The organism is Xenorhabdus sp. SGI240, from assembly GCF_040081915.1.
GTDB lineage: Bacteria > Pseudomonadota > Gammaproteobacteria > Enterobacterales > Enterobacteriaceae > Xenorhabdus > Xenorhabdus bakwenae.
Genome location: NZ_JBEBMB010000027.1, coordinates 1 through 57671, shown reverse-complemented (window position 1 = coordinate 57671; position 57671 = coordinate 1). Strand labels below are relative to the sequence as shown.

Below are 57671 nucleotides of genomic sequence, written 5' to 3'. Positions count from 1 at the left end.
CTGACTGTAATTGCTGTTGTCATCAGTGTTTCAATCGGGTTTTACGCCATCTATCACCGATTCCTTTCCCACAACGGCAGTTCTGAACTGAATGATGATAAGTACATTGACAGTGAGGATAAAAGACAGACGCTGGAACAGTTCCGGGCATTCCTGCGCAGTCTGATGATGCATGCGGGGGTTGGTACTGCACTGGGCGGCGTGATGACTATGGTTGGTGAACCCCAAAACCTGATTATTGCCAAACATGTTGATTGGGATTTTGTCACATTCTTTATTCGTATGTCGCCAGTCACCATTCCTGTGTTTATTTGTGGCTTGCTGGTCTGTTTGCTGGTTGAACATTTTAAATTATTCGGTTACGGTGCTGAATTGCCTGAGCGTGTTCGCTCTGTTCTGGAAGATTACGACCAAAAAGCCAGTGAAAAACGTACCCGCCAAGAAAAAGCCCAGCTTGCTATTCAAGTATTAATCGGCATCTGGCTGATTGCCGCCCTGGCTTTTCATTTGGCTGAAGTGGGTTTGATTGGCCTATCAGTCATTATTTTAGCGACTGCATTCTGTGGTATTACCGAAGAACATGCGTTAGGTAAAGCATTTGAGGAAGCCTTACCGTTTACTGCCCTGTTGACCGTGTTTTTCTCTGTGGTTGCCGTCATTGTTGACCAACAACTGTTTACGCCATTTATTCAATTTGTCTTGCAGTCTTCACCCGCTTCACAGCTTTCCTTATTCTACCTGTTCAACGGATTGCTCTCCACGGTTTCTGATAACGTTTTCGTCGGTACGGTTTACATTAATGAAGCGCTGAACGCCCTGAAAAGTGGCCTGATTTCACAACAGCAATACGAGTATTTGGCCGTTGCTATCAATACAGGAACTAACTTACCATCCGTAGCAACCCCTAATGGACAGGCCGCTTTTCTGTTCCTGCTAACGTCTGCCTTATCTCCATTGATCCGTCTCTCTTATGGTCGCATGGTAATAATGGCCTTGCCTTATACCATTGTGATGACACTAGTGGGTCTGTTGTGTGTTGAATTCTGGTTAGTGCCAGCCACTGAATATCTCATCAAACTTGGTTTGATCACCCCACTATAATTGGAGACTGAATTTATCGTTATATCCTGCCGGATGGTGTGGTTTTGCACAATAACCCCGTTATTTATATTGAAAAGATGGGAAGAAAAAAAATGTTTCAATTTTTAAATCAGAGTTCCCAAGGGCGAGGCGCATGGATATTGATGGCGTTGACAGCTCTTATCCTGGAAGCGACAGCACTCTATTTTCAACATGTGATGCAGTTACAGCCTTGCGTAATGTGCATTTATGAGCGTGTTGCGTTGTTTGGTATTCTAGGTGCGGCGCTGCTCGGTGCAATCGCACCTAAAACGCCTTTGCGCTGGTTGGCGATCCTGTTGTGGATTTATAGCGCATGGCAAGGATTACAACTGGCATGGGATCACACCATGATGCAGTTATACCCTTCTCCGTTTAATACTTGTGAATTTCTTGTCCAATTCCCATCTTGGTTACTGTTGAATGATTGGCTACCCTCGGTGTTTCAGGCGTTTGGGGATTGTTCGATGAAACAGTGGGGATTTTTAACGCTGGATATGCCGCAATGGCTGATTGGCATTTTTGCCGCTTATCTGCTGGTGAGTATATTGGTGTTAGTGAGCCAATTTTTTCGGACTCAGGATAGATCTTAAGAGTAAAAATTTGCCCCCAAAGGAGTCGCTAAAGGCTCCTTTAATACCTTTCCTATATTCAGTTCTCTATCACCATAATAAAAAACGCGATCTGTATTGCAGATTATAAATCAGAAAAAACGAAAAGATAAATTTTACTGATTTATAGGCTGAAAAAATGGTAGACTTTTTAAGTCGAAAAAATATTTTATAAAACAGTTAGATAAAATTAGAGTGTTCCCCGTAAGCACGGGGATAAACCGCACGGTAGCCACAACGATTTAGTGTTTCGTTGGTGTTCCTACCAATTTAACAACCTTATGCCACACTCGAAATTTCTACTGACTTTCCGCTGTAATACTTTCTTTCAGTAATGTGTGATTCACGGCATATTTTGCTTGCCATGCTTTAGGGTTGATTAAATAATGTTGCCGGAAACGTTTAGAAAAATGACTTGGGCTGGAATAACCCACTGCGGCAGCAACCTCAATGACATTCATCCCTTTCTTCAATAAATCTTCCGCTGTGGTCATACGAACGTTTTCCAGATATTGATGGAAGGTACGGAAAACAACCGCCCGGAATCCCTCTTTTAATTTCCGCTCATTCAACCCCACGGCTCTTGATAACAATTTTATGGTCCAGGGGTAATGATAATCGTTATTAATTATTTTTATCGCATTATAAACAGCACGGCGCTGCAATCCGCTAATCACATTATATTGGCAATCATAAATTTGAGCTGCCACACAAGCGAGTATTTCTAACGCCTTTGCCTTTAAATAGACCTTTCTGACACTCCCGTTTAATTGACATTCTTCTATTTGATTCACTATCTGCATAAAGGGGGGATAGATAGGGCAAGCCATCATCAAGGCATCACTATAACTCGCGTTTTTCTCAAAACCAGCCGTTAACCTGGTAAACGATGGTAACTCCTGAGCTTCAATTTCGTTCAGAGAAAAACGGATATCGAGAATATGCCAGATTCCGCAGCCAAAGAAATTCATACCCCGCGTCATCGTAGGCGAATAAAAAAATACCATTGTTCCCGGATTAATATCTAAAACCTCGCCATTCTCAATTGCCATTTTCCCCTTGCCACTGAGAACAAAAGCTATTGACACTGTTGGCGGTCCTTCACAATATTCTGTAAAATCTTGGCTTAACTCAAGATGGATACGGTTGATGTGAATTCCATCAGAAAGCTCCTCGGTCAGCAATAAAGGCGTTGTGTTATTTTCCTCTGCTGGCGAATGCCTATTATTGCAATGGCCCGCCGTGAAAACCCCCAATGTCTCGCTATAGATCGTCTTCATGAAATCCTCTGTAAAATTAGCATCAGACACCAATCATTTCAAAAAAAAACGCTTTCCAAAATAAAAACAGCATGTTGTGCGTGTTAAAGACATTATTCTTTTATTTTATATATTTATATACAGATGTGAATATCACGCAATTTATCATTAATGAGAATCATTATCAATAGTACGTATCGCGCTATTTTTGTCCCTATCCCGTTAGCTCTTCTTTTCTATTCCAGTTAATTTCACCAGATATGTTTCCAGGTTTACCATACTTGTCTGGTTTACCACATTTGATCTTTTTAAAACATGATTTGGAAAGGCATAAAGAGTATTTATGAAAAAAAAATATGCTAAAGCGTCTGCCTTATGTTGTCTGATTTCACCTGTTGTGGCCTGGGCGGAGCATTCACCCGAAGCCACAGAAGATGTTTTGATTGTGACGGCCAACAAACAGGCAGAAGCATTAAATAAAGTTAATGGCAGCATTTTGGTAAAAACTGGCGAGGAACTTGAGCAAGCGGGTATCACTCAGGTACAGGATCTTGAGCGCGCTTTCCCTGGCTTACAAATCCGCTCTCGCGGTAACCGAACCTATTCAGCAACCACAATTCGGGGTATCAGTTCACCCGATTACTATTCACCTTCCATTCGCATTTATGTTGATGGTGTTCCTCAGGATCACCAGTTTCTGACACAAGAGTTAATCAATGTAGAACGTGTAGAATTATTACGTGGTCCGCAAGGCACTTTATATGGTGGCAACGCTCAGGCCGGTGTTATCAATATTATCACCCGTTCTCCGAAAGAAGGTCCCTGGCTTAACCTTTCTGGTCATTATTCCAAGTTAAAACAAGGCGGTTCCTTCAGCGGTTCAATGCCGCTTATTGAAGACATGCTTTATGGCAGCATGAGTCTACGCTGGGTAAAAGAGCCAGGACAAATTGATGCACCAAATCGCGGTGATAAAAATATTGATGCCAGCAAGACCTGGCTCGGTAAAGGAAAGCTAACATTTGCACCAGAAGATTCTCCTTTCAGCGCTGAACTTAGCTTTGCTCATGAAGATCTCAATTCACATGAAGAGCTTTATTTAACCGACGAACAGTTCCGGCAGAAAAAATATGATGGCCCTGTCCCGGATTTAACACGGCGCGTCAACAGTTATGCCCTCAAAGCAGAATATGATTTTGGCAACAACGTATTAACCAGTGTCACCGCCTATCAGGATCGCGATATTTTCCGTGATTTTATCGGGGGTAAATGGAAAGAAAAACACCACGCCACAACCCAAGAGTTGCGTTTAAATTCCAGCTACTCAAATGGGATTACCCATGTTCTCGGTGGCTGGTTCTCAGATGAAACTAACAAACATTATACTCGCTATAATGATGCGCATAACAAAATCAAAGGAAAATCGCTAGCCCTGTTCGGTGAGGTTAAATTACCCATTGCGTCTCAATGGGACCTTACCCTTGGTGGTCGTTTATCACATGAAAAATCTCAGATCAATTATTCAGGATCTGACATCATGAAGATTGACGCTTTTGATAACCAGGTTTCCAGCAACGAATTTATACCTAAAGCAGCTCTGGGCTGGCAATTGACACCTGATAGCCGTTTCTATCTCTCTGCCACCAAAGGATACAAACCGGGCGGATTCAACAACATCGTTTCTTCCATCAATAATAGAAAGCCTTATGATACCGAAACCTCAGGCAATTATGAGTTCGGTTGGCATACCTCGTTCTTTAATAACGCAATGACATTAAACAGTGCGGTTTACTACATCCGTTCCAAAGATAAGCAGATCTATGTTGGACCTATGGGGGGGCAATTTATCCGCAACGCCGGAAAAGCAGAAAGTAAAGGTATTGAACTGAACAGCCAGATTAAGCCAATGCAAGGGCTTAGACTTTCTCTTGGTGGTAGCATAGGTAAGTCAAATTTCACTGATACAACACGTGGCGTAAGTTATAAAGGCAAACGCCTGCCTTATGCACCCGATGTCATGCTTAATGCAAGTTTCGACTATCTGATTGATCAAACATTGTTACCGGGTAACCTCTATTTCAATGCCGCCACTCGCTATTATTCAAAAAGCTACTTTGATGAAGCGAATACCCTTGAACAAGGGGGATATACTCTCTATGACGCGTCACTCAGTTTAGAAATGGATCATGGCATCAATGTCAAACTTTATGGCGAAAACTTAGGTAACAAACAGTACCGTGTCTCTAGTTTCCAGCTTATGAACGGTACGCACAGCATGATAAGTAAGGGCTTGAATGTGGGGCTGGATGTGAGCGTTGCACTATGATGCACAATACCTCACATCGCCGTCACATCTCGTTACTACTTTTGACTTTGGCGGGTGTTTACACCATCCAAAGTACCATTGGTATGTTAACGTTACAAAGCATGCCGGCATTTCTACGCAACCACGGTGTTACCCCAGATAAGATAGGGTTACTCTATCTATTGATGCTACCTTGGGCATTTAAATTCCTCTGGGCTTCCGTTGTAGAACGCTATCGCAAATCAGGTTCGGGGGATACTCACCCCCGCCGTCTCATGCTCTGCGGCAATCTGTTAATTGTCCTGCTTTTTGGTTCAATATCATTGGCAAAACCTGCTGAACATATGCCGCTCATTATCGCAGCTCTGTTTCTGATTACGCTGTGCCTGACTGTGGTAGATACCACCACGGATGGTCATGCTATTGACCGATTATCACCACAGCATCGCCCCTGGAGCAACGTCATGCAGGTTGGGGGCAGTTATCTGGGGGCTATGATCGGCAGCGGCCTGTTTTTATATCTTACTTCACTGTATGGCTGGCACATTGGGGCAGGTATGTTAGCTATAGCGATCCTATTAATGTCGCTGCCTGTCTTGTTCATTCGGAAAACGCAGGGGCAGGTAGAATCAAATGGGTCAAAAACGCCAAGTACAGCATCTTCAAATCTATCTCAAAAACCATCGTTAAAGGATGCGTTACGCCGTACTCCGGTTAAACAAGCGCTGATGTTAATACTGTTGTGTATGATTGGGACACGCCTGTCACTCGGTATGCTCTCCCCATTTTTAGTCGATCGCGGCGTAGACTTGACCCAATTAGGCATCATTGCTGCCAGTGGGGGGGCATTAGCCGGTTTATCCGGTGTCCTGCTTGGTGGCATCGTGGTACGTAAGTTAGGTGCCATCCAGACATTATCGGCGGTAATGCTGCTTGAATGTCTGGTATTAGTCAGTATTTTTTGGCTTGCCCAACAACCAGAAACTCCCCTATCCCTGCTTTCAGCCGCATACGTTTTTATTACGTTAATCACCGCCACCAAATTTGTTGCCCTGTATACCCAAATGATGTCTCTGGCGGCAGGCATACAGTCTGGTGTGGATTTCGCGTTGATGCAATCCGCAGATATGAGCATTGCGATCATCTGTTCAATACTGGGTGGATTGATTGTGACCAAAGCAAGCTATGCCTCTCTTTTCGCGCTTGCATCACTCTTCACTCTCGCAGGCTTGTTCTGGACATTACGTAAGCGCCACGATTTCCAAAAGGAAAACACCTATGCTCAGTAATGACCCTTCTGTTCAAAACTCTCCCGAGCAGCGTGCAGCTGACGCCGGTGTCATTAAGACATTGTGGGCTATGATGCGCCCATACCGCACGCTGAGTTATGTTGCCATTGCACTGGCGGTTGTTTCCGCAGGCTTGCAAATACTGCCGGCGGCAATTGCCGGTCTGATTACCCAATCTCTCTATGACGGGCAATATGACGCCTTACTGAATTACGGCATCATGTTATTAAGCTTTACCTTTGCCGCTATGCTGACTTTCAGTGGTTCAACGTTTGTTGCTCATTTGATCGCTGCCGATGTTCAGGCTGATATTCGTCGTCATATCAGCAATAAATTGAAGTCTGTTCCCTTGGGCTTCTTTATGCAGACTGACAGCACTGAAATAAAGAAGATGATGCTAGATGACGTCGAACAGCTTGAAGATGGTATTGCCCACATTATTCCAGAAATGTCAGCAACCGTGTTCGGCCCATTGATTGCATTGGGTGTGATGTCAGCCATTGACTGGCGATTAGCATTGGCCGCTTTCGCCCCAACATTGGGTGCCTGTTTATTATTCATCTATATTCAGATGAAAGTTCAAACTACGACTCAGCGTTTTTACGCCGCCCAAAATCGTATTGCTTCGACAATGGGTGAAGTTATCAACGCAATTCCTGTAGTGAAAACCTATTCCGGCGGCAATATTGCACTACAGCGAGCGGAAGACGCATTTACCGCGCTGACGCGAATTATTGATGTTTGGATTGAGAAAGTGCAGGTTAAATCCAGCCGGTTTTTTGTGCTGTCCAGTGCTAATTTGCTGTTTGTCCTCCCTTTAGCGATCGGGTTATTTAACCGACAAGAGATCACTTTATTTGAGTTCACTTTCTTTATTCTGGCTGCTATGGCATTCGGCAATATTGCGTCATCCATGTTCTCTGTGATGACACGTTTGCAGCAGCAAGAGGCGTTAATCACACGTTATCGTTGGCTAATGAATCAACCTGAATTAGCGCCATGTACTCAAAGCCAGGCTCCTGCCGATCATACTGTGACTTTGCATAATGTCAGCTTTTCCTATCAGGATAAGCAGGACAATGCCTTAAATAACCTCTCATTTTCCGTCCCTGCCGGCAGTTCACTCGCTCTGGTCGGCGCCAGTGGTTCTGGTAAATCCACGATAGCCAGCCTGATTGCCCGTCTTTGGGACCCTCAACAAGGCAAAATTACTGTTGGGGGAGTTGATATCCGCAACATGGATGAACCCACGCTGCGTAATAACATCTCTTTTGTGTTCCAGCGGGTGTTTCTGTTCAACGATACGATAGCCAATAATATCCGCCTGGCCCGTCCTGATGCTTCACCAACAGAAGTTGAAGCGGCGGCCCTCGCAGCACAAGCCCATCAATTCATCCAACAGTTACCACAAGGCTACAACACCGTGATTAACCACGGTATCAGCTTGTCTGTAGGAGAAAAACAGCGTATCGCCGTTGCCGCCGCTATCCTGAAAAACGCCCCCATTCTTGTATTGGATGAAGCCACCGCCTATGCCGATCCCGAATGTGAAAAAGAGATGCAACAAGCACTCAATGCGTTATGCCGCAATAAGACAGTAATTGTTATCGCCCATCGTCTGCCAACCATCCGTCACCTTGATCAAATACTGGTTCTGGATAAAGGACACATCGTTGAGCAAGGCACCCATGATGAACTGGTTGCACAGCAAGGCGCGTATGCCAAACAGTGGGCAGCCTGGCGGGGAGAAAAGACCGGAACAGGAGTAAATTAATCATGGGATTATTTCATCGTCTCCAACAACATCTGTCTGCAAAGCTACAACGGGTCTGGTTTGGTGGGTTGTTATATAAACAACTTGATACCATTGCGATTATGGCTCAACTGGCTATCGCCGCCTGGGCTATCACTCATCTGGAGGAAAATCATCTGCAAGAAAGCGGCAACGCTATGCTGCCACTTATCACGCTGACACTATTAGTTGTTTTACTGTTGCTGCGGTTCGCTTTCATGTCTCGCGCATTACGTAAACTCACCATTGCCGCTTATGGGTTGGGAATAGAAATCCGTCGCGCTTTGCTACAACGGCTTGTCAGTATGTCCGTAGCGACAATTCGCGGATTAAGTGCCGGAAAAATAGCCCTGACGTTATCCGAAGATGTGCAATGGCAGGAAAATCAATCAGCCTATACCACCCCACAAATCACCTGCCAGATTATGATGCTGGCGCTTATCTATCTGACTTTATTCTGGTTCGACTGGGTAGTTGCGGGCTGTGCCCTGTTAGTCTTGATGGTTGGATTACTGATCCTGGGGGGTATCCGGCAAAAACTCAATGAAATACTGCGTCGCCGGGCAGCGATGATGGCTGATGTCTCCGCATCAATCGTAGAATATGCTCAGGGCATGGCTTTTATTCGCGCAGCGGCTGCGACCACAACGGTAGAACAACGTTTTGACCGGGAAATTGAACAACTACGTGCCGCATTCCGCCGTGGCATATTCAAAAGCATACCGTTGCTGAGTCTGTTCTACATCATTATTGATACCAGCGTGGTGGTTGGCATTCTGGCGGGAGCTTTACGCTTTAATGAAGCACTCACTCTTCCTGAGATGCTGATCACTATTCTATTGTTGTTCGCCACGATTACCCCTTTACGCGGGATCATTCCCCTGCTCAACGTGACCGCATTGACACAAGTCGGTGAAACACATATTGCCGAGATAGAAGCGATTGCAACGCAAACTGCCGGGCCATTAGCCGCACCAAACAAATATGATGTCGAAGCTAACAACATCTCATTTAGCTACCCGGGCACTCACCAGCCCGCTATCCAAAACGTGTCATTTTATGCACCACAAGGCAGTATGACCGCGATTGTGGGGCCAAGTGGCAGTGGTAAATCCACGCTGGCCTACTTATTACTCGCTTTCTATCAACTGGATAAAGGTGAAATCCGTTTGGGTGGAAACCCTATTCATCATTACCAGACTCAAGCGCTGTACGACACCGTCACAATGGTATTCCAGGAAACCGCACTCTTTCAGGATACTGTCGCCAACAATCTCCGTTTGGGTGATCCGAATGCGACGCCGTCAGCGCTGGAACAGGCTGCCCGCCTCGCCAGAATTCACGATACGATTATGGCATTACCGCAAGGGTACGATACACCTTTAGGTGTGGATGGCGGTACGTTGTCTGGCGGGGAGCGCCAACGGCTCGCCATTGCGCGCGCGATCCTAAAACAGTCCCCAGTGCTATTCCTGGACGAGGCAACTGCGTCGTTGGATCCCGAAAATGAGCAATTGATACAAGAAGCCTTTGATTCTCTCACTCAGGATAAAACCGTTTTTGTTATCGCTCACCGCCTGAGCACGATAACCCGTGCTGATCAAATATTGGTCATGGATCATGGAACCCTCTGTGATAGCGGTACACATGATGAATTACTGAAACGTTGTCCACTTTACCAATCCCTTTGGAAAAATCACCTTGGCTCAGAAGAGCATTGGCACTTACATCCCAGTATTCACTTAAATAAGGTGTAACACTTCCAATTGATTTATCAGGTACTGTCATTTTATAGGATTTACTCATGCACACGGACCTTCTCTCTCCTGATTCATTGCGCCAGCTTATCGCTGGCCTGTTTAATCAAAAACATATTTTGGTGGGCGATCATGACGATTTAATCCGCAATGGGCTGGATTCAATGCAAATCATGGCATTGCTGAACCAGTTTAGACGTCAAGGACATCGTGTCACCCTGCGCGAGCTTTACCAAAAGCCAACACTGCATGCCTGGAGCCAGCTTCTGCAACGCTATGCCCCTGTCACCCACACAATCCCCCAAGAGACAGCGCCACTGCCACGGATTGCTGATGCTCGCCCATTCCCATTGACGGCGGTACAACATGCTTATTTTGTTGGGCGTTCACCGGCGCAAACGTTGGGGGGCGTGGGTTGTCATTTGTATCATGAGTTTGAGGGGATCGGGCTGGAGCCTGAACGACTGGAAGCGGCTATTCACATGCTGATCCAGCGGCATCCGATGTTACGTGTGCGTTTTTTGCCGGATGGTCGCCAGCAAGGTATGACCCGTGCTTACTGGAAACAATTAACGGTTCATGATCTCCGCCATCAGTCAGTTGATGAACAGCAACAAACGCTGGACAATATACGCGAACAACTCAGCCATCGCGTATTACGGGTTGAAGAAGGGGAAACATTTGATCTTCAACTTAGCCTGTTTGGTAATAATCAACATCGGCTGCATGCCAATATCGACCTGCTGATCATGGATGCCGCCAGTTTTAGTCTGTTCTTTACCGAACTGGCGGCATTAATTGCCAAACGCAGCCTGCCTGCTATTTCTTCTGACTATGATTTTTGCAGTTACCTGACACAATATCAGACTCAATTTAAGCAGGCCCGACAGGAAGCAGAGGCATTCTGGTGTCACCGATTAGATACCTTGCCACCTGCCCCCCAACTTCCGCTGGCCAAAGATCCTTCCCTGATAAAAAATGTCCGGATCCAACGCAGATGTTTTCGTTTATCGCCTGAACATTGGGAACGTTTTAAGCAACTCGCGCAACAAAATGGCGTGACGCCAACGATGGCATTGGCGACGGCATTTGCCGCTTTATTGTGTCGCTGGAGCAATGCAACACGCTTGTTGTTCAACCTGACGCTATTTGACAGAGTTCCGCTACATAACGCGGTTGATAGCATTCTGGCCGATTTTACTAATATTCTGCTGTTGGACATTCCTGGTGATAATTTACCGTTCTGCCAACTGGCTCAGGATGCACAAGCAACATTTACCGAAGCTTACGAACATCGTCATTGGTCTGGTATCGAAGTTCTGCGTGAACTCAAGAAGCGGGGCAACCACCCACATGGTGCACCGGTTGTGTTTACCAGCAATTTAGGTCGGCCTTTATATGGTGAGAATACGGGTGATGTCCTGGGAAAACCGAGCTGGGGAATATCACAAACACCGCAGGTATGGCTGGATTTTGTTGCCTTTGAACATGAAGACGCCCTGAATATCCAGTGGGACAGCAACGACGAACTTTTCCCTGCCGGCTTGATGGATACGTTATTCACAACCTATCAGGGGTTGATTGAGAACCTGACGGAAAACGCGACACAATGGCACGAAAAGTTACCGGATCTGATGCCTGAGTCGCAATACCGTCTGCGACGCCAAATGAATAACACGGTTGAACCGTTACCCAATGCCTTGTTACATGAAGCGGTGTTTATACAAGCAGAACAGACCCCCAATGCTGTCGCTTTAATGACTCAGCACGAACAAATGAGTTATAGCGAACTCAGCCTGGCCGCCCGCCGATTAGCCGCCGGATTGCAAAAAATATCGGTTATGCCGGGCGATCGTGTTGCTGTTAGCATGGAAAAAGGCATCGGACAAATTGTCGCTGTACTGGCTGTACTTTATGCCGGTAGTGTTTATGTTCCGCTTCCCGTGGATCAGCCACTAAACCGACGTCGGGCTATCTGTGAAAGTGCCGGAATCAATGTCGTTATTATTGATCCTAAGCAGCAAAACAATGCTTGGTCACAGGATATACATTGCATTTCCTGGCATCAGGATGAGCTGTTATTGCCCTTAACACACAGGGTTGAGCGCGCGGTGACTGATCCGGCTTATATCATTTATACCTCTGGTTCAACCGGTATGCCAAAAGGTGTGGTGATTAGCCATCAAAGCGCACTGAATACCTGTCTGGATATCAATCGGCGTCATCAAGTGCAACGCCATGACCGTTTGCTGGCACTCTCCGCCCTGCATTTCGACCTCTCTGTTTATGACATTTTTGGCATTCTCAGTGCCGGAGGTGCGCTGGTATTAGTTAATGAAGCACAACGCCGCGATCCATCAAGCTGGGAAATGCTGATCGAGCGCCATCACGTTACGTTGTGGAACAGTGTACCGGCACTGTTTGATATGTTGCTGACCTATTGTGAAGGAATGGAAGTTGATACACCGAAAACGCTGCGTACTGTGATGTTGTCCGGGGATTGGATCGGTTTGTCGCTGCCTGAACGTTACCGTGCATTCAATCCTGAGGGTGTATTAAGCGCAATGGGAGGCGCAACGGAAGCGGCTATCTGGTCAAATGAATATATTGTTAAGGACGTTGACCCACAGTGGCGTTCTATCCCTTATGGTTATCCTCTCGCCAACCAATGTTACCGTGTCGTGGGTGAAGATGGCCGTGATTGCCCTGACTGGGTTGTTGGTGAACTGTGGATTGGTGGTGCCGGTGTAGCGCCAGGCTATTTTAATGATGAAGAACGCACGGCGGCCCAATTTGTTATTGATCAGGGAGAACGCTGGTATCGGACTGGAGATCTGGGTTGCTATCACCCCGAGGGCTGGCTTGAATTTATGGGGCGCCGTGATAGCCAGGTGAAAATCGGGGGTTACCGGATTGAGCTGGGAGAAATTGATGCCGCCCTCAGTCAAGTCACTGGTATCAGTAAAGGTGTTGCCTTAGCACGTGGTGAAAAAGAAAAGTCTCTGGTGGCATTCCTGGAGTTGGAAGGTGATACTTTATGCCAACGCATAAATCGTGCGCCACAATTACCCACGCACTATCGTGATCTGTTCCCGGCAATGCAGGTAATAACCGATGATAATCATAAACATCATGACGAAGTTGCGCTATTCCTGCTTGAACACCTGTCGCATCACGGCATTACATTTACTTCACCGCAATCGCTCGCCGATTGTCTGAAACACTATCAACCACTGCCGGAATACCATCACTGGTTTGCCCGTATGCTGGCGCATCTTTGCCAGTGCAAACTCTTGGCTGAACCTGCACATCATCTCTATCAGGCCGGATTGCCATTCACCTCATTCAGTCATGAAGCAAAATCTATTCCTGCACGCTGGCATTCTACGCTGCGTCATATTCTTACCGGACAGCAGGCCGCCGTCACATTACTTGATGATCCGCAATTTGCACCGGAGCAACAACTCTTTATCCAACCAGAAACCCCGCAATGGCTGACAGGATTGCAACAGGTCATCATTGCCCTTTCCCAGCGGTTACAACGCCCCGTTACTTTGATGGAGTTCGATGCCCGCAGTGGTCTCTGTGCTCAGTGGCTGGCAGAACATATTACTGACCAACATCTGTCTTATATCGGCTTTGAACGTTCTCAGGCGCTGATTAACCAGATGCAAACAAGGTTAAGTGGCTATACTCACACATCAGTACACTATTGGTCTGAGAAAAATAGTCCCGAATCGCTACAACATCAGGCAGATATCATCCTGCTAAACAATGTATTACACCGCGAAGAAGACCCAGCAAGTTTCATCAGAACATTACTTCCACTGGCACAACCGGGTGCGTTGGTATTGGCAATGGAGTTGCAACAAGCATCTCCTATTTCCCTGATTACAGCTGAGTTACTTTCACCGCAAGGTATTCAGTTACGTTCTGCATCAGAGTGGTTATCTCTTCTTCCATTGCACGCGGAAACACCGATTACCCTCGGCAATCTGAATGTGCTGTTGATGCAAACAAGTGACAACGTCACCATACCTGATCGGGAAAAAATCAAATCCGCGCTGGCACAACATTTGCCAGGCTATATGATCCCACAGCGCTTGCATGTTATTCCGCACCTGCCCCTGACACCTAACGGCAAAATCGACCGTAAAGCGCTGGCACAATCTCTGCAATTCGCCACAACATCCACCACAAAAACAGACACAGCGACGTCTCAGCCTGAAATAACTTTACTAAATGTGGTGGAGCAAACCGTTGGCGATAGTTGGCAACGCCTGCTGAATACTGAACAATTGGGCCGTCACAGCGACTTTTTCCAACTTGGCGGTGACAGCCTTTTAGCTACCCGTTTAATTGGTGAACTGGCACAACAAGGCCTTAAAGGCGAACTGGGTCACCTGTTCCGTCACCCGCAATTAGCGGCGTTTGCCTCAACACTGACTTATTTATCTGAAACTTCATCAGAAGCCGATGCAATTTCAGAAGAGCAAGATGAATATCAGCCGTTCCCATTAACCGAAGTTCAGCAAGCTTATCTGGTCGGACGCTACCCAGGTTTCGCTCTGAGCGGCATTGGGGCACATTTCTTTATCGAATACCGGATAGAACAGTTAGATGTTCAGCGCCTGAATCGGGTGTTAAATCGCCTGATCCAACGTCATCCGATGCTCAGGACGGTTGTGATTAACGGGCAACAACAGATATTACAAAATGTCCCGGCCTTCTCAGTTAAACAACACCGATTTGCTGATATTACTGAGGCAGACACCTTACGCGACCGCCTGTCACATCAAGTATTAGATGTCAGTCGCTGGCCGGTGTTCGATTTCCAACTTGCACAAGACAACAACCCTGTCTCCCGACTGTTTGTTAGTCTGGATAACCTGCTATTAGATGGGTTAAGTATGCAGATATTGCTGGCTGAATTAGAGCAGCTATATCTCAACGAACAGCACACCTTACCGCCACTGAAAGTGACATTCCGTGATTGTGTATTACGCCAGCAACACATGCCGGTACATCAGAGTTCCCTGCAATACTGGCAAGAGCGAGTGAAAACACTGCCATTGGCCCCGCAATTACCATTGCGTATGGCACCAGCACGTGTTCAAACCCCGCATTTTGTGCGCTATAGCGATCGGTTATCTGCACAGGAATGGGAGCAGTTAAAACAGCAGGCGGCCTCCCATCAAATAACGCCTTCTGCGCTCCTGCTTGCCGCTTATGCCGCCGTTCTGTCCGCATTCAGTACCAGACCGGAGTTAACCCTTAACCTTACCCTGTTCGATCGCCCACACTGGCATGAGGATATCAAACATATTCTGGGTGATTTCACCTCATTGTCACTACTGGCCTGGCATCCGGAGAAAAACTGGTTATCCAGTGCGCGTCGGCTGCAACAACAGCTATGGCAAGATCTGGATCACCGCCATATCTCAGCGATCAGAGTGATGCGCGAACTGGCACAGCGCCGTGGCCCTGATGCTGCCGTTATGCCCGTCGTTTTCACCAGTGCGTTGGGCACACACGAAGGACAATTCCTGTCACGTTCATCATGGATGAAACCGGTTTGGGGGATCTCGCAAACGCCGCAAATCTGGCTGGATCATCAGGTTTACGAATCTGATGATGAACTTTGCCTGAACTGGGACGCAGTCGAAGAATTATTTGAGCCACACCAGTTACAAAACATGTTTAACCGCTATATGGCGCTATTGCGCACCCTTGCTGCACAACCCGAAAGTTGGCGTTCAGCTTTGGAGCAACTGCTGCCACGCCAGCAAACCATGATCGTTGCAGATAATCCTGCTGTGGCTATTCCACGCGTAGAAGGAGCCGGGCCACAAATATGCCGTGAAACATGCAATGAAATTCAACGCCTGTTTTTATCTGTAACCCATTGTCCGATAAATGCACAACAAAACTTTTTTGAGGCAGGAGCCAGCTCGCTACAGCTCATCCAACTGCATAACAAATTACAAGATGCAGGCTTCCGGCATCTTGCTGTTACTGATTTATTTGCTTATCCGACGCCAGAGTCGCTCAGTTTGCGTTGCCGCAAAGAGGCCCAAAACGAAAATGACCGGTCAATCCCCCTTCGTCAACGTCAACAACAAAAGCGTCTGCAACAACGGGAAAAACGTCATAAAGGAGCTGCACAATGACTCACTTAACGCCTCACTACGATAATTGCGATCCCATCGCAGTGATTGGCCTTGCCTGCCGTTTTCCACAGGCACCCGATAGCGATACTTTTTGGCATAACCTGCAACATGGGATTGAGTGTACAAAGACACTTTCCCGTCAAACATTATTGGATGCCGGTATTTCTCCTGAACTCATTGATAGTGAAAACTTTGTCAATCAGGCGGCAATACTGGAGAACGCGGAACAATTTGACGCCTCGCTGTTTGGCTATTCGCGTCAGGAAGCAGAAATGCTCGATCCTCAACAGCGTCTATTCCTGCAGACAGCCTGGCATGCGCTTGAACATGCCGGTTATGCGCCACGTCATGTCCCGCTGAAAACCGGTGTCTTTGGTAGTAGCCGGATCAGTACCTGGCCTTCATGGTCACAGTTTGCGATGACCGATGCTGGCAAGGTGAAAGGGTTACAGGCGTTAATGAGTAACGATAAAGATTACCTTGCGACCCGGACTGCTTATAAATTAAATCTGAAAGGCCCTGCTCTCACCGTACAAACCGCCTGCTCAAGTTCACTGGTTGCCGTACATATGGCTTGTGAGAACCTGCGTTCCGGTGAGTGTGACATGGCTCTGGCCGGGGGTGTGGCGGTTTCTTTCCCACAAGAAAGCGGTTACTTGTATCAACCAGGGATGATCTTCTCACCTGACGGGCACTGTCGACCCTTTGATAGTCAGGCAAATGGCACCTACGGCGGCAATGGTGTTGGTATTGTCGCACTGAAACGTCTGAGTGATGCCTTACGCGATGGCGATCCCATCATGGCCGTGTTACGGGGCAGTGCCATTAATAACGATGGCAACGAAAAAGTGGGCTTTACGGCACCTTCGGTGAAGGGTCAGCGCCGTGTGATTAGCGAAGCATTACAACTGGCTGATGTCAGCATTGATGACGTCGGCATGATTGAAGCACACGGCACAGGGACACCACTTGGTGATCCCATTGAAGTTGATGCATTACGCACGGTATTCTCTGACCGCAGTGGGTCAGTACCGCCTTGTTATCTTGGTTCAGTAAAAAGTAACATCGGTCATCTCGATACTGCCGCAGGGATTGCCAGTTTGATCAAAGCGGTTCTGGCCGTCTGGCAGGGTTACATTCCCCCAACGCTCAATGTACAGCAACCCAATCCGGCATTACGACTGCAAGAAAGCCCGTTCAGGCTGGCAACACAAGGGCAACGTTGGACGCAAGAATTGCGTACCGCCGGCGTTTCTTCATTCGGCATTGGCGGCACTAACTGTCATATTGTGGTGCAATCATTGCCAACAGAATTACATCGTCGCCGTATTAACCATTCACCAACAGCACCGTTGCTGCTCTCTGCGGCTTCGGAAGCCTCATTGCGTCAATTGGCGCAACGCTACGCGACTGCACTCAATAATACCCCGGAACATGATACCGATCTGGCCTGGACTGCATTGCAGGGACGTGATCTTTCACTGCCCTGGCGTTTAGCGCTGACATTATCGCCACAAGATAGTGAAAAAAATGTGGAGAGCCTATCCGCTTTTGCGAACAATATCGCAACACCAAACATCTTTAGCGGGCAAACCAAAAATGAAAACAAGCAACTGTGGCAATTCAGCGGTCAGGGTTGTCAATGGGCTGGCATGGGAAAAGCCATGTATGCCAGTTCTCCTGTTTTCTCCGCGATGTTAGATCGTTGCTGTGCCGCCTGTACCACCGAATTAGCACTGCCACTAAAAGCCGTGATGTTCGGCGAGCATGATGCCGCCTTAGCGACCACCGAATATGCACAACCGGCCATTGTGGCTCATCAAATTGCGTTGGCAGCCCATTGGCGTGCACTTGGGTTAAAACCGGATTATGTCCTGGGGCATTCCGTCGGTGAATTCGCGGCTGCCGTGGTTGCCGGCATTCTCACACCTGAGCAAGTCATGCCACTGGTCGCGGCACGCGGCAAACTAATGCAAAGCTGTTCTCAAGGAGGAGCAATGTTGGCAATCTTTGCCAACGAAGAAGATATTTCTCCTTTTACGGATTCATTGTCTTTGGATCTGGCGGTTTGCAATGGCCCGCAACACTGGGTCTGGGCCGGTAAAGAGACAGAAATTGCTATCCTGACACAACGTCTGGAACAGCAGCAGATTCGTTACCAGCGCCTTGATGTTGCCTGTGCCGCACATTCAGCCATGCTTGAGCCTGTTCTGGCCGAATTTTCCCTGTATTGCAGCCGGTTACAGTCTGCATCGGGAGAAATTCCGTTCATTTCTACCTTGACAGCCAATCTGGCAGAGGATGAGCAATTAGGCGCACCTGATTACTGGCGTAACCATATGCGCCACACGGTACGTTATCATCAGGCCATTGAGTTTGCCCGCCAGCAAGGTGTTGCACTGTTCATGGAATTTGGGGCTGATGCACCGCTAACAGGGATCGGACGACGTGCCAGTCTGCCGCAGGAAACCTGGATTGCGAGTGCCTATCGTCAAAGCTCCCCAGAAGCCGATCAACAAACAGCTCTCGTACAGCTTTACTGTGCCGGTGCACAACTTGACTGGCCGCATCTCTTCCCATTCACCGGGGTAAAATGCCATGCCCCACTCTATCCATTTGATGAGCAGCATTACCGCTTCTCCGCAACCGAATTACCTGTAAGCAAAACCGAGCCGCTCTTAGCCAACACTAAGCTTGATGTCAATTCCCTGCTTGATCCTGCCATTGAACAAAACGCCGATGCAGCAATATTGCGGGCATTGTATACCGATGCATTGATATATCAGTGTCATGGGCGTGAGGCTGAACAAGGTTTCAGTGCCATCGACACGATTCGGGCTGGTCGGCTACAACCTTGCTGGCGTGCGTTGCTGGAGCAGTTATTAAGCCACTGTGTGCAGCAAGGTTATTATCAGGAAATTTCCGCGCCAACGGTAAGTAAAATATATCGTCCTTACCGTGCCTTGCCTTATGCCAGACGCCGGTTACTGGAGGCGGGTTTGTTCACGGCTTTCCCGGCACTGATTTATGCGGGGGAGCGCTTATTCGCGCTGTTGAGTGATCGTGCTGATCTGCCCCGTCAGTCAGTGGCATCCCGATCTGTGACAAAAACCTGGCTTCCTGCACCGCAGCCATGCCCTGATACTCACTATGCCCTGCATTGGCGCACAATAAATACCGCAAATATACCGGGATCTTCAACGCGCTATACCCTTCGCTCTTCAACCGCAAATGGCGGGGTGATTAATCATTGGCGTCAGGCTGGCATTCATTTACAGCCTGAAAACGGAAATCGGTTACTGCTGCTTGAAGGCAATGAGGTTACAGAATTATGTGATCAGGTTATTAGTGAACTAAAACGCGATGAAACAGCACCTTTAACCGTTGTAACCTGCTGTGCCCAACCAGAATCCACCTTATTAAAAGAAGATATCAACCCCGCCCAATACGCTATTTGGGCCTTGCTGCGGGTCGCGGTTGAAGAGTATCCCCACCGCCGCATTCAGGCAATTGATATCGCTGATATCTACGATACGGACGCGTTGTCATTAGCGCTTGGCTATCTGGATGCACGGAATTATGGACACCATCGCTGGCTGAGAGTACGCGGAAATCAAATCGCCGTGCCGGTTTTACAACGCCAGTCATTATCACAACCACTGGCACAACAACTGATATCGATTCCTCATCAGGGTTGGCACATTATTACAGGCGGAATGGGGGGTATCGGTCGCATTTCCATCCGTTGGTTGCTGGCTCAGGGCGCACGCAAGATTGCCGTGTTTGCCCGCCGTAAACATGCGGATTGGGATGATTTTGTGCAAGAATTGTCACTGAGTAGCGAATGTGAAATACGCTGGATTAACCTTGATGTCACAGATACACCCGCCTTACTAAATGCAGTGCAGGCTCTGGCACAAGAAGATCGTATCGCGGGCGCGATCCATGCCGCAGGCATTGCCGACCATACTCCACTGGCAGAACTTGAGCGTCAGCACCTGTCACACGTGTTATCCGTCAAGGCTCACAGCGCCACGGCGTTGCAAACTGCGCTCCAACAACATCATGCACAATATCTGCTGCTGCACGCTTCTGCCGCCTCAATGTTAGGTGCCCAAGGGCAGGGGGCTTATGCCATCGCCAACGCTTGTCTGGAATCTTTAGCGCTGACAGCACCAAATCAATTGATGGTTAAAACGTTGGTTTGGGGCGTTTGGGGTGGCATTGGTATGGCCAGCGACCGGCGGTTGGTAGAAAAACTGGCGCAGGATGGCATGTTACCGTTCAGCACAAATGAAGGTATCTGGCATCTCCATCAATCTCTGTACACCGTATCACCTTGCTATCTGGCCATGCGGTTAGATGAACATCACCCTGATATTTCGCGGCGCTTGCAGACTGATGTTCCCCCCATAATTGCAAAATCCGCATCTTCACTCCCTGCCGATAACACGCGGTATCTGGACAGTGAACAACGGCTTAACTGGCTGCGTCAGCGTATCGCAACTTTATTGCGCCTGGAACAGCCGGAACGTTTAGATCCACGACAGGATTTATTACAATTCGGTTTGGATTCCCTGCTATTCCTGGAGTTAAACGCGGCGATCCACCAGCAATTTGGCTTTAGATTGACCGCGGGTTTGGCTTACCAAAATATGACGCCAGAGGGGCTTAATACGCTCATTGGGGAGGCCCTGCCTGAGCAGCCTGTCATCTCATCCCAACCTGAGATAATTGTTGACAACTCCCGGCGCCACGCCCCCTTTCCTCTGACTCCCATTCAGCACGCTTACTGGATTGGTCGTACACAGGCCATTGATTTTGGGGGAGTCGCTTGTCACGTCTTATTTGAATGGGATCTGGCACTGGATAGCTTTGATATCCCGCGTTTTGAACAGGCATGGAATGCATTGATTCAGCGTCATGGCATGTTACGCATGATAGTCGATGAAGACGGGCAACAACGGATCTTGCCGGAAACGCCGTGGTATGTCCTGTCTCAGGCTGATTTGCGCACACGGGATGATACCGCCTGCGAACAGGCTTTGGCCCAGCGTCGTCATACCCTCTCCTACCAAGTACCACCGGCAGAACAGTGGCCGTTGTTTGACGTCTCTGTATCACTGCTACCGAATGAACGTTGTCGCTTACATATGAACCTGGATCTGTTGCAGTTTGATGTACAAAGTTTCCGGATCATGATGGACGATCTCCAACTCGCTTATCATCAACAACCTCTGGTCCCACAAGCATTCACTTTCCGCGATTATGTGATGGCAGAACATGCGCAACGTGAAAGTAAAGAGTGGCGGGCATCATGGGCATACTGGCAGGAACAACTACTTTCATTGCCGCCCGCGCCACGATTACCGTTGGAATCACGATTATCTCAACGTAACCAGCCTCAATTCACGACTTATGAAGGTCGGGTGGCGCAATCTGACTGGCAACATCTTAAACAGTGCTGGAAAAAATGGGGAGTCACACCTTCCGCTGGCCTGTTGACGCTGTTTGCCCATACTCTTGAATGGTACAGCCGTCACCCGCTGTTTACGCTCAACCTGACATTCTTTAACCGACAACCTTTCCATCCAGAGGTGCAAGAACTGATTGGTGATTTTACCTCAGTCATGTTGATGGATTTTGATTTACGCAAGACAACGTCCCTGCGTGCCAGCATGGAAAAAACCCAGGCTTTGCTCTGGCAACGGTTAAGCCACAGTCATGTCAACGGTGTTGAAGTGTTGCGGGAACTTGGCCGCCAACAAAATGGCGAAACCCAAAGCAGGCAGCCGCTGACACCGGTCGTTTTCACCAGTATGTTAGGGATGGCACAAGACGGTGTCGCTATCAAACAATCCATCACTCAATTACTGGGCGATCCGGTCTTTGTTCTGAGCCAGACGCCACAAGTCTGGTTAGATCATCAGGTCATGGAAGTCGATGGTGATCTGCTGTTTAACTGGTATTGCATGGATGATGTGCTAGAGGCAGGTGTTATCGAGTCGCTGTTTGCCGCTTATAACGCGCTGTTAGTGCAAATTTGCCACCAGCCTGAACGCATGGCGTATTATGATCTGCATACGCCACCGTCTGGTCATACGCGTTATGACTTCTGGCCGCAACACCCGGAATTGCGTCAGGCCGAACACTATCTGCGTACTAAACCTGAAATACGGCTGGCAGAAATTCAGCCTCGTCAGGACGATACACAAGGTTACAACCTATGGTTGGTTGCAGAAGATCATTTGCCATTATCACTGCCAGAACCGCGGGTTATCAACACCGATGCCTTACCGTTACCGACGCGGGCAGAACAACAAGCGTTTGAGCGCTCCTGGCAACATATTGAGCAACAAGCGTTATTTGGCCTGAGCCAGACCTTACTGCGCCATAACTTATTCACTGCTGCACAACAATATCACTCTCGTGAAGAGATTGAACAACGCTTACAACTGGCGCCACAGTATCAACGCCTGCTGACCCAATGGCTGACGTTATTCAATAATCAGGGGTTTATTGAAAAAAACGCTGACGGATATCGTTGCCTGCAACCACTTAGCCATGTTCCGGTCCCTACAGCAAAACTGGATGATGCAGTATGGTGTCAAACCATTAGTCGTTATGTCACAACCTGCATCGAACAACATGACTCCCTGCTTGCCGGACGTGGTAATGCATTGGAACTGCTGTTCGCCGAGAAACAAATCACAACCAGCCTCTACAGTGAGAATCCCGCATTACGTTGCCTGAACCAGGCTGCCGCTGAAATTGTCCGGCAATTGAGCCAGACATCCGAACATTTCTCTGTACTGGAAGTTGGTGCAGGAACCGGAGCAACCTCAGAGAAAGTACTGGCACACAATGCACACGCCATTCAAAGCTACCACTTTACGGATGTTTCACCGCTATTCCTGGATGATGCCCGCCAGTTACTCAATCATTACGGAGAAACGGTAAAATTTGCCCTGTTCGATATTAACCAGCGTATTGATTTTAGTCAGCACCCGGCATCCGGTTATGACCTGATTATGGCGGTTAACGTATTACATGATGCGATCCATCTGAGAAATACCCTGCGACGCCTCTCCCGTTTATTGAAAGCCGGTGGCGGGTTGCTGATTATTGAATCCACCAAACGCGAAAGTGCCATGCAACTCACCAGTGTCGGATTTATTGAAGGTATTAACGCCTGGGTTGACGATCGCGGTGGTGATCACGGTAATAGTGCATTGATGGAACTTGCAGGCTGGCGTCAGTGCCTGACGCAATCCGGTTATCGGGTTGCATTGGAATGGCCGGGGCAAAACGGGCCAGAACTGCATCAACAACTGATCCTGGCACGGGCTGAACAACAAGCTCGGCTTAATATCAGCGAAATAGCAGCCCGATTTTCCACCTTGCCTTACTCATTGCATATTCAACAGCAAGAGCAATTGCCGTTGATGGTGACAGCGAAAGAGAGCATGGTACAACCGTTAATCACGAAAACCGGACAACCAGAAACAGAAGATGCCCCGCTTCATGATATTGAACAACAAGTCATTGCGCTCTGGCGTTCACTGCTGCCTCAGTCAATACAGCGTCACAGTGACTTTTTCCAAAGTGGCGGAGACAGTCTGATTGCCACCCGAATGGTGGTGCAATTACGCCGTCAGGGTTACGAACAAGCCAGTCTGCAACAGCTATTCGAACACCCTGAGTTGAGTGAATTTTGTCGTACTCTGCGGGTAGCCGAAACCCGTTCAGCGCCACTTGCGATACCGCCTCAAACTGAACCGGCATCTGAGCAGATTTTGCCACTTACCGCACTGCAATACGCTTATTGGCTGGGAGAGAGCCAACTGTTCCAATTTGGTAACGGTATCGCGCATTTCTATGCTGAACTGGCTATCAACGGGCTTGACCTGCCTCGTTTCACCGCCGCCTGGAACCGTGTGATAAATCATCATGCGCAATTACGCGGTTATGTGAAGGAGGGGCAATATCGTATTTTGCCGGAAGTTCCCCGCTATACACCAACCGTCATTGATTGCCGTGACATGTTGTCAGATGAACGCGAGGCGCAACTGGATCATGCCCGCAACACGCTGCGTACTCAAGGCGTTCCCAGCGACAACTGGCCGCTGTTTGATTTAACCCTGTACCATACCGATGATCAGGCATATTTATTGCATTTGACCATCGACCTGCTGGTTGCGGATGGTAAAAGCCTGACGTTAATCTTGCGGGATTTACACCATGGGTATCAGGAACCTGACTGGCAGCCAGAGCCGCCGGCAGCAACGATTGGCGACTATATTCAGGCACTGGAGAATGAGAAAACCGGAGAAACCTGGCAACAAAGCCGGCAATACTGGCTTGATCGCTTACCTTCGTTGCCGGATGCGCCGGTGTTACCACTGCAAGATCACCCGTCACAGCAACTCGATCAACAGTGTCTGACCGGACATATCAGCCCACAACAATGGCAACGTTTGCAACAACGTGCCGCAGAATACCGCGTATCACCTTCACACGTGATGCTAACCCTATTTGCTCATGTTTTGTCCATATGGAGCAACAACGAGCATTTCACCATCAATGTCCTGCATGGTAACCGCCTGTTAATGCCTCAGTATTGCGATATGTTAGTCGGCAATCTGTCGACCACATCATTGCTGGAAGTGGATCTACGCAATATTACAGGGTTCAGTGATGCTGTAAGCCGGATACAACGGCAATGGCTGGCCGATCTTCAACATGCGCTGTTTGACGGGCAACGGGTACTCAGGGAGAAAAATCAACACCGCCACAACCTAAACGCCGGTATGCCGATTGTATTCAACGATACAACCGGTACAGCGGGCAAAGGGCCATCAGGGTTGGGAACACTCAATCTCTTTGGTGCGCAAACTCCCCATGTTTATCTCGACTGTATGTTAATTTCCGGCGCAGAAGGCGGCGTCACCCTACAATGGGCGATCTTGCCACAACTGTTCCAGCCTCAGGTTGCAGAAAACATGTTTGCCCATTATCAGGCTTGTGTTGTTGCCTTGCTCGAACCGGATTACCCGTGGAGCACCCCGCTGCCTGACTGGCTGCCAACAAACGATCGCGCTTTGTGCCAGAACAGTAATGCGACAAAAACCGTTTTTCCATCGCATACGCTCTGCTCGCTCATTGAACAGGCAGTAAATCGTTATCCTCAACGTACTGCGGTGGTCGATACCTCGCGTCAGATCGACTATCGCACTTTGTGGTCACACAGCCTGACACTGGCGGCTCATCTGCAAGCACAGGAAAATCAGGCTTCATCCCTGATTGGTGTGGTCATGGAAAAAGGCTGGGAACAGGTTGTCGCCGTTCTTGCCATTGTATTGGCAGGGCGGGCTTATCTGCCTATTGATGCCAGTTATCCGCAACAGCGGAGCCATCAGTTATTGGCATCAGGGCAAGTTGATACCGTACTGACACAACCTAAGTTTGCTCAACAGATGAATTGGCCTGAGCATGTCCGCGTCATCTCTCTGGATGAAACATGGCTCAATAATTTACCCGTAACCGAAGAACAACGTTTATCTGTACAGCCAGAAGATTTAGCTTATGTTATCTTCACCTCCGGCTCGACCGGAAAACCCAAAGGCGTAATGATAGACCATCGGGGTGCTGTCAACACGATCCTTGATATTAATCAACGCATTGCACTCAATGAGCACGACAGCGTGCTGGCAATATCAGAGTTAACCTTCGATCTTTCCGTTTATGACCTCTTCGGCACGTTGAGCCGTGGGGCAAAACTGGTTATTCCCGCTCCTGGGGACACTAAACAACCTGACAAACTACTCGCATGGTTACAACAAGAATCGGTGACTGTCTGGAATTCCGTACCGGCATTTGTGCAACTGCTTGAGGAATATGCCCGAAGCTATTCTCCTTCTCCATATCCCCTGAATAGCCTGCGCTGGATATTGATGAGTGGTGACTGGATACCCACCCCTTTACCGGCAAAATTGTCTGCCCTTCACCCTGCGCTTAACCTGCTCAGTTTGGGCGGCGCAACCGAAGCATCAATATGGTCTATTGCTTATCCTATCGCACAGGTTGATCCTCATTGGTGCAGCATCCCCTATGGCAAGCCTTTAGCCAATCAGACTTTCTACGTGCTTAATTCAGCACTGTCACCTTGTCCGGTCTGGGTAACCGGCGAGCTTTATATTGGTGGACAGGGACTCGCCTTAGGTTATTGGAATGATACAGAAAAAACGCAACAAGCCTTTATCATCCATCCCCAAACGGGCGAGCGGCTCTACCGTACCGGTGATTTAGGTCGCTGGCGGCCAGACGGTAATATCGAATTTTTAGGGCGCACTGATCACCAGATTAAAATTCGTGGCTACCGGATTGAACCGGGCGAAATCGAGCATCGCTTATGTGAACACCCTGCGATACAACAAGCGATAGTTTTTGCACATACGACGTCAAACGGTGCATTGCAACTCGTCGCTGGCTTACGTTTAACCGGTACTGCGCCAGTCTCTGCCGAACTGTTACCGATACTGCCTCACTGGTTGCAGCAAACCTTGCCGGTTTGGATGTGCCCACAGCGCTTTATCATCCTCGATACGATACCCGTATCCGACAACGGTAAAATTGACAGACATACATTGATGACTCTGGTTGAAAAAGTGCAAGAAGGTGATTCAGCACCATCGGTGACTCTCAGCGCGACAGGACAAACGGTATTAAACCTTTGGGAATCAGTCTTAGAGCAACAAAATATTAACATACACGAGAGTTTCTTTACTCTTGGCGGGGATTCTCTGGCTGCAGTGCGATTAATGGTGCAAATCAATCAGACAGTTAATCGCCAATACCCCCTCAGCCTGTTGCAAACCTACGATACCGTACATTCACTGGCGGAATTTATTGAGCATCAACCAGAAAATATTTGTCAGGGCGTGGTACTGAACAAGGGAAACATTGAACAATCTGCCTTAGAACAATCTGCCTTAGAACAAGCTACCTTAGAACAAGCTACCTTAGAACAATCTATCTTGTTTATCGTCCATCCAATTGGGGGACATCTGTTGGGATACCGTCATTTGGCTGCCAATTGGGGTGCCCAGCGTCTGATTGGTCTGGCATTTGCGCCAGAGAGCATGAATACCGATAAACCTTCTGTCGCTACGCTGGCTGCTGATTACATCAGCCAAATCCGTAAGTTCCAACCTACAGGACCTTATGCACTGGCAGGCTGGTCTTTCGGTGGATTAGTGACTTATGAAATGGCTCATCAATTACGTGCTGCCGGTGAAAGCGTTTCTGACTGCATCCTGATTGATAGTTTCGCACCGAATGTGCGCACGGGTCTGACGCTGGATGATGCATTCTGTCATCGTCATTTCCTGCTCGATTTGCAGGGACAATTCCCGGGTCTCGAACTGAATAACAGCGCGATTGCAGCAAACACGGAAACCTTCCTGCAAGCATTACACCAAGCCTTACCGCAATCTGCCCAGATTGATGACTCACTGGCTGAGCTTTATGCCATCTGGCAGCATAATCTGCGTGCATTGCTTGACTATTGTCCACCCCGGACTTCACAACCTTTCTGCCTTATCCGGGCAAAGCAGGCATTGCCTGATTTTATGGATTACCTCGATCCAACAACCCTCACCGCAACTGATCTTGGTTGGCGAGCTTTCGGGCCAGTCAATGTGACACAACTTGATGGTGATCATTACAGCCTATTCCACAAACATGTCGGCTCTCTGGTTGCGTGCCTGAAAAACATCCTGAGTTCAGTGCCAACTGTTGAACCGGTTAAGGAGAACATATGATAACGCCACGGCGAGTTTTGATTGTCGGTTCAAAATTTGGCGAACTGTATCTTAATGCGTTTCTACAGCCTCGGTCAGATCTGGCGCTGGCCGGGATCTTGGCGCAAGGAAGCCCTCGTTCGCAGCAACTTGCCCGCGATTTCAATGTGCCCCTCTTCCGCTCATTGGATGAATTGCCGGATGATATCGATATTGCCTGTGTGGTCATACGTGCAGAGGTGATTGGTGGCAAAGGCGACCAATTAACCCAAGCGTTATTGGCACGGGGTATTTCGGTCATTCAGGAACACCCTCTTGATGCAGAAGCGATCAAAAGACACCAGTCAACCGCTAACCAGCATAATGCTATGTTTTGGGTAAACAGCTTTTACAGCCAATGCCAGGCTGGCAGAAGCTGGTTGCATGCGGCTCATCAAATCAGTCAGTTATCACAGCAACGTCCGGTAAGTGGCTATCTGACAACCAGCCGCCAGTTACTCTTTTCCGCTCTTGATCTGCTGTTACAGGCCTGTCATTGTCCAGAACAGATTGAGATAGCCTATGTGGGCCAACGGAGTAACGGATTTCATTGCTTTGAACTCAGCTTTGCGGGAACCACAATAACGTTAGACGTTCAATCCTATCTGGACCCCAGCGATCCCGATATGCACAATCTGGTTATGCATAAAATGACGCTGATCTGGCCGGCCGGTTATCTTACGCAGGAAGCCAGCTATGGCCCGGTTATCTGGACACCGGTTCTTCATGCGCCAGACCATCTGAATAGTGAACAAAGCCTTTACCTGAATGCCAGCCAGCCAGAAGGCGCTTATCTGCACCAGGCAACATCCCAAATTCTTTGTCCGGCCACGCAAAACTGGATGACCGCATTTGAATGTGATGGTGCCGAAGGTGTGGCACGACTCCTTAATACCTTGAATTCGGTATTGAATGGGGCACGCTGCCCCCCTGCTTTTAGCTACGACTACCCATTGCGGCTGGCAGGCTTGTGGCAACAAATTTTACGCATGATGGGAGAGTCGGTTACTCAGGATCTACAGCCCCCCGTCTGGATTGATCCCGCCCAATTGATGCTAATTAAGGAAGAAAGCTGATGACGTGGAAACTTCCTGTACATCCGATGATCCGTCCATGCCTGACGACGCATAACAAACCTAAATATACGCTGCTCATCTGCCCCTTTGCCGGGGGCAGTAACAGTGCATTTCGGAACTGGTCCATATTGGAAAATCCAGATATTGCGGTTTCACTGGTGATTTACCCCGGACGTGACAGCCGTATGAATGAACATGCTGTTACCCGCATTACGCCATTAGCTCAGTCACTTTCTGATGTGATCAGATCATTGACTTCCGCACAGAGAGAAAACCTGATACTGGTCGGCCACAGCATGGGAGCGCAAGTCGCTTTTGAAACCTGCCGACGCCTTGAACAACATCACTGTGCTCCCAAGGCATTGGTACTTTCGGGATGTCATGCTCCTCATCTTCAATCCCGCCGCCAACTGAGTGGATTACCGGATCATGAATTCATTGAACAACTGATTGATATTGGCGGTTGCAGCCCGATTTTACGGGAAGATCCTGAATTACTTGCCCTGTTCTTACCCATGTTACGAGCTGATTTTTTTGCTACAGAGCACTATTACCACGCTATTCAGCCTGATTCAGTAAAGCTACAAACCCCCACATTGTTGCTTTATGGCGATGAAGACAAAGAAGCTTCCGCTCTGGAAGTTCAGCAGTGGCACCATTGGCTTGCCAGTGACAAACAAAATCTGGCAGATTGCTGCCAGGAGATTGCCGGCGATCATTTTTACATTACGCAAAAACCACAGAATTTTATTTTTCACGTTACCCAATTTATGCAATATGTTCATTCAAAGGAGTTCGCATAATGGCACCTTTTTCTATCCCAGAGAAAACACTTACTATGACGCCAAACTATCTTTGGAATGGCAAAACGCTGGATCAGCAGCTTGCCGGATGGTCCAGTATCTGGGGGAATAAAACAGCACTGATCTATCACGAACAGCGGCTAACTTACCATGAACTCCATCAATCGGCGGAAAGGCTGGCAAACGGCTTGTACCATCGTGGAATACGCCGTGGTGATCACGTTATGGTACAGCTACCTAACCGTATCTCCTTTGTTGTCACCTGTTTTGCCTTGTTTAGGCTGGGCGCTCATCCAGTATTATTAATGCCTACCCAACGGGCACATGATGTTCATGCGCTTTGCCAGATTGCACGTCCGGTGGCTTATATTATTCCTGATTGTATCCACGGCTTTGATTATCGGGAAATGGCACGGGAAGTTGCAGCATCTTGCCCCGAACTGGAACACATTATCGTTGATGGAGAAGCAGAAGAATTTATCCCCTTCGCTTCCATTGAGGATGAACCCCTCAATATTATTGGTCCAGGTTATGGCGATATTGCCGTACTTCTGCTTTCCGGCGGAACGACAGGCACCCCCAAATTAATCCCGCGTACTCACGATGCTTATACCTATAATTTTGTGCTTTCCGCCCGTCTGTGCGCAATAAATACTGAAAGTGTTTATTTAGCGGTATTACCTGTTGCACATAACTTCATTTTAGGCAGTCCCGGGATCCTGGGCACGCTTTCTCAGGGAGGATGTGTACTCCTCAGTGATACAGCGAGTTGTGATGAAGCCATGCCATTGATCGAAGAGCATAAGGTAACACATTTAGCATTAGTACCGGCTCTTGCACGGCTCTGGGAACAAGCGCGTGACTGGGAACAAAGCGACCTTTCATCCCTGCGCTGCTTACAAGTCGGAGGTGGCAGGCTCACACCGGAACTGGCCGAACAGGTCATGGCACGCCTTGGTCCTTTGCAACAGGTATTTGGTACAGCGGAAGGATTACTCTGCTATACCCGTCTGGACGACCCTTATGAGGTTATCATTAATACCCAAGGACGCCCATTGTCAGAAGAAGATGAGATCAACCTTGCTGATACCAATCTGCAACCTGTTGCACCTAGTGAAGTCGGTGAACTGATTACACGCGGTCCCTACACCATTACAGGATATTACCGTGCTGAACAGCACAATACCGTCGCTTTCACCACGGATGGATTCTACCGTACAGGCGATTTGGTTCGCATCAGACCTGATGGCAACCTGCTCGTTGAAGGACGGATTAAAGAGCAGATTAACCGCAGCGGTGAAAAAATTTCAACGCTAGAAGTTGAAACATTATTACTGCAACATCCAGATATTGATGACACCGTTGTGATCGCTGTCCCGGACGAACTATTGGGTGAACGCATTTGTGCTTGCCTGCCAAAGAGCATCAACCAACCCGATCCTGCACAAATGCAAGCATTCTTGCATCAGAAAGGCGTTCAGCGTCATAAAATCCCTGACCAATGGTTATTTGTGGCGTACTGGCCATTAACCGCAGTAGGAAAAATCAACAAACGCCAGTTAGTACAAATGGCGCAAGCAGAAAATACAGAAACAGCAGAAAATAACAGCCTGATGAAGCAGTATCATGAACACACTATTGCTATTACCAGCACGCCGTTAGATCTGGTTACCCACTTGCTTGCCGATAATGATGCCCCACCTTGTACGCTCTATGAGATGAAAGGTGAATGGTCATTGGGAATAGGTTGCGCCGCAACCATCAGTGCCGATGCATCGGGACAATTGATTGATTCACAGGGTCATCGTCATCCATACGATATCAGCACATTAAGCCAGAAACTTGAGCAAACGCTCAACGCTCTTCCGATTAAAGACTGGCGTGCTTATGGCAGAACATTATTTGAGTTTTCCCATATGACGTATGGGTTACCATTAGAACCATCATTAGTACAACAAAATGAAGCACTAATAAAAATCACTATTCCACAACATGAATTACGCATAACTCAAGGACAAGTTCTGATACGAACTCTTGAAGAAGCGCAAATCTCCATATTGAACGAGAAAGTCAAGCGGGCAGATCAATTAGGTACACCGGCTTTTCCACAGACAAAAGAGGTGGAAATTATCAACACAGCAGACACGGCAAAAAATTATCAAGACAACGTTGCCAATGCGGTTAAGGATATTGCCTCAGGTCACTACCAAAAAGTGATCCTGTCACGCCAGGTTGAGCTTGGTTCAAATATTGATATTACACACAGTTACTGGCTGGGGCGTCAGGCTAACACACCTGCCCGCTCTTTCTTCTTACGTGATGGAGATTTCTCTGCTTATGGTTTCAGTCCGGAAACCGTCGTTGAGGCAGAGGGTTCGGGCTGGATTAATACCCAACCGTTGGCAGGCACCCGAGCATTGACACATGACAAGAAGCAAGATCAGCAACTGCGGGCCGATTTACTTTCTGATCCGAAAGAAATTTCCGAACACGCGGTTTCGGTTAAACTTGCATTAGAAGAATTAGCACCGATTTGTCAGCCAGAAACGCTTTGTGTATCAGAATTTATGGCTATTTGTGAACGTGGTTCGGTACAACATTTGGCATCACGAGTAAAAGGGTTGCTACACACAGACAAAAACCGCTGGGATGCATTTATTGCCTTATTCCCGGCAGTCACTGCGTCAGGGATACCGAAAAAACCGGCTTTACACACCATTTCTCGTTATGAAGGTGAACCACGTCGGCTTTATAGTGGTTGTGTCATGCTCTTAGACAGCACAGGTAAACTGGATGCTGCACTGGTATTACGTTCTCTCTATCAGCATAAAGAACGCTGCTGGCTTCAGGCTGGGGCTGGTTTGGTCAGAAATTCAAGACCAGAAAGAGAATGGCAGGAAACCTGTGAAAAACTGGAGTGCATTATGAAATATGTTCGTCCTTATTCCGCCAAAGAAGACTAAACGTTTATTGGAATAGGCCGTAATAATACTGCCGGGGAAAACCAGAGTGATATCTGGTTTTCCCTAAGTTAAAAGGATGTACACCCACCATCCAACAAAGCCTGTTCATTACAACGACGACCATTCGCCAATTGGCAAACAGGAACTTGATGTCCACTCAATTGCTTGGTTAATGCCGGAATTCCCCCAGCATCAGAACAACTTTCACTGGCATCTTTACTCAGATAAATACCCAGATCAGAATATTGATAATGTTTGTATCGGCTTGATGAAATATCTGCTTGCTGCCCGCTGCAACCCGCTAATATAACGCCTACCAGCAACAACTTGACAAGGATAACGCCCCGCTTTAACAGCATATTTTCTCCAGTTTAACTCTCTGATTTTAACTCTCTGATTAGTATAAAACAGACAGTGTATATTTTTCGGTTGCTATTAGTCACTTCCTTATCGCCGGTGACTGCGGTCATCGTGTTCTTTTACAACAACGCTCGGTATAGGGCCGAAACTTGTTAGACACAGACATGTTTCAAACAAAAAGAAAAATCCGTATAATCCCCCTCCTGCAAAGGATCCGTATAGAAAATCTACAGTCGATATAATCGGCAATGTGAGAAGTCGCAATGAATCAAAAAGAGACGAGAAAAGAGATACTTGAATTCAACAAACTCCAGAAACGCCTGCGGAGAAACGTTGGTAATGCCATCATTGATTACAATATGATTGAAGATAATGATGTTGTAATGGCATGTATCAGTGGTGGCAAAGATTCATTTGCGATGTTAGATATTCTGTTGAATCTGCAAAAAGCGGCGCCAATAACATTCAAAGTCGTTGCAGTGAACCTTGATCAGAAACAGCCTGGCTTTCCTGAACACATTTTACCCCAATATTTTGAAAGCCTGGATATTCCATACTACATTGTTGATAAAGATACCTATTCAGTTGTCAAAGAGAAAATTCCCGAAGGCAAAACTACCTGCGGGTTGTGTTCAAGATTACGTCGCGGCACTCTCTATTCTTTTGCAGAAAAAATCGGGGCGACCAAAATTGCACTTGGACATCATCTTGATGACATCGTTGAAACGCTGTTCCTGAATATGTTCCATGGCGCACGTATGAAAGCGATGCCACCCAAATTACGCTCTGACGATGGCCGTAATGTCGTTATAAGGCCTCTGGCATATTGCCGGGAGACAGACCTTATTCAGTATGCGGAAAGCAAAAAATTCCCAATCATTCCTTGTAATTTATGTGGTTCCCAGGAAAACCTACAGCGGCAAGCAATCAAAGCCATGCTGGTAGATTGGGATAAGAAAACACCGGGCAGAGTGGAAAATATTTTCAAGTCTATTCAAAGTATTAGCCCAAGCCAATTGGCAGACAAAACGATTTTCGACTTTGTCAACTTGCCCTTGCATCGTGAGGGGGAAAGAGAAGAGTATGCTTTTAACGAAGCCGTGGTATCGTCAACGAATATTGATGAATCAATGTTTATTGATGTGACAAACATTTAAAAATAAGCCGTTTTTGTACCGGCTGTTTAAACTCTGTCAAAAAAATAGCCGATACTAAAACAAGTATCGGCATAATTAATGAGCAATGGTTCTGTGTGAAACTCAATATGAGAAAAACTACAATTATGGAATACAACGTTCATTGTTCAACGTTGTATTCACCTGCGGGAGCTATAGTGCCTTAATTATGGCGATCAATTATTGATTTATCTCAAACCTATAGCCATTTGCTTCGCCTTAACCACCACGCAAAAGCCACCATTAATAATGACAACAAAAGAGTGAACAAACCGAATCCAAACCGATACTCATTGCCTGGTATTCCTCCCAGATTGACACCGAACAATCCCGTCAAAAAAGTGGTCGGCAAGAATACCATCGCCAATAGAGACATCATGTAAGTACGGCGGTTCATGGCATCCGCCATCATAGAAGTAATTTCATCGGCAAGAACTGCGGTTCGGGCAATACAACCATCAAGATCATCAATTCCCCTGCTCAACCGGTCTGCAATTTCCTGCATTAAACGGCGTTCTTCATTGTTCATCCAGGGCAATTTCTCACTGGCCAGACGGATAAAAATATCCCGCTGTGGTGCCATATATCGGCGCAGAACGATTAACTGTTTACGCAGCAATACTAACTCTCCGCGACCAGGAACCTTCTGCTCCAAAATATCATCTTCAAACTCAATCAGGTTGTCATGCAGCTCTTCAATAAAATCATTGGCTTCATCAGTAATGGCTCCCGCTATTTCTACCAGCCAATTCCCTGTACTTTTCGCACCAACACCATTGCGCAAATCATCCAGAATTTGATCGATGGAATGAATTTTTCGATGTCGGCTGGAGATAATAATTTGGTCATTAATATAGATGCGAAACGAAACCAGATGATCGGGACGCGCATTATCATTACGGTTCACCGATCTTAAGGTAATCAAAGTTCCTTCACCTGTGCGCAGTACTTTTGGACGAATATTATCACTCACTAACCCCTCTTTCACTGGTGGCGGCAGCAAGATTGTATTCATAATCCATTGATAACTATCCAGGTTTTTATAATCAAGATGTTGCCAAACTGGCTGCTCTGCGGTTACGAGTGAATCTTCCCCGAATGCCGTAATGCCTCCCTTGCCATTTAATTGACAGGCATAAATTGCATTTGAACCTTTAAATACCGAGCCATAGATCGCTTCCACATCTGCTCCTTGTTTGTACTTAAATTTCGCACTTACTCTTCATGCTCAATTGTGTTTTTTGATGATATACATGGTATGACTATAGGCGACATCTTCGGGATTGGTGATCGGATATTCTTTTAACCACAGTTTGATCAATCGACCATTAGTATATTGATATTTGCTCCGTGCACATATTATGCGTTTTTTTATCAGGTGCGCCTAATAATCACCTTAAAAATAAATTATAAGACATTGTTAATTAAAGAAAGGAAGAGTATTTCATGAATATTGCATCTATTTTTTGTGGGCAAGATCCCACTATTCCTTTACACTGACGGCGTAGTTTACTTTATAGAGGGATTAAACCATGACACAAACAGTCAAGTTTCAAGGTGGTGATATCACCGTTAACGGAGATTTTCCACAAGCAGGTCAGGCAGCAAAAGAATTCACGCTAGTCGCTAAAGATCTCGCTGATGTCACATTGAGCCATTACGCAGGTAAACGTAAAGTGCTTAATATCTTCCCAAGCATTGATACCGGTGTTTGTGCCACATCTGTCCGTAAATTCAACCAACTTGCCAGCGAATTGGACAATACTGTCGTACTGTGCATTTCCGCAGATTTGCCTTTTGCTCAGTCTCGTTTCTGTGGCTCTGAAGGTCTGTCTAATGTTGTCACCCTTTCCACACTGCGTGGCGGGAAATTTCAGGAAGATTACGGCGTTGCAATAAGCGAAGGTCCATTAGGTGGACTAACTGCACGCGCTGTTGTTATTTTGGATGAAAATAACCACGTTATTTATAGCCAATTGGTCGATGAAATCACCAATGAACCTGATTATGACAGCGCATTAGCCGCATTGAAATAATTGTTTTATTATTGCTTTTGTTTTTTCACACAGCAACGCATTTTTTAAAACATAGTCTTTAAAGACTTATTTCCCGGCGACGATAAAATCACAATTAATTATTTTATTGTCGCCAGCTTATTTTATCTATACTCGATAAACTTCAAGTTGCAATCCGCAAGACGACGCGGGGAAATATAACACGCATCTTGAAGTTGGATTGGTATATAAAATATTGTTAAAAGCAGTCATATTTCAGTTATTACTCATCGTCTCCATGATCAACTGAATGTTTCTTACCACTCAGTCCATATTCGCGTAATTTATTGGCTATTGCCGTGTGAGAAACGCCAAGCCGTTTTGCCAGCTTACGCGTACTGGGATAATGACGATAAAGACGTGTCAGTACAGAGCGCTCAAAACGCTTGCTGATTTCATCCAAAGAACCCACCAGAATATCTTCATTAAATGTTACCTCCGCTTCTAGTTCAGGTAACCGGATATCCTGCGGGCTGAGTTTGTTGCTCTCAAGTTGAGTCAATGCCTGATATATCGCATTGCGAAGCTGTCTGACATTACCGGGCCAATGATAACCACACAAAAACTGCTCTAAATCAGCAGAGAACTTAGGTTTTTGTAAGCCCTGTTCTTGCGCAAAACGTGTTACAAAAGAGTCCGTCAATGGCATAATATCCGCCTGACGTTCCCGCAAAGGCGGTAATGTAATGGTTAGGACATTCAGCCGATAATAAAGATCTTCCCGAAACTCGCCTTTTTGTACCAGCTCAATTAAGTTTTTCTGAGTGGCACAAATGATTCTGACATTCACCTTAACTTCATTCTCTTCACCGACACGACGAAATGTTCCATCATTCAAGAAACGAAGTAATTTAGTCTGCATTTGTGGCGACATTTCACCGATTTCATCTAACAAAACCGTACCGCCATTAGCCTGCTCAAAGAATCCTTTTTTGCCTTCCAATGCATTGGGATAGGCTCCCGCTGCATAACCAAACAACTCATTTTCTACAACATCATCCGGCATCGAAGCACAATTCAGCCCAAGAAAAGGCTGTTTTCCCCTTGCACTGCGCAAATGACAGGCTTTAGCAAATTCATCTTTTCCCGTTCCTGTCTCACCGACAAGCAATAAAGGAACGTCGAGCATAGCCATTTTACGGGCCTGCTCAACGATATGAACCATTTTAGGGCTAACAGCAATAATCTGTTCAAAAGCATTATCACCATTTACAGTTAATTTTTTACGTGACGACTCAATATGCACCGTTGGCTGGTGTTCATCAGAACGCAACATAATGACCGCCCCTACACACTTAACCACCTGATTTTCATCTGTTAATTGCATAGAAATAATATCCATCCCATAATCTTGCCCTTTGATGGAGAGTTGTGCTGAATGGGGTTGATGATGCTCACTTTCAAGCCAGCGCAGGAAATTGTAATTGCTAATCAGATGGCCTATGTTTTTTTGGCTGATTTTTTCTTTACTGACACCAAACAAGGCCAAAGCCGCAGAGTTAACCAGTTCAACATTGCCTTTCATGTCAATAGAAAAGATGGGTTCAGGAACCGATTCCAGTAGTGTCCACATCGCCCTATGCTCTTTCTCTGATGGCATAAAGGCAACTGTCCTGACATCAATGACACCATTGATACGACGAATTTCTGCCATCAACTCACGGAAAATATTGAAATCAATTTGAGTAAAATTAAGGTAAATACGACGCGCAGGAGAAATTTCAATTCCTTTCAGGTCAATATTTCGTAAAACCAGTAAATCAAGTAATTCGTGGGTTAACCCGATTCGATCCTGACAAGTCACTTCCAATCGCATTTTTCTGACCTTATTTACACGATGTTCTTAACTGCCTGAATGTTACCCGTTACTCCCCAATAGATGAAGCCCTTGTCAGCAAAAGTTTACAAGAAAATAAAATGTCAATCTGGTATGACAGTTATTATTAATTGGTTACTTTTTTGTTGCATCTTTGGCTGTGTTTTTGTTTTTCATCGGTAACGTACTTTTAAGCTGAGCAAGCAACTGGTGACGAAAATCCTTTAACTTCGGTTTATCGCCATCAATCCACGGCAAAGGCCGACACAATTCCATGGCCTTGATACCCAAACGCGCTGTCAGTAACCCTGCGCCAATCCCTTGTGCTGCGCGTACAGAAAGACGAGCGGCAATGTCCTGTGACAACCAGTCCATACCCACTTCTCTGACTAATTCTGATGCGCCTGCAAAAGCAATATTCAGCAATACTAACCGAAATAAGCGAATGCGGCTGAAATAACCTAATTCAATGCCATAAAGCGCTGCAATACGATTAATGAGACGAATGTTTCTCCACGCAATAAAAGCCATATCCACAATAGCCAATGGACTGACCGCGATCATCAAAGCCGATTCCGCAGCTGAACGGCTGATCTCTTGCCGGGCTTGTGTATCCAGGACAGGCTGAACTAATTGACTGTACAGCATGACAATTTCACGATCATTTTGGGTTTCATGCACGGTAGCCTGCCAACGCTGTAATGCCGGATGTTGTCGCTCAATACCCGCTTGTTCTGCTAATTTTTCACAAAATTGCCTTCCCTTGCCAATGCCGTGACTTTGCAATAGCACTTTCGCAGTATCTCGCTCTTCTGTACGCTGCCGCAAAAGGTAAAGGCGCCGCCATTCTTTTATCACGCTGCCTATTCCCGCGAATACCATCATGCTACCTGCCGCAGCGATCCCCAGCGCAATCCAGTCATGTTGCCGCCATGCCTGGTATATCCACTGAACACATTGAGCAACAACACTAGCCCCCAATAACAGGACAGCACTGATAAAAACTTTTCGCCAAAAACTGCGTTGCGGTTTCAGCGCAGCATTCACTGCACCTTCAAATTCACTTTCCTGCTCCTCCGCTTCCCGCTCTGACATAACCGGATAAAATGCTTTTTCCTGCCCAGTGAATTCTCTTTTTGCTTTTAGGGGTGGTTCGGACGCTGTTTGTACAAGATCGTCAAAATCCATGCGCGGTTTCAACGGTTCGGTCATGTTAATTTATCTCCCAATAAAAATTCCATCACGCTATCCAGGCGAATATGGGGTAACGGTGTGTTGACATTGGCTTGTTTTGGCCGAAATGATTCGAAATTAAACCCCTGTTTCTGCCAGAATTCACTATTCGGCAAGCGCTGTGGCACTTCGCCCGGAAAAAATGTCAATAATTTATCATCTGACAAGCGATTGCCTTTGATGGCAGGGATTTTTTCATCTTTATGCATGACAATGCCGCTCTGCGTTGCCTGAACAGATGCAAGTCCCACACAATCCATGCTGATCCCTTCAAACGCTGCATTTTGCCACGCTTTCTGTACCAAATGCTGTAAAAGTGAAACGAGATTGGCATGTTGATCTGGCGTAATATGATCCGCTTTACTGGCAGCAAACAGCAGTTTATCGATGCAAGGCGAGAATAAACGACGAAACAGGGTTCGCTTACCATAATGAAAACTCTGCATAAGTTGTGTCAATGCAAGCTGCATATCATTGAACGCTTGCGGGCCACTATTCAGTGGTTGCAAGCAATCCACCAGCACAATTTGCCGATCAAAACGCAGAAAATGCTCTTTATAGAACGCCTTAACGATATGCTCACAGTAATAAGCAAAACGCTCACGCAACATACCGATGTTGGTGTGTTTGCCTGCCTTCGCCAATTGCGGCTCGCCAATTTTGTCAATATTCGGCCACGGGAAAAATTGCAACGCGGGTGCTCCCGCCAGATCACCCGGCAAGATAAAACGGCCGGGTTGGATAAAGTGTAAACCTTGCTGTTTACATTGATGCAGGTAGTCCGTATAAGCCTGAGCGATTTTGGCCAGTAAATTTTCATCTGCGGGTGCCAGTGGATCACATTGCTGGCATAACGCTAACCATGACTTAGCCCAATTCGCCCTTTCCCCTTTCAGTAATGCGTGCATATGTCGTGACCATGCCAGATAATTTTGGTCCAGCATGGGTAAATCCAATAACCATTCGCCCGGATAATCGACAATTTCCAGATAAAGGGTAGACGTTTCCTTGAGATAACGAAACAGGGAATCTTCAGAACGATAGCGCAACGCTAAACGTATTTCACTCACACCACGGGTTGGCGTCGGCCAGTTAGGGGGAGAGTCATATAATTCTGCGATGTTTTCATCATAGGTAAAACGAGGCACCCCAAAATCTCGCTGTGGCACCCGCTTCACACCAAGCAAGCGCCCATCGCGCACGGTAGAAAACAGCGGCAATCTGGCGCCACTGTGAACATGCAAAAGTTGGTTTACCAAGGAAGTAATAAATGCGGTTTTTCCACTGCGACTTAATCCTGTTACCGCCAGTCGCAAATGACGGTCCATTCCACGATTAACAAGCGCTGTGAGTTCGTTTTGCAACCGTTTCATGTTTCTCCTAAATGGGAATACTGTGAATTAATCTCATCTGGCCTGTAACCTTGGCAAAATTTAATATTATTTCTGCTGTTACAGGCCGGATCCCATGTTATCCACTACGCTCAGAGCTGGCGGAAACGGCTGCGTACATTGTAAGTATCAGAAGTCACATAGCGTTCCATTTGACGCAAACGGGCTTCGCTTGCCTTCAATTGGTCATCTATTTCGTCTAACATCTTCTGTGCTGATGGCCCTCTATATTTTTCCTCTGCTGAATATCCCGCAGGGGCGGGATCCATGACAAAGGTCAAAATAATATAAGCCAATAGCGTTATGCCAAATAGACCAAAAAACAGTGATAATACCGTGATGGTACGAATAAGCGGAGCGGGTACGTCAAAATAGTCTGCTAACCCGGCACAAACTCCTTTAACTACCCCCTGTTCTGGCAGGCGGTAAAGTTTCCGGCGATATTGATTTGACATTATGACTGTCTCCAATTTGGATGCTCTGCGTCAAGGATATCTTCTAACGTTTTGACCCGTTCTTGCATACGTCTGGCATTCTCGGTCAACTGTTCTAGACGCTGAATTTCACTGTTCCCTAACTGATCCCGATTGCGGTTGCTGTAATGCAGCCACAACCAGATGGGTAAGACAAAAAGCACAAAAATGATCAGCGGGATACCAAGAAATATATAGCCCATTATCTTTCCTTAGTTATGTATGTATGACATATGTCCTCATTGAGGATCTTTGATATTCATTTTAGCTTTCAAGGCCGCTAATTGTGCACTGATTTCATCATCTGCCTTCAATTCTGCAAATTGCTGATCGAGTGATTTCTGTTTACCTAGTCCAAAAGCTTCTGCTTCCGCTTCCATGTGGTCTATCCGACGTTCAAACTGTTCGAAGCGCGTCATTGCCTCATCGATTTTACCACTATCCAACTGACGGCGTACCTGGCGCGAAGAGGCGGCGGCCTGATGACGCAGTGCCAACGATTGTTGTCTCGCACGCGTTTCTGTTAATTTATTTTCCAGTTCAATCACTTCGCCTTTGATGCGTTCCAGCGCCTCATCCAGAATGGATAATTCGTGTGTTAGCGTTTCAACTAAGCTACTGGCTTTCTGTTTTTCAATCAACGCGGCACGCGCTAACTCTTCTTTACCCTTGCTCAGTGCCAGTTCAGCTTTTTCTTGCCAGCCATCGATTTGGTTTTCACCCATGTTGATACGGCGCAAAAGCTGCTTTTTCTCTGCCAGGGTACGGGCGGAAGTCGAGCGGATTTCCACCAGTGTGTCTTCCATTTCCTGAATCATCAAACGGATCATTTTCTGTGGATCTTCTGCTTTATCCAGCAGAGAAGAGATATTGGCATTCACGATATCAGCAAAACGAGAAAAAATACCCATAGTCATAAACCTCTTTCATTAGAATGTATATATGTTATGCCTGTGTATTGTTACATACGGATACAAGATACACGGTAAGGCACTTAACTAAATACAAGATACATGCCAACTTTCTTGCTTTTCTTATCCAATTGAAATTATTGATATAATTTTTTCTTTGCTTTTTTATTGCAATTAGCTAATTTAGTCAGATTAACCAACTTTTGGCGAAAAATACCATGCCTCAGTTCATTGATAACCTATTAGGTGAAGCAAACTGTTTTATTGAAATGTTGGAACAAGTCTCCGCATTAGCGAAGTTGAACAAACCTGTTTTAGTTCTGGGGGAACGAGGAACCGGCAAGGAGTTAATTGCCCGACGCTTACATTACCTTTCTCCACGTTGGCAAGGCCCTTTCATTTCCCTGAACTGTGCCGCACTCAATGAAAATCTGCTTGATTCAGAACTATTTGGTCATGAGGCGGGGGCATTCACGGGGGCCAGTTCAAAACACCAAGGGCGCTTTGAGCGAGCCGACGGCGGAACTTTGTTTCTTGACGAACTCGCTACTGCCCCCATGCAAGTACAGGAAAAATTATTGCGTGTCATTGAATATGGTCACCTGGAGCGTGTTGGCGGTACTCGGGCATTACACGTTGATGTACGTTTGATCTGTGCCACCAACGAAGATTTGCCTGCCATGGCTGCCGGTGGAAAATTCAGGGCTGATTTGCTCGACAGGCTCGCTTTCGACGTGGTTCATATCCCACCACTGCGCCAACGGCAACAGGATATTATGTTACTGGCACAGAATTTTGCGATTCAGATGTGCCGTGAGTTAGATCTGCCATTTTTTCCCGGATTGACTGACGAAGCCAAACAACAGTTACTTTCCTACCACTGGCCTGGAAATGTTCGCGAATTGAAGAATGTCATCGAACGCTCTATTTATCGGCATGGTAGTAGTGAAAATGAATTAAATACGATCATCATCAATCCCTTTTCACCATCACAGCGATCTGCTTCCTCATTCACTGAGAGTGAGATTACCAATGACTCCCTTCCCAATTTACCTCTCGATTTAAGGCAATGGCAAAATGACAGCGAAAAGGGTTTAATCATACAGGCTTTGACAGAAAGTCAATTTCATCAGAAAAAGGCGGCCGACAAACTTCATTTGACTTACCACCAGTTCCGCGGGTTAATCAAGAAACACCGTATTGAAGTTAATGGCAAGATAGAGTAGAGAGAGATAAAAAAGATAGGTAAAAAAGTAGCCGGCACCCGAGCCGGCTAATAAAAATACTGGAAGCAATGTGAGCAATGTCGTGCTTTTTCTGAGATACATACTTGCTATTGCAAAGTGTTTCCCTGAAAGCACATGCGAATGATAATACTTATCAATTACACTTGTAAAGCATTTTATTGAGAACTTTTCTCATTATCGTGATCTGTTCGTTGTTTTTGAGCAGAACGCGTTAATTAAGTTACAATGGCCAAACTCTTTTTTATGACTGACATTTTATATGCGTTATTTGATTTACTGGATTATATTATTGATTTCCGCTCCGACTCTGGCGGCCAAGAATACTGCTCCAGAAATGACTGCGAATCCCATTCCAGAACCAACTAAAATGATCCCAGAATCGAGACCAAACAGTACCTCGGAAAATCTGCCTCATATTTCGGCCTCCTTACGGCAGAACGGTTTTATTTATTGCGTTAATGGCAATTTGAATACGTTTAACCCGCAAATGGCTATCAGCGGCTTGACGGTAGATACACTTGCTGCACAGATTTACAATCGCCTGCTGGGTGTTGATCCTCTTACCTATCGTCTTGTTCCTGAACTGGCTACTGATTGGGAAGTACGGGATAACGGGGCAACTTACCGCCTTTACTTGCGTCATCATGTTGCTTTCCAATCAACCGATTGGTTTACACCAACCCGTGCAATGAACGCGGATGATGTTGTTTTCAGTTTCCGCCGAGTCTTCGATAAGACACATGATTATCATGATGTTAATGGGGGTCACTATCCCTATTTTGACAGTTTACAGTTTGGTGATTCAGTAAAAAATATTCGGAAAATCAACCAATATACGGTCGAATTTCGCCTTAATGCGCCCGATGCTTCTTTTCTCTGGCACCTGGCAACCTACTATGCTCCTATACTGTCTCAGGAATATGCTGAAAAATTGCAGCAAATAAATAGACAGGGGCAAATAGATTGGAAACCGGTCGGAACCGGTCCCTTCATGCTGGAAGATCATCAGATGGACCAATTTATCCGCCTTGTTCGCCATGATAAGTATTGGAAAGGTAAACCACGCATGGAACAGGTGGTTATAGATACTGGCGCGGGCGGCACTGGCCGGATCTCAAAACTACTCACGGGTGAATGTGATGTCCTGGCTTATCCCGATGCTAATCAGTGGAATATTTTGCATGATGATCCAAATCTGCGTCAGACATTACGTTCAGGCATGAATATTGCCTATCTTGCTTTTAATACCAGTAAACCACCACTGGATCAGTTAGCCGTTCGTCAGGCCATTGCTTACGCTATCAATAACCGACGCCTGATGAAATCCATTTACTATGGTACGGCAGAGACAGCGGCTTCTATTTTGCCTCGTGCATCATGGGCGTATGATAATCGCGCTGAAATCACCGAATACAACCCGGAAAAATCCCGCAAGATGTTAAATGAGCTAGGATTAAACGGGTTGGAATTAACTTTATGGGTTCCGACAGCGTCACAATCCTATAACCCAAGCCCTCTGAAAATGGCGGAGCTGATTCAAGCCGATTTGGCACAAGTGGGTATTAAGATGTCTATTCGTCCCGTCGAAGGCCGTTTTCAGGAAAACCAACTCATGGATAAAACCCATGATATGACGCTGGCAGGCTGGTCTACTGATAGCAATGATCCCGATAGTTTTTTCCGCCCATTATTAAGTTGTGCCGCCATTGCGTCGCAAACGAATCTGAGCCGTTGGTGTAACTCAGTTTTTGATAATGCACTTCATGAGGCCTTATTAAATCAACAGCTTGCTTCACGCATCAAAAATTATCATGTTGCACAAGAAATTCTTTCGCAACAATTACCCGTGTTACCCCTGGCTTATTCGATGCGTTTACAAATTTCTCGTTATAACATTCAAGGATTGGTGCTCAGTCCGTTTGGCAATAGTTCCTTTGATAAAGTCTACCGAGAACAGGAAGCCACCGTTCCTGATGAAAATACAAAGGGAAGCAAATGATTATTTATATCCTGCGTCGTTTATTGCTTCTGGTTGTAACGTTGTTTTTTCTTTCATTAATCAGTTTCAGCCTGATGTATTTCACTCCTCATGGTGCCTTAAGTGGTGCATCACTGACAGACGCTTACGTATACTATTTCCGTAGTTTACTTCAATGGGATTTTGGTATTTCCAGAATCAATGGGGAACGGATTATTGAACAGCTGTACACTGTTCTCCCGGCCACGATGGAACTGTGTGTCCTCTCTTTTTCCATGGCATTGTTAATTGGCATCCCTCTTGGGATTATTGCGGGTGTCTGGCGCAATAAAAAAATCGATATCATTATCAGTACGTTCGCCCTATGTGGTTTTTCCATTCCTGTTTTCTGGCTGGCGTTGCTGCTGACTCTGTTTTTTTCACTTTATTTGGGCTGGCTGCCTGTCTCAGGACGTTTTGATTTACTCTACCGGATGGAGCCTGTTACTGGTTCTGCACTGATTGATGCCTGGCTATCAAAGTCACCTTATCGCAATGAAATGATCATGAGTGTTATTCTGCATATGGTTCTGCCCGTTATGACACTGGCCGTTGCTCCTACTACTGAAGTTATCCGTTTGATGCGCAATAGTGCAGAAGAAGTTTCAGGGGCAAATTACATCAAGTCGGCAGCAACACGTGGTTTATCACAGTTAACTATCATTCGTCGCCATTTATTGCATAATGCCTTGCCACCCATCATACCTAAGTTAGGGTTGCAATTTTCAACCATGCTCACATTAGCTATGACGACAGAGCAAGTCTTTAACTGGCCTGGTTTAGGGCGTTGGCTTATCAGCGCTATCCGCCAGCAGGATTATTCCGCCATCTCGGCGGGCGTCATGGTGGTAGGCACGCTGGTTATTTCCGTTAATATTCTGACAGATATTATTGGTGCAATGGCTAATCCCCTGAAGCATAAGGAATGGTATGCCGTTAGATAATTTTTACCGCGAAAAGAAAATGCCGTCGCCATTGAGAGTTATCTGGCGGTTTTTCTATTCAGATATATTAGCAATGACAGGTTTTTATGGGGTGTTAATTTTAATTGCACTGTGCCTGTTGGGCGTTCTTTTCGCCCCATATCGGCTTGACCAACAATTCATGTCCCAACTTATGCCGCCTTCATGGTCGCATCACGGTAATGTCGCCTTTTTCCTTGGAACTGACGATCTCGGTCGTGATATTTTCAGCCGCCTATTAATTGGCACATCTTCCACATTCGGGGGAGCATTGGTGGTCACTGCGGCGTCAGCGATTGTAGGATTAATCATCGGTAGCCTTGCCGGAATGACACATGGTTTGAGATCAGCGGTTATGAACCATATTCTTGACACCTTGCTTTCTATTCCTTCATTACTACTGGCTATTATTGTTGTTGCTTTTGTTGGTGCCAGCCTGCACCATGCCATGATTGCCGTTTTCCTGGCATTGCTGCCAAGAATAATACGTACCGTTTATACGGCTGTGCATGACGAACTGGATAAAGAATACATTATTGCAGCACGTCTGGATGGCGCTTCAAACTACCATATTTTACGTTATGCCGTCCTCCCCAATATCACTGCGGTAATAGTCAGTGAATTAACCCGTACCCTCTCTATCGCTATTCTTGATATTGCCGCATTGGGGTTTCTCAACCTTGGAGCACAGCTACCATCCCCCGAATGGGGAGCTATGCTGGGAGATTCATTAGAATTGATCTATGCTGCCCCCTGGACTGTTATGTTACCCGGAGCAGCAATTATGTTCAGCGTTTTGCTGGTCAACTTACTGGGTGATGGGCTGCACCGCGCTATTAACGCAGGAGTCGAATGATGCCATTACTTGATATTCGAAACCTCACCATTGAATTCATGACGGCAGAAGGTCCCGTCAAAGCTGTTGACCGAATGAGTATTTCACTGGCAGAAGGTGAAATATTAGGTTTGGCTGGTGAATCAGGATCAGGCAAAAGTTTGATTGCCAAAGCGATTTGTGGCGTCACGAAAGATAACCTCAAAGTAACCGCAGATCGTTTCCGTTTTAACGACATTGATTTATTACGCCTGACACCACGGCAACGGCGTAAGGTCATTGGGCACAACATTTCAATGATTTTTCAGGAGCCACAGTCATGTCTTGATCCATCAGAAAATATTGGTAAACAGATTACTCAATCTATTCCCGGGTGGACGTATAAAGGCCGTTGGTGGCAGAGGTTTAATTGGCGAAAACGCCGCGCAATTGAGTTGTTGCACCGTGTTGGTATTAAAGATCACTCTGACATTATGCGCAGTTACCCTTATGAATTAACAGAAGGTGAATGTCAAAAAGTGATGATTGCCATTGCACTTGCCAACCAGCCGCGATTGCTGATTGCCGACGAACCGACCAATGCAATGGAGCCAACGACCCAGGCACAAATATTCCGTTTGCTGTCGAGCCTCAATCAGAACAACAACATGACTATTCTGTTAATCAGTCATGACCTGCAAATGATGAGTAAACTGGTCAAACGCATCAATGTGCTGTATTGCGGTCAGACAGTGGAAAGCGCTACACCGGATGAGTTGCTGGTGAAACCTTACCATCCCTATACGCAAGCGCTGATCCGTTCAATTCCTGATTTTGGCAGCCCGTTACCACACAAAAGCCGGTTAAACACGCTGTCTGGCGTTATTCCATCACTGGAACATTTGCCGGTAGGTTGCCGTTTGGGACCACGTTGCCCTTATGCACAAAAAACCTGTATTGCAACCCCACGGCTACGGGTGATTAAGAGCCATGCATTCGCCTGCCATTTCCCTTTGAATATGGAGGAACCGTAATTGATTGAGACATTGCTGGAAGTTAAAAACCTGACTAAAACATTTCGCTATCGAACCGGGCTATTTCACCGTCATCAACTTGACGCCGTAAAACCAGTGAGCTTTACCCTGCAACCCAAAAAAACTCTGGCTATCCTTGGTGCAAATGGTTCCGGTAAATCTACACTCGCGAGAATGTTATCAGGGGTTATTGAACCGAGTTCAGGTGAAATTCTGATTAACGGTCATAGGCTGTCTTACGGGGATTATAGCTACCGCAGCCAGCGCATTCGCATGATTTTTCAAGATCCCAGCACATCACTGAATCCTCGCCAACGCATTGGTCAGATTCTGGATATGCCGTTAATTTTGAATACGAAATTATCTCCCGCCGAACGGGAAAAACGTATCAACCAAACATTGCGTCAAGTTGGTTTACTGCCAGATCATGCCAATTATTACCCACATATGCTCGCATCAGGGCAAAAACAGCGTGTGGCCTTGGCACGGGCCCTAATATTGCAACCACAGATCATTGTTGCAGACGAAGCCCTGGCATCCCTTGATATGTCGATGCGTTCCCAAATCATCAACTTGATGCTGGAATTACAGGAAAAACACGGTATTTCATATATCTATGTCACCCAGCATCTCGGTATGATGAAACATATCAGTGATCACGTGCTGGTAATGCATCAAGGAGAAGTTGTCGAGCGTGGCAATACAGCGGAGGTTCTGGCTTCTCCGCTGCATGATATTACACGCAAATTGATAGCCAGTCATTTTGGTGAAGCCCTGTCTGCTGAAGCATGGCGACAGGATATCACCTAATGTTTTTATTGGATGTATTGTAATCACTGATCGGAACAGCATGGGAAACTCACCACATTTTCCTCCGGCATGGTAGAATCATCCCCCGTTTATTCACCATAAATACCGCAGTTATGGTTAGAGATTTATTATCTCTGTTCATCCATGACTTTTGGTGTTTGATCACAAAGAACAATTTTGATCATAAAGAACAATAAGGATACTGCTATGGGTTTCATGACCGGCAAGCGCATTCTCATTACTGGCGTCGCCAGCAAACTGTCTATTGCTTATGGAATTGCCAAGGCAATGCACGATCAAGGAGCTGAGCTGGCTTTCACTTACCAAAATGACAAGTTGAAACCTCGTGTCGAAGAATTCGCTGCATCACTGAATTCAGATATCGTTCTGCCATGTGACGTGGCTGAAGATGAAAGTATCGACGCATTGTTCGTTGAATTAGGCAAAGTATGGCCTAAATTCGATGGTTTTGTTCACTCTATTGGTTATGCGCCGGCTGACCAGCTTGATGGTGATTATGTTAACGCAGTTAGCCGTGAAGGTTTCAAAATTGCACACGACATCAGCGCATACAGCTTTGTCGCCATGGCGAAAGTCTGCCGTACCATGCTGAATCCGGGTTCTGCCCTGCTCACCTTGAGTTATTTGGGGGCCGAGCGCGCAATTCCTAACTATAACGTCATGGGGCTGGCGAAAGCTTCTTTGGAAGCAAACGTGCGTTATATGGCAAATGCAATGGGTACTGAAGGTGTTCGTGTTAATGGTATCTCTGCTGGCCCAATCCGTACTCTGGCAGCTTCTGGTATCAAAGATTTCCGTAAGATGCTGGCACACTGTGAAGCGGTTACACCTATTCGCCGCACGGTGACAACAGAGGATGTCGGTAATGCGGCTGCCTTCTTGTGTTCAGATCTGGCTGGTGGTATCAGCGGTGAGATCTTACATGTTGATGGTGGCTTCAGCATTGCGGCCATGAATGAGTTAGAGTTAAAGTAATGGTATGTTAAAAACAGTGCCATCCATAAAAATTATGGGTGGCACTGTTTTTTATTATTAATCTATTCTGACAGCATGAAATTGATGTTCTGGAGTCACTATTCTATCTTGTGCGGCAACAATCTGTAATTCATATTCCCCACTCTTTTGCGTTTCCAGCATCACTTCGTAGACCGCAGCTGCAACATGTTCTAAAGCAGCTTGTACTGCTCCATTTGTCAAAGAAGGGTTTTTCAATAGATTGGCAAGAAACAAACCACTCGTTAAATCACCAACACCAACGGGTTGACGTGCCCCTGTATCAATTAATGGACGGCTAACGTGCCAACTATGTTCTTTAGTTACCAAAAGCATTTCAAAACAATCGGCCTGATAACCTGCTCGACTCAAATGCTTAACCAATACAATCTTGGGACCTTTGTCACATAACTCACGCGCAGCCAATATAGCTTGTTCTACGCTACCAATTTTCCGCATAGCCAATGTTTCAAGTTCCAACAAATTAGGTGCAATAACATCACTGGCAGGTAGGGCTTTATCACATAAAAATTCTGCAACGCCTGGAGCAACTATGCATCCTTTTTCTGGATGCCCCATGACAGGGTCACAGAAATACCATGCCTCAGGGTTGGCTTCTTTAACCCGCTTCACAATATCAAGGATATAATTTCCCTGCTCCGCAGAACCAATATAACCACTCAGGACTGCATTACAGGATGCGAGTTTATTTATTTCACCTATTCCCTGCACGATTTCAGTCAAATGTTCCGGCGGCATTACACAACCACGCCATTGAGGATATTGGGTATGGTTTGAAAATTGAACCGTATTTAATGCCCATACGTTCACCCCCATACGCCGCATCGGAAAAACAGCAGCACTGTTTCCGGCATGACCAAAGACAACATGAGACTGAATTGAAAGAACATTATTCATGATAATACCTGGTTTATTATTTTTAATTTATGAATATACCAATCCAACTTCAAGATGCGTGTTATATTTCCCCGCGCAGCGGGGAAATATAAGGCCTCGCGTCGTTTTGCGGATTGCAACTTGAAGTTTATCGAGTATAGATAATATTTATAAAGACATCAGATACATTAAGGGCAACATTATCGTTGCCCTTAATAATAATATTAGTTAATTATTTCCAATTGATAAGGCAATAATGTTTCTTACCACGGCGTAATAAGCTATAACGCCCAAATAAACAGTCATTATCCGTAAATACATACATCGGTTCAGATTGTTTTTCACCGTTGATGGAAACCGCATTAGAGCTGATCATGGTACGAGCCTGCCCACGGGAAGGAACAAATTCGGCGGTAACCAGTGCTTGTTGCAGATCCCCACCTTTTTCAAATTCTATTGTCGGCATTCCATCTTGTGCCAATTGAGCGAAATCTTCTTCGGTCAAATCAGCAATCGCCCCTGAGAATAAACTCTCAGTGATACGTTTCGCTGCTGCAAGCCCTTCTTCGCCATGCACCAGACCAGTAACTTGTTCTGCCAGTACATATTGAGCACGCGGAGCTTTACCGCTGTTCTTATCTTCTTCTTCCAGCGCATTAATTTCCTCAATGCTCATGAAAGTAAAGAGTTTCAGGAAACGGTAAACATCCGCATCTGCTGTGTTAATCCAGAACTGGTAAAATTTGTACGGACTCGTTTTTTTCGGATCCAACCAAACTGCTCCACCCTCTGTCTTACCAAATTTAGTTCCGTCTGATTTGGTGATAAGTGGAACAGTCATACCAAACACTTGTTTCTGGTTTAAGCGACGCGTCAAATCGATACCTGAAGTAATGTTGCCCCATTGGTCTGATCCACCAATCTGTAATTCAACACCATATTCTCTATTCAAATTTGCAAAGTCATATGACTGCAACAGGTTATAGGAAAACTCAGTGTACGAAATACCAACATCATCACGGTTAAGGCGTTGCTTTACTGCTTCTTTGTTGATCATCTGGTTTACAGAAAAATGTTTACCAATATCACGCAGGAAGGTCAGCACATCCATTTGACCAAACCAATCGTAGTTATTGGCTAACTCTGCACCATTTTCACCATTGAAACTCAGGAACGGAGAAACCTGGTTACGAATTTTCTCAACCCACTCTTTGACCGTTTCCCCTGTATTCAATTTGCGTTCAGTTGCTTTAAAGCTTGGATCACCAATCAAACCTGTCGCCCCACCAACCAATGCAATCGGTTTGTGCCCAGCAAGTTGGAATCGTTTTAAACACAGCAAGGGAACCAGATGGCCCAAATGCAAGCTGTCAGCGGTAGGATCGAAGCCACAATAGAGAGAAACCGGATCTTGCGTCAGTCTCTCAGCTAACGCCTCTTCATCCGTTACCTGGGCAACAAGGCCCCGCTCTTGCAGTTGTTTAATCAGGTTATTGCTAGACATTAATGACTCCATCAGTTTGTATATTTTGCTTATATTTCTATACTCTTCTTTCACGCTGCCGCTTTGTTAGCTACGCTGCAACTTGAAGCCTATTGGGTATATAAGCATCTCGTGATAAATCAAGTGCTATAGCATAAAACGCCAGTTATATAAGTGCCAGTATTAAAAACAGTAATTATTCCCCTTACTTTGCAAATCACTGCCTGATTGGCTGTAATTTGCAACTTAAGGAGCTAAACGGTCAACATTCCATTTATCACCATCACGTTGATACAGGAAACGATCATGAAGACGATGGGTTCCGCCCTGCCAAAATTCAACGGAGTCAAATTTGACCTTGAATCCGCCCCAAAAACTCGGAAGAGGAACTTCACCATTCTGGAATTTCTGTTTCAACTCCAAAAACTTCCCTTCCAAAATGCTTCTGGCTGAAATCTTTGAGGATTGCTGAGAAGCCCAGGCTGCAATTTGGCTATCCTTCGGACGGCTGTGAAAATACTTTACAACCTCAACCGGAGACAAGCGCTCTGCTCTGCCGAGAAAACTGACCTGTCGTTCCAATTGATACCAGGGAAAGTGGAGACTGATCCGGTTATTCTGGGCCAGATGTTTTGCCTTACGACTGCCAAGATTGGTGTAGAATATCAGGTTATTAGCATCAAAATGTTTTAATAGAACAATGCGTTGATATGGTTGCCCATGCTCATCGACTGTAGCAATACACATTGCCGTCGGATCGCTGAGATTAGCTTCACAAGCCTGCTTTAGCCAACGTTCAAAAAGTTCAATCGGTTCTTCAGTAAGATCTTTTCGCCTTAATCCACCACGTATATATTCACGGCGCAATTCTGCAATATTTGCTTCATTATTTTCTGACATTTCTAACTCTCGATTTATTAATGCGTATTAGCATATCATTGTTATCTGTTAGCTAACTGTCTTCTAATAATGATCATCTGTTCACTGACCATTATCCAATCCATTATCTGACAACCGGGTAAATTGCCCCTAAAATCGTTTCTCTATCCGCACCTGTGACTGACGGTAAATTACCAGTCAATCCAGACATTGTTCGGAATGCCAGCCAGGCAAATGCCAGAGCTTCCATGTCGTCACCACTCAAACCATATTTGTCTGTCGTAGTCACTTCAACTCCAGGCAATAAAGCCGATAACCGACTCATCACGAATGGATTACGCGCCCCGCCGCCACAGACCAAAAGACGATCACATCCACCACTCAGCATAACTTGCTGGGCAATGCTTACAGCCGTGAGTTCAGCTAATGTGGCTTGCACATCCTCTGGGGCAACTTCAGGGAAATCAGCTAACTGTTTTTCCAACCATGTCATATTAAAATATTCACGCCCAGTACTTTTTGGTGCCGTTCGTACGAAATAGGGATCAGAAAGCATTTTCTGGAGCAAAGATTCATTAACAGTACCTTCACTGGCCCACTGCGCATCTTTGTCATAAGGCAACTGCTTATGCTGCCATGTCCAAGCATCCATCAACATATTGCCGGGTCCGGTATCATATCCTTTAACGGCTAAGTTAGGCAGAAGAGCTGAAATATTGGCTATTCCACCAATGTTTAAAATGATACGCCTTTCTGTCGGATGGCCCAATACAGCCATATGAAATGCGGGGACTAAAGGAGCTCCCTGCCCACCATATGCCATGTCACGCCGTCTGAAATCACCGACCGTTGTAATATTGGTAAGTGCTGCTACACGGTTATTGTCACCAATTTGCATGGTAAAAGGTTTTTCACCATCCGGCTCATGCCATACCGTCTGCCCATGACATCCGATTGCTATAATATCATTTGCAGTCAGCCCTGCTTTATTCAGTAATCCTTGAACAGCTTTTGCAAAGAGAGTGCCAAGCTCATAGTCAAATTTTCCGACCATTGATAATGTCGTTTGCTGCCCTTGACAAATAGATAGCAATTTTTGCTTAAGCTCCTGCGGAAAAGGATGGCTATAACTCACTTGTTGAGTAACAATTTTATCACTAATCTCCGCCAAAATAACATCAACCCCATCCATGCTGGTGCCAGACATCACACCAATATAACGTCCTGACTTCATAAATACTCCTCTATTAAATAATGGATAACATTTAACATGTGGATTACATTTAATCTTGCGTAAACTATAAAACACATCTATTCGGAATATATATGTTTAATGATCATTGTCAGAGATAAAATCTGAGTTTTGGAAAGCTCTTCACAAAACATGCTAAACTTTTGGTCAGGAAGTATTCCTTTCAGAGTTCATCGTGAACATTTATTATATGTAAATATGCATTATTAGTAGCCGAACAACTGGTGATAAGTTTATTCTCAAGCTTCACTATCGGGCATTAAAATTAGGAGTGATTATGTTAAAACGTTTCCTGGTTGGCGCAGTTGTAGTAACCACGTTGTCTGGCTGTGCAGACATGGGAGCACTTTCTAGTGATACTTACTCTATTGGTCAAGCCAAACAAGCTCAGACTGTGACTTATGGCACCATTCTATCTGTACGTCCCATCACAATTAAAGGTAAGCAAGCTGGTGATCCTAATATGCTAGGCCTCATTGGTGGTGCTGTTTTGGGAGGACTGCTGGGTAATACAGTTGGTGATGGTTCTGGTCAAAGGCTTGCCACCGCTGCGGGTGCTATTGCTGGCGGTCTGGCTGGTCAAAGAATCGAAGGTGCTTTAGACCAAACGAAAGGTATTGAACTAGAAATTCGTATGGACAGCGGAAAAAACGCCATCGTAGTACAAAAGTCAGACAACACCGTATTCAGCAAAGGGCAACGTGTCAGGATCGCAAACAGCGGAGATTCTTTGACTGTATCACCACTCTAAAATGTTCAAATAACGCAAGATAAAAAATCGCGGTTTACCAGTAACAAGATCTGGGCCGCGATTTTATTCTTATAGATTAACTTTTATATTACCTGTTTGTGCAATTGGTTAATATTTTTTTCAATTTTCTTTATTACAGAAGCAAGCAGAATTAACTCATCATGAGTAATTCCCTCCAAAATTTCTTTTCTTGTCGAACCAATAACACTATCCACTTCTTTAATAAAGTTTTCCGATTCTTTGGTTAATTTGATTCTTTTTGCACGTCGATCATTGGCACATGTGTGGCGTGTAATCAATTTCTTTTCTTCTAATTGATCAAGCGTTCTCACCAAAGAGGGTTGCTCAATACCAATAGCTTTTGCAAGCTGTATCTGGGATTGCTCTGGTGGTAGTTGACTAATATTGTATAGAGTCACCCAATGCGTCTGAGTTAATTTCAACGGTTTCAAACGATGATCAATTAAAGCGCGCCAGATACGGACTAAACGTGCCAGATCTGATCCCAATGTCAATTCCAATTACCCCTCCTTATAATTAGAGACTCATATAACATCAATGAATTATCCAATCAGTTTATTCATGTGAATAATGGATACGCACTCTATATCATGCTTACATTAGCAGAGTCAGCAATTTCGCTAATTACCTAATTAGTATCGCGTTAGCTTGTTACTTAAAGTTGACATCTTCTTCGCTCTAAAGAGCGACATTGTACGGCGCACCGAATAAAATCGCGCATTAATCCACCAACGATATAAACTGCATAAAATAATCCTTCAACTAAACTAGTGTAAGTTTAAATCTCAACAAAAAAATACAATCCCCCCAAATATATACATTTTCACTCGGTTAAAGTTCTATAAGAATAACCGCCATCCAAATACTAATCTATATATTTTTACATTAATATCATTTTTCTCTTACAGAGATTGATAACATTAAAATAAATAACATAAAAAACAACAAGATAACAAAATAGCCTCTTTTTTGTTCAATAAATAATTCTTTAATAAGAAATTTTTACTGAAATGATTAAGATAGACAACAGAAGTGATATTTTTAAATGACTTATGTCAAATAAAAGAAATGTAATATAAATAATATCTCATTTATGGCTAGTAATATTTTTATTTTTGCGCTCATCCTAAACTATAATTCATATAAATGAGATTTTTTAGCCAATTCAGAGTGGATTTAAAATAAATCCGGTTGTCTTGGAATAATATTTCTTTCCTCTTCCTTCTTTCTCAGACCTCTTAGCTTTCTCTGATGACATAACCGCAATATTTCTCTTTTTTCACTATCCGATGCTTTCATCCATATAAATCGCTCTTCCCTACTACGATAACATCCCCGGCAAAAACCACGGGGATCAGATTCACAAACTCCCCGACAAGGGTTTGGAATAGCAAAAAATTCTAATTGTTTAGCCATCTCATTCCCCTATATCCAGGTTTGTCAAGCATTCCCATAATAAGGCCATTTATTGACCAGTATAAACTTTCTCCCCGTCATTTCAAAATAAAATGGTAGCAACTTAAAGCTAAGTAAACCGGATAATTTGAATTTTTTGATCTATACACGTTATATTAACCAGACATATGCAGATATGTGCGCAAAGTTTTTGTAATAAAGCTATATTTCGCAATAAAACTATAAAGATCAAGAGGTAATCATGCGTTTACTCCACACTATGATCCGTGTTGGCAACATGCAGCGCTCAATTGATTTCTATACTCAGGTCATGGGTATGCGTTTACTTCGTACCAGCGAAAATCCAGAGTATAAGTATTCTCTCGCGTTTGTTGGTTACACCGATGAAAGTCAAGGCGCAGTTATTGAGCTAACTTATAACTGGGATGTTGAAAACTACGAAATGGGAACCGCATTTGGACATATCGCCTTAGGTGTTGATGATGTTGCGGCAACCTGTGAACGCATCAAGCTTGCTGGAGGGAAAGTAGTTCGCGAAGCAGGGCCAGTTAAAGGTGGAACAACCGTCATTGCATTCGTTGAAGATCCTGATGGCTATAAGATTGAACTCATCGGAAATTCAAGTGCCAGCCATGCATTAGGCAACTAACCCTATCAATAACGCGATGCTCGACTTT

The 57671-nt window shown here is 45.8% G+C and carries 37 protein-coding genes and 1 pseudogene (1 of these 38 running past the window's edge); 22 read left to right on the top strand and 16 right to left on the bottom strand.

Going from position 1 to position 57671, the window contains the following annotated elements; translation table 11 throughout:
- Together nhaB and dsbB are read left to right on the top strand one after the other, a co-directional pair.
- Nucleotides 1–1101, top strand: the 3' portion of a protein-coding gene (nhaB, locus tag ABLA76_RS06745; protein WP_348987351.1) for a sodium/proton antiporter NhaB. It extends 444 nt beyond the left edge of the window; the window shows 1101 of its 1545 coding nt (coding positions 445–1545); its start codon lies beyond the left edge, outside the window; the stop codon is at nt 1099–1101.
- A 92-nt stretch (nt 1102–1193) separates the two neighbouring features.
- The gene (gene dsbB, locus ABLA76_RS06740) at nt 1194–1712 is read left to right on the top strand and encodes a disulfide bond formation protein DsbB (protein ID WP_348987350.1); all 519 of its coding nucleotides are present in this window, start codon (nt 1194–1196) and stop codon (nt 1710–1712) included.
- Nucleotides 1713–2029: 317 nt separating this feature from the next.
- On the opposite strand, the gene ABLA76_RS06735 is transcribed toward dsbB, so the two are convergent.
- Nucleotides 2030–3010, bottom strand: coding sequence for an AraC family transcriptional regulator (locus ABLA76_RS06735; protein ID WP_348987349.1), 981 nt, complete (start codon nt 3008–3010; stop codon nt 2030–2032).
- Between the two features lie 322 nt (nt 3011–3332).
- On the opposite strand from ABLA76_RS06735, the gene ABLA76_RS06730 reads away from it, so the two are divergent.
- Genes ABLA76_RS06730 through ABLA76_RS06690 form a run of 9 tightly spaced genes read left to right on the top strand, consistent with a single transcriptional unit; the run spans nt 3333 to nt 32984 of the window.
- Complete coding sequence (locus ABLA76_RS06730) at nt 3333–5315, top strand: TonB-dependent receptor (RefSeq protein ID WP_348987348.1); 1983 nt, start codon at nt 3333–3335, stop codon at nt 5313–5315.
- Entirely contained in the window at nt 5312–6583 is a 1272-nt protein-coding gene (locus tag ABLA76_RS06725) for an MFS transporter (RefSeq protein WP_348987347.1), read from the top strand. The genes ABLA76_RS06730 and ABLA76_RS06725 overlap by 4 nt, the downstream gene beginning before the upstream one ends.
- Nucleotides 6573–8357 (top strand): ABC transporter ATP-binding protein, encoded by a 1785-nt coding sequence (locus tag ABLA76_RS06720; RefSeq protein WP_348987346.1) that lies wholly within the window; start codon nt 6573–6575, stop codon nt 8355–8357. Before ABLA76_RS06725 ends, ABLA76_RS06720 begins: the two co-directional genes overlap by 11 nt.
- Before the next feature lie 2 nt (nt 8358–8359).
- Complete coding sequence (locus ABLA76_RS06715; protein WP_348987345.1) at nt 8360–10132, top strand: ABC transporter ATP-binding protein; 1773 nt, start codon at nt 8360–8362, stop codon at nt 10130–10132.
- A gap of 47 nt (nt 10133–10179) precedes the next feature.
- Complete coding sequence (locus ABLA76_RS06710; RefSeq protein ID WP_348987344.1) at nt 10180–16302, top strand: amino acid adenylation domain-containing protein; 6123 nt, start codon at nt 10180–10182, stop codon at nt 16300–16302.
- The gene (locus tag ABLA76_RS06705) at nt 16299–28124 is read left to right on the top strand and encodes an amino acid adenylation domain-containing protein (protein ID WP_348987343.1); all 11826 of its coding nucleotides are present in this window, start codon (nt 16299–16301) and stop codon (nt 28122–28124) included. Before ABLA76_RS06710 ends, ABLA76_RS06705 begins: the two co-directional genes overlap by 4 nt.
- Nucleotides 28121–29218 carry a Gfo/Idh/MocA family oxidoreductase gene (locus ABLA76_RS06700; RefSeq protein WP_348987342.1) on the top strand — a complete coding sequence of 366 codons (1098 nt, stop codon included), beginning with the start codon at nt 28121–28123 and terminating at the stop codon, nt 29216–29218. Before ABLA76_RS06705 ends, ABLA76_RS06700 begins: the two co-directional genes overlap by 4 nt.
- Entirely contained in the window at nt 29218–30021 is an 804-nt protein-coding gene (locus ABLA76_RS06695; RefSeq protein ID WP_348987341.1) for an alpha/beta fold hydrolase, read from the top strand. Before ABLA76_RS06700 ends, ABLA76_RS06695 begins: the two co-directional genes overlap by 1 nt.
- Nucleotides 30021–32984 carry a salicylate synthase gene (locus ABLA76_RS06690; RefSeq protein ID WP_348987340.1) on the top strand — a complete coding sequence of 988 codons (2964 nt, stop codon included), beginning with the start codon at nt 30021–30023 and terminating at the stop codon, nt 32982–32984. Before ABLA76_RS06695 ends, ABLA76_RS06690 begins: the two co-directional genes overlap by 1 nt.
- 68 nt (nt 32985–33052) lie before the next feature.
- On the opposite strand, the gene ABLA76_RS06685 is transcribed toward ABLA76_RS06690, so the two are convergent.
- Nucleotides 33053–33343, bottom strand: a complete 291-nt coding sequence (locus ABLA76_RS06685) for a DUF333 domain-containing protein (RefSeq protein WP_348987339.1) — start codon at nt 33341–33343, stop codon at nt 33053–33055.
- A 264-nt stretch (nt 33344–33607) separates the two neighbouring features.
- Between ABLA76_RS06685 and ttcA the strand changes: the two genes are divergently transcribed.
- Nucleotides 33608–34501: a tRNA 2-thiocytidine(32) synthetase TtcA gene (gene ttcA / locus ABLA76_RS06680; protein ID WP_047769840.1), complete on the top strand. Its 894-nt coding sequence runs from the start codon at nt 33608–33610 to the stop codon at nt 34499–34501.
- Between the two features lie 217 nt (nt 34502–34718).
- Here ttcA and zntB read toward each other — a convergent pair whose 3' ends face one another.
- Together zntB and ABLA76_RS06670 are read right to left on the bottom strand one after the other, a co-directional pair.
- Entirely contained in the window at nt 34719–35702 is a 984-nt protein-coding gene (zntB, locus tag ABLA76_RS06675; RefSeq protein WP_348987338.1) for a zinc transporter ZntB, read from the bottom strand.
- A gap of 45 nt (nt 35703–35747) precedes the next feature.
- Nucleotides 35748–35861 (bottom strand): annotated as a pseudogene (locus ABLA76_RS06670) (hypothetical protein); the annotation flags it as partial.
- A gap of 190 nt (nt 35862–36051) precedes the next feature.
- Here ABLA76_RS06670 and tpx point away from each other — a divergent pair.
- The gene (gene tpx, locus ABLA76_RS06665) at nt 36052–36555 is read left to right on the top strand and encodes a thiol peroxidase (protein ID WP_285810564.1); all 504 of its coding nucleotides are present in this window, start codon (nt 36052–36054) and stop codon (nt 36553–36555) included.
- Between the two features lie 241 nt (nt 36556–36796).
- Here tpx and tyrR read toward each other — a convergent pair whose 3' ends face one another.
- The 6 genes from tyrR to pspA form a co-directional block, all read right to left on the bottom strand.
- Entirely contained in the window at nt 36797–38389 is a 1593-nt protein-coding gene (gene tyrR, locus ABLA76_RS06660) for a transcriptional regulator TyrR (protein WP_348987337.1), read from the bottom strand.
- A gap of 135 nt (nt 38390–38524) precedes the next feature.
- On the bottom strand, nt 38525–39601 hold the full coding sequence (locus ABLA76_RS06655) for a YcjF family protein (RefSeq protein ID WP_348987336.1): 1077 nt from the start codon (nt 39599–39601) through the stop codon (nt 38525–38527).
- Nucleotides 39598–40995, bottom strand: a complete 1398-nt coding sequence (locus tag ABLA76_RS06650; protein WP_348987335.1) for a YcjX family protein — start codon at nt 40993–40995, stop codon at nt 39598–39600. The genes ABLA76_RS06655 and ABLA76_RS06650 overlap by 4 nt, the downstream gene beginning before the upstream one ends.
- Before the next feature lie 110 nt (nt 40996–41105).
- On the bottom strand, nt 41106–41468 hold the full coding sequence (pspC, locus tag ABLA76_RS06645; RefSeq protein ID WP_047769852.1) for an envelope stress response membrane protein PspC: 363 nt from the start codon (nt 41466–41468) through the stop codon (nt 41106–41108).
- Nucleotides 41468–41689: an envelope stress response membrane protein PspB gene (pspB, locus tag ABLA76_RS06640; RefSeq protein WP_047769854.1), complete on the bottom strand. Its 222-nt coding sequence runs from the start codon at nt 41687–41689 to the stop codon at nt 41468–41470. Before pspB ends, pspC begins: the two co-directional genes overlap by 1 nt.
- Nucleotides 41690–41725: 36 nt before the next feature.
- Complete coding sequence (pspA, locus tag ABLA76_RS06635; protein ID WP_348987334.1) at nt 41726–42397, bottom strand: phage shock protein PspA; 672 nt, start codon at nt 42395–42397, stop codon at nt 41726–41728.
- Nucleotides 42398–42615: 218 nt separating this feature from the next.
- Between pspA and pspF the strand changes: the two genes are divergently transcribed.
- From pspF to fabI, 7 genes are all read left to right on the top strand, one after another.
- On the top strand, nt 42616–43623 hold the full coding sequence (gene pspF / locus ABLA76_RS06630) for a phage shock protein operon transcriptional activator (RefSeq protein WP_348987333.1): 1008 nt from the start codon (nt 42616–42618) through the stop codon (nt 43621–43623).
- A gap of 280 nt (nt 43624–43903) precedes the next feature.
- The gene (sapA, locus tag ABLA76_RS06625) at nt 43904–45643 is read left to right on the top strand and encodes an ABC transporter substrate-binding protein SapA (RefSeq protein WP_348987332.1); all 1740 of its coding nucleotides are present in this window, start codon (nt 43904–43906) and stop codon (nt 45641–45643) included.
- Nucleotides 45640–46605 (top strand): putrescine export ABC transporter permease SapB, encoded by a 966-nt coding sequence (gene sapB, locus ABLA76_RS06620; RefSeq protein WP_348987331.1) that lies wholly within the window; start codon nt 45640–45642, stop codon nt 46603–46605. Before sapA ends, sapB begins: the two co-directional genes overlap by 4 nt.
- Nucleotides 46592–47479, top strand: coding sequence for a putrescine export ABC transporter permease SapC (sapC, locus tag ABLA76_RS06615; RefSeq protein ID WP_348987330.1), 888 nt, complete (start codon nt 46592–46594; stop codon nt 47477–47479). Before sapB ends, sapC begins: the two co-directional genes overlap by 14 nt.
- Entirely contained in the window at nt 47479–48471 is a 993-nt protein-coding gene (sapD, locus tag ABLA76_RS06610) for a putrescine export ABC transporter ATP-binding protein SapD (protein WP_047769865.1), read from the top strand. Before sapC ends, sapD begins: the two co-directional genes overlap by 1 nt.
- Nucleotides 48472–49281 carry a putrescine export ABC transporter ATP-binding protein SapF gene (gene sapF, locus ABLA76_RS06605; RefSeq protein ID WP_348987329.1) on the top strand — a complete coding sequence of 270 codons (810 nt, stop codon included), beginning with the start codon at nt 48472–48474 and terminating at the stop codon, nt 49279–49281. It begins immediately after the preceding gene.
- Nucleotides 49282–49488: 207 nt separating this feature from the next.
- The gene (gene fabI / locus ABLA76_RS06600) at nt 49489–50277 is read left to right on the top strand and encodes an enoyl-ACP reductase FabI (protein WP_047769869.1); all 789 of its coding nucleotides are present in this window, start codon (nt 49489–49491) and stop codon (nt 50275–50277) included.
- Nucleotides 50278–50334: 57 nt separating this feature from the next.
- On the opposite strand, the gene pdxY is transcribed toward fabI, so the two are convergent.
- The 4 genes from pdxY to anmK all read right to left on the bottom strand — a co-directional run bounded on the left by pdxY (nt 50335) and on the right by anmK (nt 54788).
- Nucleotides 50335–51213 (bottom strand): pyridoxal kinase PdxY, encoded by an 879-nt coding sequence (pdxY, locus tag ABLA76_RS06595; RefSeq protein WP_348987328.1) that lies wholly within the window; start codon nt 51211–51213, stop codon nt 50335–50337.
- A 211-nt stretch (nt 51214–51424) separates the two neighbouring features.
- Entirely contained in the window at nt 51425–52696 is a 1272-nt protein-coding gene (gene tyrS / locus ABLA76_RS06590) for a tyrosine--tRNA ligase (RefSeq protein WP_348987327.1), read from the bottom strand.
- Nucleotides 52697–52921: 225 nt separating this feature from the next.
- Nucleotides 52922–53575, bottom strand: coding sequence for a pyridoxamine 5'-phosphate oxidase (gene pdxH, locus ABLA76_RS06585; protein WP_348987326.1), 654 nt, complete (start codon nt 53573–53575; stop codon nt 52922–52924).
- Nucleotides 53576–53678: 103 nt separating this feature from the next.
- Nucleotides 53679–54788 carry an anhydro-N-acetylmuramic acid kinase gene (anmK, locus tag ABLA76_RS06580; RefSeq protein WP_348987325.1) on the bottom strand — a complete coding sequence of 370 codons (1110 nt, stop codon included), beginning with the start codon at nt 54786–54788 and terminating at the stop codon, nt 53679–53681.
- Between the two features lie 295 nt (nt 54789–55083).
- Between anmK and ABLA76_RS06575 the strand changes: the two genes are divergently transcribed.
- Nucleotides 55084–55557, top strand: coding sequence for a glycine zipper 2TM domain-containing protein (locus tag ABLA76_RS06575; protein WP_047769879.1), 474 nt, complete (start codon nt 55084–55086; stop codon nt 55555–55557).
- Between the two features lie 83 nt (nt 55558–55640).
- On the opposite strand, the gene slyA is transcribed toward ABLA76_RS06575, so the two are convergent.
- Together slyA and ABLA76_RS06565 are read right to left on the bottom strand one after the other, a co-directional pair.
- Entirely contained in the window at nt 55641–56078 is a 438-nt protein-coding gene (gene slyA, locus ABLA76_RS06570) for a transcriptional regulator SlyA (protein WP_348987324.1), read from the bottom strand.
- Nucleotides 56079–56754: 676 nt separating this feature from the next.
- Nucleotides 56755–56994, bottom strand: a complete 240-nt coding sequence (locus ABLA76_RS06565; RefSeq protein ID WP_072059779.1) for a DUF1289 domain-containing protein — start codon at nt 56992–56994, stop codon at nt 56755–56757.
- Nucleotides 56995–57235: 241 nt separating this feature from the next.
- On the opposite strand from ABLA76_RS06565, the gene gloA reads away from it, so the two are divergent.
- Nucleotides 57236–57643 (top strand): lactoylglutathione lyase, encoded by a 408-nt coding sequence (gene gloA, locus ABLA76_RS06560; protein WP_348987323.1) that lies wholly within the window; start codon nt 57236–57238, stop codon nt 57641–57643.
- Nucleotides 57644–57671: the final 28 nt, after the last annotated feature.

Excerpts from the sequence above, each read along its gene's own strand:
- dsbB (WP_348987350.1), top strand. The coding sequence starts at position 1,194 with ATGTTTCAATTTTTAAATCAGAGTTCCCAAGGGCGAGGCGCATGGATA.
- ABLA76_RS06735 (WP_348987349.1), bottom strand. The coding sequence starts at position 3,010 with ATGAAGACGATCTATAGCGAGACATTGGGGGTTTTCACGGCGGGCCAT.
- ABLA76_RS06730 (WP_348987348.1), top strand. The coding sequence starts at position 3,333 with ATGAAAAAAAAATATGCTAAAGCGTCTGCCTTATGTTGTCTGATTTCA.
- ABLA76_RS06725 (WP_348987347.1), top strand. The coding sequence starts at position 5,312 with ATGATGCACAATACCTCACATCGCCGTCACATCTCGTTACTACTTTTG.
- ABLA76_RS06720 (WP_348987346.1), top strand. The coding sequence starts at position 6,573 with ATGCTCAGTAATGACCCTTCTGTTCAAAACTCTCCCGAGCAGCGTGCA.
- ABLA76_RS06715 (WP_348987345.1), top strand. The coding sequence starts at position 8,360 with ATGGGATTATTTCATCGTCTCCAACAACATCTGTCTGCAAAGCTACAA.
- ABLA76_RS06710 (WP_348987344.1), top strand. The coding sequence starts at position 10,180 with ATGCACACGGACCTTCTCTCTCCTGATTCATTGCGCCAGCTTATCGCT.
- ABLA76_RS06705 (WP_348987343.1), top strand. The coding sequence starts at position 16,299 with ATGACTCACTTAACGCCTCACTACGATAATTGCGATCCCATCGCAGTG.
- ABLA76_RS06700 (WP_348987342.1), top strand. The coding sequence starts at position 28,121 with ATGATAACGCCACGGCGAGTTTTGATTGTCGGTTCAAAATTTGGCGAA.
- ABLA76_RS06695 (WP_348987341.1), top strand. The coding sequence starts at position 29,218 with ATGACGTGGAAACTTCCTGTACATCCGATGATCCGTCCATGCCTGACG.
- ABLA76_RS06690 (WP_348987340.1), top strand. The coding sequence starts at position 30,021 with ATGGCACCTTTTTCTATCCCAGAGAAAACACTTACTATGACGCCAAAC.
- ABLA76_RS06685 (WP_348987339.1), bottom strand. The coding sequence starts at position 33,343 with ATGCTGTTAAAGCGGGGCGTTATCCTTGTCAAGTTGTTGCTGGTAGGC.
- ttcA (WP_047769840.1), top strand. The coding sequence starts at position 33,608 with ATGAATCAAAAAGAGACGAGAAAAGAGATACTTGAATTCAACAAACTC.
- tpx (WP_285810564.1), top strand. The coding sequence starts at position 36,052 with ATGACACAAACAGTCAAGTTTCAAGGTGGTGATATCACCGTTAACGGA.
- tyrR (WP_348987337.1), bottom strand. The coding sequence starts at position 38,389 with ATGCGATTGGAAGTGACTTGTCAGGATCGAATCGGGTTAACCCACGAA.
- ABLA76_RS06655 (WP_348987336.1), bottom strand. The coding sequence starts at position 39,601 with ATGACCGAACCGTTGAAACCGCGCATGGATTTTGACGATCTTGTACAA.
- ABLA76_RS06650 (WP_348987335.1), bottom strand. The coding sequence starts at position 40,995 with ATGAAACGGTTGCAAAACGAACTCACAGCGCTTGTTAATCGTGGAATG.
- pspC (WP_047769852.1), bottom strand. The coding sequence starts at position 41,468 with ATGTCAAATCAATATCGCCGGAAACTTTACCGCCTGCCAGAACAGGGG.
- pspB (WP_047769854.1), bottom strand. The coding sequence starts at position 41,689 with ATGGGCTATATATTTCTTGGTATCCCGCTGATCATTTTTGTGCTTTTT.
- pspA (WP_348987334.1), bottom strand. The coding sequence starts at position 42,397 with ATGGGTATTTTTTCTCGTTTTGCTGATATCGTGAATGCCAATATCTCT.
- pspF (WP_348987333.1), top strand. The coding sequence starts at position 42,616 with ATGCCTCAGTTCATTGATAACCTATTAGGTGAAGCAAACTGTTTTATT.
- sapA (WP_348987332.1), top strand. The coding sequence starts at position 43,904 with ATGCGTTATTTGATTTACTGGATTATATTATTGATTTCCGCTCCGACT.
- sapB (WP_348987331.1), top strand. The coding sequence starts at position 45,640 with ATGATTATTTATATCCTGCGTCGTTTATTGCTTCTGGTTGTAACGTTG.
- sapC (WP_348987330.1), top strand. The coding sequence starts at position 46,592 with ATGCCGTTAGATAATTTTTACCGCGAAAAGAAAATGCCGTCGCCATTG.
- sapD (WP_047769865.1), top strand. The coding sequence starts at position 47,479 with ATGCCATTACTTGATATTCGAAACCTCACCATTGAATTCATGACGGCA.
- fabI (WP_047769869.1), top strand. The coding sequence starts at position 49,489 with ATGGGTTTCATGACCGGCAAGCGCATTCTCATTACTGGCGTCGCCAGC.
- pdxY (WP_348987328.1), bottom strand. The coding sequence starts at position 51,213 with ATGAATAATGTTCTTTCAATTCAGTCTCATGTTGTCTTTGGTCATGCC.
- tyrS (WP_348987327.1), bottom strand. The coding sequence starts at position 52,696 with ATGTCTAGCAATAACCTGATTAAACAACTGCAAGAGCGGGGCCTTGTT.
- pdxH (WP_348987326.1), bottom strand. The coding sequence starts at position 53,575 with ATGTCAGAAAATAATGAAGCAAATATTGCAGAATTGCGCCGTGAATAT.
- anmK (WP_348987325.1), bottom strand. The coding sequence starts at position 54,788 with ATGAAGTCAGGACGTTATATTGGTGTGATGTCTGGCACCAGCATGGAT.
- ABLA76_RS06575 (WP_047769879.1), top strand. The coding sequence starts at position 55,084 with ATGTTAAAACGTTTCCTGGTTGGCGCAGTTGTAGTAACCACGTTGTCT.
- ABLA76_RS06565 (WP_072059779.1), bottom strand. The coding sequence starts at position 56,994 with ATGGCTAAACAATTAGAATTTTTTGCTATTCCAAACCCTTGTCGGGGA.
- gloA (WP_348987323.1), top strand. The coding sequence starts at position 57,236 with ATGCGTTTACTCCACACTATGATCCGTGTTGGCAACATGCAGCGCTCA.